The organism is Streptomyces sp. NPDC094034, assembly GCF_040303865.1.
Taxonomy (GTDB): Bacteria; Actinomycetota; Actinomycetes; order Streptomycetales; family Streptomycetaceae; genus Streptomyces.
In genome coordinates, this window is the sequence record NZ_JBEOUD010000046.1 from 1 (window position 1) to 56,973 (window position 56,973).

Annotated in this window: 48 protein-coding genes (1 of these 48 only partly in view); 26 read left to right on the top strand and 22 right to left on the bottom strand. The window is 71.1% G+C overall.

Annotated elements, in window-relative coordinates; genetic code table 11:
• Positions 1 to 209: 209 nt before the first annotated feature.
• Positions 210 to 605, bottom strand: coding sequence for a superoxide dismutase, Ni (sodN, locus tag ABTZ59_RS30370; RefSeq protein WP_030352782.1), 396 nt, complete (start codon positions 603 to 605; stop codon positions 210 to 212).
• A gap of 150 nt (positions 606 to 755) precedes the next feature.
• On the opposite strand from sodN, the gene sodX reads away from it, so the two are divergent.
• Positions 756 to 1,172: a nickel-type superoxide dismutase maturation protease gene (gene sodX, locus ABTZ59_RS30375; protein WP_249953898.1), complete on the top strand. Its 417-nt coding sequence runs from the start codon at positions 756 to 758 to the stop codon at positions 1,170 to 1,172.
• On the opposite strand, the gene ABTZ59_RS30380 is transcribed toward sodX, so the two are convergent.
• Complete coding sequence (locus ABTZ59_RS30380; protein WP_249953897.1) at positions 1,076 to 1,705, bottom strand: CGNR zinc finger domain-containing protein; 630 nt, start codon at positions 1,703 to 1,705, stop codon at positions 1,076 to 1,078. The two genes, sodX and ABTZ59_RS30380, sit on opposite strands and share 97 nt — an antisense overlap.
• Before the next feature lie 91 nt (positions 1,706 to 1,796).
• On the opposite strand from ABTZ59_RS30380, the gene ABTZ59_RS30385 reads away from it, so the two are divergent.
• Entirely contained in the window at positions 1,797 to 2,618 is an 822-nt protein-coding gene (locus ABTZ59_RS30385; protein WP_351420209.1) for a class I SAM-dependent methyltransferase, read from the top strand.
• A 74-nt stretch (positions 2,619 to 2,692) separates the two neighbouring features.
• Here the strand turns inward: ABTZ59_RS30385 and ABTZ59_RS30390 are convergent, their stop codons facing one another.
• The 3 genes from ABTZ59_RS30390 to ABTZ59_RS30400 are packed head-to-tail and all read right to left on the bottom strand — an operon-like array spanning position 2,693 to position 5,408.
• Positions 2,693 to 3,445 (bottom strand): amino acid ABC transporter ATP-binding protein, encoded by a 753-nt coding sequence (locus tag ABTZ59_RS30390; RefSeq protein ID WP_351420331.1) that lies wholly within the window; start codon positions 3,443 to 3,445, stop codon positions 2,693 to 2,695.
• Positions 3,446 to 3,450: 5 nt separating this feature from the next.
• On the bottom strand, positions 3,451 to 4,401 hold the full coding sequence (locus ABTZ59_RS30395; protein ID WP_351420212.1) for an amino acid ABC transporter permease: 951 nt from the start codon (positions 4,399 to 4,401) through the stop codon (positions 3,451 to 3,453).
• A gap of 44 nt (positions 4,402 to 4,445) precedes the next feature.
• Positions 4,446 to 5,408: an ABC transporter substrate-binding protein gene (locus tag ABTZ59_RS30400; RefSeq protein WP_351420214.1), complete on the bottom strand. Its 963-nt coding sequence runs from the start codon at positions 5,406 to 5,408 to the stop codon at positions 4,446 to 4,448.
• Positions 5,409 to 5,928: 520 nt separating this feature from the next.
• Between ABTZ59_RS30400 and ABTZ59_RS30405 the strand changes: the two genes are divergently transcribed.
• The 6 genes from ABTZ59_RS30405 to ABTZ59_RS30430 all read left to right on the top strand — a co-directional run bounded on the left by ABTZ59_RS30405 (position 5,929) and on the right by ABTZ59_RS30430 (position 11,367).
• Positions 5,929 to 7,158 carry an NAD(P)-dependent malic enzyme gene (locus tag ABTZ59_RS30405; protein WP_351420216.1) on the top strand — a complete coding sequence of 410 codons (1,230 nt, stop codon included), beginning with the start codon at positions 5,929 to 5,931 and terminating at the stop codon, positions 7,156 to 7,158.
• A gap of 193 nt (positions 7,159 to 7,351) precedes the next feature.
• Positions 7,352 to 7,936 (top strand): phosphoesterase, encoded by a 585-nt coding sequence (locus tag ABTZ59_RS30410; RefSeq protein ID WP_351420218.1) that lies wholly within the window; start codon positions 7,352 to 7,354, stop codon positions 7,934 to 7,936.
• Positions 7,933 to 9,492 carry an alkaline phosphatase D family protein gene (locus ABTZ59_RS30415; RefSeq protein WP_351420219.1) on the top strand — a complete coding sequence of 520 codons (1,560 nt, stop codon included), beginning with the start codon at positions 7,933 to 7,935 and terminating at the stop codon, positions 9,490 to 9,492. The genes ABTZ59_RS30410 and ABTZ59_RS30415 overlap by 4 nt, the downstream gene beginning before the upstream one ends.
• Before the next feature lie 73 nt (positions 9,493 to 9,565).
• Positions 9,566 to 10,519, top strand: a complete 954-nt coding sequence (locus ABTZ59_RS30420; protein WP_351420220.1) for a zinc-binding dehydrogenase — start codon at positions 9,566 to 9,568, stop codon at positions 10,517 to 10,519.
• 78 nt (positions 10,520 to 10,597) lie between these two features.
• Positions 10,598 to 10,807 (top strand): HTH domain-containing protein, encoded by a 210-nt coding sequence (locus tag ABTZ59_RS30425; protein ID WP_030355647.1) that lies wholly within the window; start codon positions 10,598 to 10,600, stop codon positions 10,805 to 10,807.
• On the top strand, positions 10,807 to 11,367 hold the full coding sequence (locus ABTZ59_RS30430; RefSeq protein WP_351420221.1) for a Clp protease N-terminal domain-containing protein: 561 nt from the start codon (positions 10,807 to 10,809) through the stop codon (positions 11,365 to 11,367). The genes ABTZ59_RS30425 and ABTZ59_RS30430 overlap by 1 nt, the downstream gene beginning before the upstream one ends.
• 83 nt (positions 11,368 to 11,450) lie before the next feature.
• On the opposite strand, the gene ABTZ59_RS30435 is transcribed toward ABTZ59_RS30430, so the two are convergent.
• Both ABTZ59_RS30435 and ABTZ59_RS30440 read right to left on the bottom strand, forming a co-directional pair.
• Positions 11,451 to 12,383, bottom strand: coding sequence for a PadR family transcriptional regulator (locus tag ABTZ59_RS30435; RefSeq protein ID WP_351420222.1), 933 nt, complete (start codon positions 12,381 to 12,383; stop codon positions 11,451 to 11,453).
• Between the two features lie 2 nt (positions 12,384 to 12,385).
• Positions 12,386 to 13,303 (bottom strand): DUF4097 family beta strand repeat-containing protein, encoded by a 918-nt coding sequence (locus tag ABTZ59_RS30440; RefSeq protein ID WP_351420225.1) that lies wholly within the window; start codon positions 13,301 to 13,303, stop codon positions 12,386 to 12,388.
• A gap of 159 nt (positions 13,304 to 13,462) precedes the next feature.
• Here ABTZ59_RS30440 and ABTZ59_RS30445 point away from each other — a divergent pair, with 159 nt between their 5' ends.
• Positions 13,463 to 14,269 carry a hypothetical protein gene (locus ABTZ59_RS30445; RefSeq protein WP_351420227.1) on the top strand — a complete coding sequence of 269 codons (807 nt, stop codon included), beginning with the start codon at positions 13,463 to 13,465 and terminating at the stop codon, positions 14,267 to 14,269.
• Between the two features lie 50 nt (positions 14,270 to 14,319).
• Here the strand turns inward: ABTZ59_RS30445 and ABTZ59_RS30450 are convergent, their stop codons facing one another.
• The gene (locus tag ABTZ59_RS30450; RefSeq protein ID WP_007266501.1) at positions 14,320 to 14,505 is read right to left on the bottom strand and encodes a DUF6104 family protein; all 186 of its coding nucleotides are present in this window, start codon (positions 14,503 to 14,505) and stop codon (positions 14,320 to 14,322) included.
• Positions 14,506 to 14,667: 162 nt separating this feature from the next.
• Between ABTZ59_RS30450 and ABTZ59_RS30455 the strand changes: the two genes are divergently transcribed.
• From ABTZ59_RS30455 to fxsT, 8 genes are all read left to right on the top strand, one after another.
• A complete protein-coding gene (locus tag ABTZ59_RS30455) occupies positions 14,668 to 15,231 on the top strand; it encodes a CU044_2847 family protein (protein ID WP_351420230.1) in 564 nt (187 codons plus the stop codon).
• Entirely contained in the window at positions 15,228 to 17,312 is a 2,085-nt protein-coding gene (locus ABTZ59_RS30460) for a VMAP-C domain-containing protein (protein WP_351420232.1), read from the top strand. The genes ABTZ59_RS30455 and ABTZ59_RS30460 overlap by 4 nt, the downstream gene beginning before the upstream one ends.
• A gap of 106 nt (positions 17,313 to 17,418) precedes the next feature.
• Positions 17,419 to 18,498 carry an AAA family ATPase gene (locus tag ABTZ59_RS30465; RefSeq protein WP_351420235.1) on the top strand — a complete coding sequence of 360 codons (1,080 nt, stop codon included), beginning with the start codon at positions 17,419 to 17,421 and terminating at the stop codon, positions 18,496 to 18,498.
• A 7-nt stretch (positions 18,499 to 18,505) separates the two neighbouring features.
• Complete coding sequence (locus ABTZ59_RS30470) at positions 18,506 to 21,898, top strand: SAV_2336 N-terminal domain-related protein (protein WP_351420239.1); 3,393 nt, start codon at positions 18,506 to 18,508, stop codon at positions 21,896 to 21,898.
• A 73-nt stretch (positions 21,899 to 21,971) separates the two neighbouring features.
• Positions 21,972 to 22,181 carry an FxSxx-COOH cyclophane-containing RiPP peptide gene (gene fxsA, locus ABTZ59_RS30475; RefSeq protein WP_351420242.1) on the top strand — a complete coding sequence of 70 codons (210 nt, stop codon included), beginning with the start codon at positions 21,972 to 21,974 and terminating at the stop codon, positions 22,179 to 22,181.
• Between the two features lie 184 nt (positions 22,182 to 22,365).
• Positions 22,366 to 23,601: an FxsB family cyclophane-forming radical SAM/SPASM peptide maturase gene (locus ABTZ59_RS30480; RefSeq protein ID WP_503003787.1), complete on the top strand. Its 1,236-nt coding sequence runs from the start codon at positions 22,366 to 22,368 to the stop codon at positions 23,599 to 23,601.
• Positions 23,598 to 24,980: an aKG-HExxH-type peptide beta-hydroxylase gene (locus ABTZ59_RS30485; protein WP_351420249.1), complete on the top strand. Its 1,383-nt coding sequence runs from the start codon at positions 23,598 to 23,600 to the stop codon at positions 24,978 to 24,980. The genes ABTZ59_RS30480 and ABTZ59_RS30485 overlap by 4 nt, the downstream gene beginning before the upstream one ends.
• Positions 24,981 to 25,058: 78 nt before the next feature.
• Positions 25,059 to 28,079, top strand: a complete 3,021-nt coding sequence (fxsT, locus tag ABTZ59_RS30490) for an FxSxx-COOH system tetratricopeptide repeat protein (RefSeq protein ID WP_351420253.1) — start codon at positions 25,059 to 25,061, stop codon at positions 28,077 to 28,079.
• A 68-nt stretch (positions 28,080 to 28,147) separates the two neighbouring features.
• Here fxsT and ABTZ59_RS30495 read toward each other — a convergent pair whose 3' ends face one another.
• The 4 genes from ABTZ59_RS30495 to ABTZ59_RS30510 all read right to left on the bottom strand — a co-directional run bounded on the left by ABTZ59_RS30495 (position 28,148) and on the right by ABTZ59_RS30510 (position 35,092).
• Positions 28,148 to 32,002 carry a multifunctional oxoglutarate decarboxylase/oxoglutarate dehydrogenase thiamine pyrophosphate-binding subunit/dihydrolipoyllysine-residue succinyltransferase subunit gene (locus ABTZ59_RS30495; protein WP_351420259.1) on the bottom strand — a complete coding sequence of 1,285 codons (3,855 nt, stop codon included), beginning with the start codon at positions 32,000 to 32,002 and terminating at the stop codon, positions 28,148 to 28,150.
• 269 nt (positions 32,003 to 32,271) lie between these two features.
• Positions 32,272 to 33,327 (bottom strand): HAMP domain-containing sensor histidine kinase, encoded by a 1,056-nt coding sequence (locus ABTZ59_RS30500; RefSeq protein ID WP_351420335.1) that lies wholly within the window; start codon positions 33,325 to 33,327, stop codon positions 32,272 to 32,274.
• A 212-nt stretch (positions 33,328 to 33,539) separates the two neighbouring features.
• On the bottom strand, positions 33,540 to 34,277 hold the full coding sequence (locus ABTZ59_RS30505) for a response regulator transcription factor (protein WP_030355662.1): 738 nt from the start codon (positions 34,275 to 34,277) through the stop codon (positions 33,540 to 33,542).
• A gap of 104 nt (positions 34,278 to 34,381) precedes the next feature.
• Complete coding sequence (locus ABTZ59_RS30510; RefSeq protein ID WP_351420262.1) at positions 34,382 to 35,092, bottom strand: spermidine synthase family protein; 711 nt, start codon at positions 35,090 to 35,092, stop codon at positions 34,382 to 34,384.
• A gap of 186 nt (positions 35,093 to 35,278) precedes the next feature.
• On the opposite strand from ABTZ59_RS30510, the gene lon reads away from it, so the two are divergent.
• Positions 35,279 to 37,690, top strand: a complete 2,412-nt coding sequence (lon, locus tag ABTZ59_RS30515) for an endopeptidase La (RefSeq protein WP_351420264.1) — start codon at positions 35,279 to 35,281, stop codon at positions 37,688 to 37,690.
• A gap of 121 nt (positions 37,691 to 37,811) precedes the next feature.
• Here lon and ABTZ59_RS30520 read toward each other — a convergent pair whose 3' ends face one another.
• Complete coding sequence (locus tag ABTZ59_RS30520) at positions 37,812 to 38,660, bottom strand: lysozyme (protein WP_351420266.1); 849 nt, start codon at positions 38,658 to 38,660, stop codon at positions 37,812 to 37,814.
• A 215-nt stretch (positions 38,661 to 38,875) separates the two neighbouring features.
• Between ABTZ59_RS30520 and ABTZ59_RS30525 the strand changes: the two genes are divergently transcribed.
• Entirely contained in the window at positions 38,876 to 39,370 is a 495-nt protein-coding gene (locus tag ABTZ59_RS30525) for a MarR family winged helix-turn-helix transcriptional regulator (protein WP_283959283.1), read from the top strand.
• 117 nt (positions 39,371 to 39,487) lie between these two features.
• Here the strand turns inward: ABTZ59_RS30525 and ABTZ59_RS30530 are convergent, their stop codons facing one another.
• Entirely contained in the window at positions 39,488 to 40,282 is a 795-nt protein-coding gene (locus tag ABTZ59_RS30530; RefSeq protein WP_351420270.1) for a hypothetical protein, read from the bottom strand.
• A 417-nt stretch (positions 40,283 to 40,699) separates the two neighbouring features.
• Between ABTZ59_RS30530 and ABTZ59_RS30535 the strand changes: the two genes are divergently transcribed.
• The 5 genes from ABTZ59_RS30535 to ABTZ59_RS30555 all read left to right on the top strand — a co-directional run bounded on the left by ABTZ59_RS30535 (position 40,700) and on the right by ABTZ59_RS30555 (position 46,657).
• Complete coding sequence (locus tag ABTZ59_RS30535; protein ID WP_351420272.1) at positions 40,700 to 43,762, top strand: sensor histidine kinase; 3,063 nt, start codon at positions 40,700 to 40,702, stop codon at positions 43,760 to 43,762.
• Entirely contained in the window at positions 43,759 to 44,241 is a 483-nt protein-coding gene (locus ABTZ59_RS30540; protein WP_351420276.1) for a roadblock/LC7 domain-containing protein, read from the top strand. Before ABTZ59_RS30535 ends, ABTZ59_RS30540 begins: the two co-directional genes overlap by 4 nt.
• Positions 44,238 to 44,651: a DUF742 domain-containing protein gene (locus tag ABTZ59_RS30545; protein WP_351420280.1), complete on the top strand. Its 414-nt coding sequence runs from the start codon at positions 44,238 to 44,240 to the stop codon at positions 44,649 to 44,651. The genes ABTZ59_RS30540 and ABTZ59_RS30545 overlap by 4 nt, the downstream gene beginning before the upstream one ends.
• Positions 44,632 to 45,312: a GTP-binding protein gene (locus ABTZ59_RS30550; protein ID WP_503003785.1), complete on the top strand. Its 681-nt coding sequence runs from the start codon at positions 44,632 to 44,634 to the stop codon at positions 45,310 to 45,312. Before ABTZ59_RS30545 ends, ABTZ59_RS30550 begins: the two co-directional genes overlap by 20 nt.
• A gap of 106 nt (positions 45,313 to 45,418) precedes the next feature.
• The gene (locus ABTZ59_RS30555; RefSeq protein WP_351420283.1) at positions 45,419 to 46,657 is read left to right on the top strand and encodes a styrene monooxygenase/indole monooxygenase family protein; all 1,239 of its coding nucleotides are present in this window, start codon (positions 45,419 to 45,421) and stop codon (positions 46,655 to 46,657) included.
• Positions 46,658 to 46,714: 57 nt separating this feature from the next.
• On the opposite strand, the gene ABTZ59_RS30560 is transcribed toward ABTZ59_RS30555, so the two are convergent.
• From ABTZ59_RS30560 to ABTZ59_RS30575, 4 genes are all read right to left on the bottom strand, one after another.
• Positions 46,715 to 48,043, bottom strand: a complete 1,329-nt coding sequence (locus ABTZ59_RS30560; protein WP_351420285.1) for a C40 family peptidase — start codon at positions 48,041 to 48,043, stop codon at positions 46,715 to 46,717.
• Positions 48,044 to 48,154: 111 nt separating this feature from the next.
• Positions 48,155 to 48,457 carry a DUF8847 domain-containing protein gene (locus ABTZ59_RS30565; protein WP_351420289.1) on the bottom strand — a complete coding sequence of 101 codons (303 nt, stop codon included), beginning with the start codon at positions 48,455 to 48,457 and terminating at the stop codon, positions 48,155 to 48,157.
• Positions 48,458 to 48,471: 14 nt separating this feature from the next.
• Entirely contained in the window at positions 48,472 to 49,311 is an 840-nt protein-coding gene (locus ABTZ59_RS30570) for a TetR/AcrR family transcriptional regulator (protein ID WP_351420292.1), read from the bottom strand.
• Between the two features lie 40 nt (positions 49,312 to 49,351).
• Positions 49,352 to 50,287 carry an AurF N-oxygenase family protein gene (locus ABTZ59_RS30575; RefSeq protein ID WP_351420295.1) on the bottom strand — a complete coding sequence of 312 codons (936 nt, stop codon included), beginning with the start codon at positions 50,285 to 50,287 and terminating at the stop codon, positions 49,352 to 49,354.
• A gap of 304 nt (positions 50,288 to 50,591) precedes the next feature.
• On the opposite strand from ABTZ59_RS30575, the gene ABTZ59_RS30580 reads away from it, so the two are divergent.
• A complete protein-coding gene (locus ABTZ59_RS30580; protein WP_503003786.1) occupies positions 50,592 to 51,491 on the top strand; it encodes an ADP-ribosylglycohydrolase family protein in 900 nt (299 codons plus the stop codon).
• Here the strand turns inward: ABTZ59_RS30580 and ABTZ59_RS30585 are convergent.
• The 4 genes from ABTZ59_RS30585 to ABTZ59_RS30600 all read right to left on the bottom strand — a co-directional run bounded on the left by ABTZ59_RS30585 (position 51,454) and on the right by ABTZ59_RS30600 (position 56,012).
• The gene (locus ABTZ59_RS30585; protein ID WP_351420299.1) at positions 51,454 to 52,659 is read right to left on the bottom strand and encodes an amidase family protein; all 1,206 of its coding nucleotides are present in this window, start codon (positions 52,657 to 52,659) and stop codon (positions 51,454 to 51,456) included. The two genes, ABTZ59_RS30580 and ABTZ59_RS30585, sit on opposite strands and share 38 nt — an antisense overlap.
• A 35-nt stretch (positions 52,660 to 52,694) precedes the next feature.
• Positions 52,695 to 54,152 (bottom strand): penicillin-binding transpeptidase domain-containing protein, encoded by a 1,458-nt coding sequence (locus ABTZ59_RS30590; protein ID WP_351420302.1) that lies wholly within the window; start codon positions 54,150 to 54,152, stop codon positions 52,695 to 52,697.
• Positions 54,149 to 55,546 (bottom strand): FtsW/RodA/SpoVE family cell cycle protein, encoded by a 1,398-nt coding sequence (locus ABTZ59_RS30595; protein WP_351420305.1) that lies wholly within the window; start codon positions 55,544 to 55,546, stop codon positions 54,149 to 54,151. The genes ABTZ59_RS30590 and ABTZ59_RS30595 overlap by 4 nt, the downstream gene beginning before the upstream one ends.
• A 112-nt stretch (positions 55,547 to 55,658) precedes the next feature.
• Entirely contained in the window at positions 55,659 to 56,012 is a 354-nt protein-coding gene (locus ABTZ59_RS30600; protein WP_351420309.1) for a zinc ribbon domain-containing protein, read from the bottom strand.
• A gap of 175 nt (positions 56,013 to 56,187) precedes the next feature.
• Here ABTZ59_RS30600 and ABTZ59_RS30605 point away from each other — a divergent pair, with 175 nt between their 5' ends.
• Positions 56,188 to 56,973, top strand: partial view of a nuclease-related domain-containing protein gene (locus ABTZ59_RS30605; RefSeq protein WP_351420315.1) — the 5' portion only. Its footprint extends 111 nt past the window's final position; the window shows 786 of its 897 coding nt (coding positions 1–786); the start codon lies at positions 56,188 to 56,190; its stop codon lies beyond the right edge, outside the window.

Below are 56,973 nucleotides of genomic sequence, written 5' to 3' on the forward strand. Positions count from 1 at the left end.
GTACTGGACGTACTTGGGCGACTCCGACAACGCGGCGAGGTGCGGTGCCAGGCGTCGCGGGCCCGCGAAGATCGACCGGACAGGACCTAGCCGCGCTGGTGGATTTGGCTGAACGGGAAGGCCCGGCAGTTGCTATCGCCGGGCCTTCCTGTGTAGCGCCTGACCTGCATGTATGCCACGTATTCGGCATGGACATGTCTGGAGGCGGGTTACGCCTTCTTCGTCTCCCAGAAGATCTTGTCGATCTGGGCGATGTAGTCCAGGGCCTTCTGGCCCGTGGCCGGGTCCTTCGAGCCCTTCGCGGTCGACAGCGCCTTCAGGGTGTCGTTGACCAGCTGGTGCAGCTCCGGGTACTTCTCGAAGTGCGGGGGCTTGAAGTAGTCGCTCCAGAGCACCGAGACGTGGTGCTTCGCGAGCTCGGCGCGCTGCTCCTTGATGACCGTCGCGCGCGCCTGGAAGTGGGCGTCGTCGTTGCCCTGCATCTTCTCCTGGACGGCCTTGACCGACTCGGCCTCGATGCGGGCCTGGGCCGGGTCGTACACGCCGCAGGGGAGGTCGCAGTGGGCGCTGACCTTCACCTTGGGGGCAAACAGGCGGGAAAGCATGGAGCTGTCCTTCCTCGTGATCGTCTTCTCAGGTGGGACATTACTCCGTGAGAAGCCTGTTTTCGCGGGTGCCCCCTGGGGCTTAGGACAAAAGTCCGGGGTCAGTATGGGACGCGTGGCGGAACGTACCGTGGGACCGGGAGGTGCCGAATGGCGGAGCACGGGCGGGAGCCGAGGGTGTCGTTGGGGATCGCTGAAGTGATGGGTCCGTCCATGTATCCGACGCTCAGGCACGGCGATCAGCTCCTCGTGCACTATCGCGCTCCCCTCAAGCCCGGCGATGTGGCGGTGCTGAAGCATCCGCTGCAACAGGACTTGCTGATTGTGAAACGGCTGGTGGAGCTGCGCGACGGCGGGTGGTGGGTGCTCGGGGACAATCCGGGGGCCGAGGGGGACAGCCGGGTGTTCGGCGCGGTTCCCGAGGAGCTGCTGCTGGGGCGGGTCCGGGCGCGGTACCGCCCGCTGGGGGATCAGCGGTCGGCGCGCGCCGTGGTGTCCTGGCTGGTGTCCGCGGTGCGGCCGGTGCTGGCCGAGCGCTCGGTCTCCAGGCGTTTGCGGGCCCGGTAGGCGGCGACGTTGGCGCGGGTCGCGCAGCGGTCCGAGCAGTAGCGGCGCGAGCGGTTGGTGGACGTGTCCAGATAGGCGTTGCGGCACGGCGCCGCCTGGCACAGGCCGAGCCGGTCGACGCCGTACTCCGTCAGATGGAACGCCAGCCCCATGGCCGCCGTCGCCGCGAAGCCCGCGGTCGCGTTGGAGGGGTGGTCCGCGAGATGCATGTGCCAGCGCGGATGGCCCTCGTCGTCCAGGAAGTCATGGCCGGAGATCTGCGGGCTGACCGGGAATTCGAGCAGCAGTGAGTTGAGCAGGTCCACCGCCTGGGTGGCCTCGCCCTCGTCGGCGGCGGTGAAGACGGCGCGCAGCCGGGCCCTTACCGACCGGAAGCGGGTGACGTCCGCGTCGGTGGCGCGGCGGGCCGCCTGGGAGCTGGGGCCGAAGAGGGCGCGGACGGCCTCGACCGAGGTCAGGGTGTCCGTACCGCGGGCCGGTTCCTCGGTGTTGACCAGTCGCACGGCGGAGTCCGAGTAAGAGGCCAGTTCCACTTGTAGTCCTTACGGAAGCGGTCTAGGGTCTGGAGGGAAAAATGATGTAATGGCTAGTTGTGCTTCTAGGGTATTACAGAGGGGACGTTCCATGACGGAGACGGGAACCGCGCGTACGGGATCTACCAGTACGGGGACCCGCGAGTCGGCGGGGACCCACGAGTCGGCCGGGACCGACTGGCGCGGCTGGCAGGAGAGCTGGGACCGCCAGCAGGAGTGGTACATGCCCGACCGCGAGGAGCGCTTCCGGGTCATGCTGGACATGGTCGAGGCCGCGGTGGGCCCCGAGCCGAGGGTGCTCGACCTCGCCTGCGGTACGGGAAGCATCACGGACAGGCTGCTCCGCCGGTTCCCGGGAGCGACCAGCACCGGCGTCGACCTCGACCCCGCGCTCCTCGCCATCGCCCGGGGCTACTTCGCCGGCGACGGGCGCGTGAGCTTCGTGACCGCCGACCTGAAGGACCCGGGCTGGACGGCGCTCCTGCCGGGTACCTCGTACGACGCCGTACTCACCGCGACCGCCCTCCACTGGCTGCGCGCCGAACCGCTCGCGGCGCTGTACGGGCAGCTCGGGGGCCTGGTCAGGGATGGCGGCGTCTTCATGAACGCCGACCATATGACGGACGGGTCCACCCCCAGGATCAACGCGATCGAGCGCGCCCACCGGCACGCCGGAATGGACCGGGCCAAGGCCGCGGGCGCCGTCGACTGGGCGGACTGGTGGGAGCTGGCCGGCCGGGACCCGGTCCTCGCGGAACCGACGGCCGAGCGGTTCAGGATCTACGGCGAACACGCGGAAGGCGACACTCCATCCGTGGACTGGCACGCGCGAAAGCTGCGCGACGCGGGCTTCGGCGAGGTGCGGGCGGTCTGGTCCTCACCGTCCGACTCCCTCGTCCTCGCGCTCAAGTAGGGGCGAACCGAGGGCGGGTCACGGGTGAGGGCGGTACGGACGGAGCCGTACCGCCCTCACTCGTTCCGCACCTTCTACAGCACCTTCGACAGGAAGGACTTCGTCCGGTCGTGCTGAGGGTTCGTCAGTACATCGCGCGGATGGCCCGATTCGACGACCACACCGTCGTCCATGAAGACCAGCGCGTCGCCGACCTCGCGCGCGAAACCCATCTCATGGGTGACCACGATCATCGTCATGCCGTCCTGCGCCAGATCGCGCATCACATCGAGCACATCGCCCACCAGCTCGGGGTCGAGCGCCGACGTGGGCTCGTCGAAGAGCATCAGCTTGGGCTCCATCGCCAGCGCGCGGGCGATCGCCACCCGCTGCTGCTGGCCGCCGGAGAGCTGCGACGGATAGCTGCCGGCCTTGTCGGCGAGCCCGACCCGGTCCAGCAGCCGCTCGGCACGGGCGCGGGCCACGGCCTTCGCCTCGCCGCGCACCTGGATCGGCGCCTCCATGATGTTCTCGACCGCCGTCATGTGCGGAAAGAGATTGAAGCGCTGGAAGACCATGCCGATGTCCCGGCGCTTCCTGGCGACCTCGCTGTCCTTGAGCTCGTACAGCTTGTCGCCCTTCTGGCGGTAGCCGACCAGCTCGCCGTCGACCGACAGCCGGCCCGCGTTGATCTTCTCCAGATGGTTGATGCACCGCAGGAAGGTCGACTTGCCGGAGCCCGACGGGCCGATCAGACAGAAGACCTCGCGCGGGGCGACCTCCAGATCGATGCCCTTGAGGATATGGGCGGCGCCGAAGGACTTGTGTACGCCCTCGGCCTTCACCATCTGGGTCATGCCATGCCTCCCTTGGGCCGGCCGAGGGACAGCAGGTTGACGCGGACGCGCTGGAACGGGGTCATCGGCAGGCTGCGGCTCGAACCGCGCGCGTAGTACCGCTCCAGGTAGTACTGGCCGATGCTGAGCACCGAGGTCAGGATCATGTACCAGGCCGCGGCCAGGAACAGCATCTCCACCGTGGCACCCGAGGTCTGTGCCACGTTCTGGGTCGAGCGCAGCAGCTCGGTGTACTGCACCGCCACCGCCAGCGACGAGGTCTTCAGCATATTGATGACCTCGTTGCCCGTGGGCGGCACGATCACGCGCATCGCCTGGGGCACCACGATCCGGCGCAGCGTCTTGGCGTGGCTCATGCCCAGCGCGTGCGCCGCCTCGGTCTGGCCCTCGTCGACCGACTGGAGGCCCGCCCGGCAGATCTCCGCCATGTACGCCGCCTCATTGAGCCCGAGGCCCAGCAGCGCGCACAGGAACGGGGTCATGAACGAGGACCACTCGTCCTTGTAGATCGGCCCGAGGTTGATGTACTCGAAGACGATGCCCAGGTTGAACCAGACGAGCAGCTGTACGTAGACCGGCGTGCCGCGGAAGAACCAGATGTAGAACCACGCGATGGCGGACGTCACCGGGTTCTTGGAGAGCCGCATCACCGCCAGGACGATGCCGAGCACCACTCCGAGGATCATCGCGAGCACCGTGATGATCACGGTGTTCTTGACGCCGGTCAGTATCTGGCCGTCGAAGAAGTAGTCCGGGATGGCGCCCCAGTTCACATCCCCCTGGGCGAACGCGTATACCAGCGCGACCAGCACGCCGATCGCGACGACCGCGGACACGTAACGCCCGTAGTGCCGCACCGGAATCGCCTTGATGGATTCCGGTGCGGTGGACGACACGGTCCGTGGGCCTTCCTTGGGGTCGTCCGATTTGTCGATGTCAACCGTCACGGATGATGCCTCTGCCTTTCAGAGCCTTCGGAGCGGGCGCGGACTCAGGAGCCGCCGTTGAGCCTGGCCTCCTTGACCGCGCCGTCCTCGACCCCCCACTTGGCGATGATCTTGTCGTACTCGCCGTTCTTGATGATGGCCTCCAGCGCGGACTGGAGCGCCTTCGTCAGCGGGTTGTTCTTGGCGACGGCGATCCCGTACGGAGCGGCCTCGACCTGCTCGCCGACCAGCTGGAAGTCATTGCCGCCGCCCGAGGTCTTCACCGCGTACGCCGCGACCGGGAAGTCACTGGCACCGGCGTCCGCGCCGCCTCCGCGCAGCCGGGTCTGCGCCTCCAGGTCGTTGTCGAAGGCCTCCAGGGTGATCGCGCCCTTGCCGGCGTCCGTGCACTTCTTGCTCTCGGCCTTGGCCAGGTCGTGCGAGACGGTGCCGCGCTGGACGACCATCTTCTTGCCGCAGAGGTCGGACCAGGTGGTGATTCCCTTGTCGTCGCCCTTCTTGGTGTAGATCGAGACACCGGCGGTGAAGTAGTCGACGAAGTCGACGCCCTCGCCGACCTTCTTGCCGGTGTCGCCGTCCACACCGTTCTGCCGGTCCTTGGTGTCCGTCATGGCCGACATGGCGATGTCGTACCGCTTCGACCGCAGACCGGTCAGCAGGGTGTCGAAGGTGCCGTTCTCGAACTCGAACGTCACACCGAGCTGCTTGCCCAGCGCGTCGGCGAGATCCGGGTCCATGCCGACGGTCTTGCCCGACTTGTCCTTGAATTCGACCGGCGGGTACGCGATGTCGGAGCCGACCTTGATGACGCCCTTGTCCTGGATCGCCTTCGGCAGCTCGTCGAAGAGCGGGGCCTTGGCCGCGACGGAGGAACCGCCGTCCTTCTTGGCGCTCTCGGTCTGGTCGCCGCAGGCGGTCAGCAGCAGGGTGCCCGCGACCGCGAGCGCGCCGACCGCGGCGATCCTGGACTTCACGGCGGTCGTCCGGCGGGTGGTGCTTGCGGTCATGATCGGGATCCTCCGGCGGATGAGGGAGCTGCCAAATGGCCGAGCACGCGTCTTCGAGTGTCGCGACCGAGTGTGATTAGGGCATCTTGCCATTCGGACTGGCCCATTCAGGGGAGCAGGCATGTCAAAATCGGGTAACGGGAGACCCCCCGACCCCGGCATGGCGGTACATCAAGACCGGACCATCTGCTGGAATACCTTCTTCCGGCCGGACAATCTCCGGTCCGTCTCCTTTTTAGGGCGTGATTCATGCCGCTTACCGGAAGTGTCCGAATACTCGGCTATGGGTCATCTCACCGCGGATATATGGACTCGTGGACGACACGGTCCGTCCGGTAAGAAGAACGATTACACCCCTCATCCGGGGCTCGGGGCGCGTGTGCGGCGCGCCCGCGCGTACGTATCACCTTCCGGGCCGAGCGGACCAACCGCCGGCGCGGTCGCGCACGCGGTGCCCACCCACCCCTCCTCAACCAGGAGCGGCAACCCTCAACTGATGAACACCTAAGGGGTCATCCACATGGCAGCGGAGATTTTCCATCCTCGCGGCGACAGCGCGACCGACAACCAGGGCGGCCCGGAGAGTGCTCCGGACGAGCCCTTCGATCCGGCCTTCGCGCTGCACCGCGGCGGCAAGATGGCCATCCAGGCCACCGTGCCGGTGCGTGACAAGGACGATCTGTCCCTCGCGTACACCCCCGGCGTCGCGAAGGTGTGCAGCGCGATCGCCGAACGGCCCGAGCTGGTGCACGACTACACCTGGAAGTCGCAGGTCGTCGCCGTCGTGACGGACGGTACGGCGGTGCTCGGACTCGGCGACATCGGACCGGAGGCCTCGCTCCCCGTGATGGAGGGCAAGGCGATCCTGTTCAAGCAGTTCGGCGGGGTCGACGCGGTGCCGCTGGCGCTCGCCACCACCGACACGGACGAGATCATCGACACCGTCGTGCGGCTCGCGCCGTCCTTCGGCGGCGTCAACCTGGAAGACATCTCGGCGCCGCGCTGCTTCGAGATCGAGCGCAGGCTCCAGGAGCGGCTGGACATCCCCGTCTTCCACGATGACCAGCACGGCACGGCCGTCGTGACGCTCGCCGCCCTGCGCAACGCGGCGAAGCTGACGAAGCGTGAGCTCGGCGACCTGCGCGCGGTCATCTCCGGCGCGGGGGCGGCCGGGGTCGCCATCGCCAAGTTCCTGCTGGAGGCGGGCATCGGCGATGTCGCCGTCGCCGACCGCAGGGGTGTCGTCAGCCGCGACCGTGACGACCTCACCGACGTCAAGCGCGAACTGGCCGAGATCACCAACCGCGCCGGGCTCTCCGGCTCGCTGGAGTCCGCCCTCTCCGGCGCGGACGTCTTCATCGGCGTCTCCGGCGGTACGGTCCCGGAGCCGGCGGTCGCGTCGATGGCGCCGGGCGCGTTCGTCTTCGCGATGGCCAACCCGAACCCGGAGGTCCACCCCGACATCGCGCACCAGTACGCGTCCGTCGTGGCCACCGGGCGCTCCGACTACCCGAACCAGATCAACAACGTGCTCGCCTTCCCTGGCATCTTCGCGGGCGCGCTCCAGGTCCGGGCGTCCCGGATCACGGAGGGCATGAAGATCGCGGCGGCGAACGCGTTGGCCGACGTGGTCGGCGAGGAGCTGGCGGCGGACTACGTGATCCCGTCGCCGTTCGACGAGCGGGTGGCACCGGCGGTGACGGCGGCGGTGGCGTCGGCGGCACGGTCGGAGGGCGTAGCCCGTCGCTGACTCCTGGCGGTGGCGGGTCTCCGGGGCGGGGCCGGTTTCCGGGTGCGGGGTGGTGCCGGGGTGCGCTCCGGGCTCGCGCCCGGCACCACCCGTCCCCCTGCCGGAGGCGCCCCGCGGCGCAACCCATGCTCTTCCCCTGGTTCACGCCCGCCTGTTGTGATGCCTGTGACAGCAACCGACACAGGAGGCGCTTGTGAACCTGCTCGTCAATGGTGACGCCGAGCGTGGGCCCGGGGGGAGCGCCGAACCCGTGTCCGCCGTGCACGGTTGGGTCGTACGGGAAGGCGCGCCCGCGCTCATCGGGTACGACGTCGGGAACGGCTACCCCACCCCCGCCGACCCGGGCCCCGCCCCCACCCACCGTGGCAGCCGGTTCTTCTCCGGTGGGAACAGCCCGCGCACCGCGCTCGTCCAGGACGTCACGCTGCCCGCCGCCGGGGCGGTCGGCCGCGCCGCGGTGGATGCGGGGCGGGTGCGGTACGCCGTGTCCGGGTGGCTCGGCGGGTATGCGACGCAGGAGGACGGCGTCAGGCTGTCGGTCGAGTTCCGTGACGGCAGGGGCACACCCGTCGCGCTGTCCGTGCTCGGCCCGGTCACGTCGGCCGAACGCGGCGGCCGTACCGCGCTGGTCGAACGCACCGCCGAGGCCGCTGTGCCGCCCGGCGCGCGCTCCGCGCGGGTGCTGCTCGTCTTCACCCGGGCCGGCTCCGGGGTCTCCAACGACGGTTACGCCGACGCGATATCGCTGACTCTGAACGCCTCGGGGGGACGGGCATGAAACTGAACCGACGCGATCTGCTCAAGGCCGCGGGCGCCGCCGGAGCGCTCAATGTGGTCTGGCCGCTGAGCGCCGGCCTCTCGCCCGCGCAGGCGCGCGAGGCCGCCGAGGCGCTCGGCTCGTCCTACGACGCCGCGCCGTTCACGCTCGGCGTCGCCTCCGGCGATCCGGGGCCCACGAGCGTCGTGCTGTGGACCCGCCTGGCGCCTGAACCGTTCGCCGTGCCCGGCGAACAGCCGCTGCCCGAAGTCGTCGAGGTGCGCTGGGTCGTGGCCGAGGACCGGGCGCTGCGCCGGGTCGTCGCCCGGGGCACGGCCCCCGCGTCCGCGACGCTCGGGCACAGCGTGCACGTACCGGTCCATGGCCTGCGTCCGGGCCGCGAGTACTGGTACGCGTTCACCGCGCTGGGCCGCACCAGCAGGCTGGGCAGGACCAGGACCGCGCCCACGGGCCGGGTGCGCGGTGCCCGCTTCGCCACGGCCAACTGCCAGAACTACCCGCAGGGTTACTACGCGGCGCTGCGCGGGATCGCCCGCGAGCGGCTGGACTTCGTCATCCATCTCGGCGACTACATCTACGAGTACGGGCCCCAGGGCGGCGATGTCGTCCGCGACAACAACGGCCCGATGATCTACACACTCGACGACTACCGCAGGCGCCACGCGCTCTACAAGGGCGATCCCTCGCTGCGGGAGGCGCACGCCGCCCACCCCTGGTTCCTGACCTGGGACGACCACGAGGTCGCCAACGACTACAGCGGTACGGGCGGCGGGGCGCCGTTCCTCCAGCGCCGGGCCGCCGCCTACCAGGCGTGGTACGAGCATCTGCCGCACCGCGACGCCGGTGACTCCGCCCTGCCCGACCCGGACATCCACCGGGTGCGCCGCTGGGGCGATCTGCTGGAGCTGGCCGTGCTGGATCTGCGGCAGTACCGCTCCGCGCAGAACCTCCCGGACGGCACGATCCTCGGCGCCGACCAGAAGGCGTGGCTCAAGCGGACCGTCGACCGCGCCCCCGACTCCTGGCACATCTGGGCCAACTCGATCATGCTCAGCCAGCTGCGCGGCAGGCCCGGCGGTTCGTACATGTTCACCGATCAGTGGGACGGCTTCCTCGGCGAGCGCAAGGAAGTGCTCGAACATGTCCGTACGAGCGGCCTCGAAGACCTCGTCGTGCTCACGGGTGACTGGCACTCGGCGTTCGTCGACGACATCCGGCCGGACTACGACAACCCGGAATCGCCCGTCATCGGTACGGAGTTCACGGCGCACTCGGTGACCTCCAGCGCGTACGACCCGGGCTGGAACGCGACCAACGGGCCGCTCATGGGCCAGGCCAATCCGCACCTCCAGTACTTCGAGGGGAACCGTTACGGCTACGACGTGTACGAGGTGACACCGGAGCGGTTCACCACCCATATGCGGGTGATCGAGGACCGCCGGGATCCGGTCTCGCCCGTCTCGACGCTGACCACCTTCCATGTGGACCGGGGGACGGCGGGCGCGTACGAGGACCCGGCGACCAGGAACTCGCCCGCGCAGTACCGCAGGGACTGATCAGGGGTGCGGGACGCGTGTCACACGCGCGTACGGTTCTTCCGCGTCCCGCCCCCGCCCTATCGTCAAGGTCATGTTCGCCGCCTACGCAGCCCGCATTGACCGCGACCACCCCCTCAACGGCCTTGAGCTGGGCGATCGCCCCGCGCCCGAGGCGCGCCCCGGCTGGACCACCGTCAGGGTGAAGGCCGCCTCGCTCAACCACCACGATCTGTGGTCGCTGCGCGGGGTCGGCCTGCCCGAGGGCAAGCTGCCGATGATCCTCGGCTGCGACGCCGCCGGCCTCGACCCGGACGGCAACGAGGTCGTGGTGCATTCGGTGATCGGCGGGGGCGATCACGGCGCCGAGCCGCGGTCGATCCTCACCGAGCACTACCAGGGCACGTTCGCCGAGCAGGTCACCGTGCCCGTCGGCAACGTTCTGCCCAAGCCGCCGCAGCTCACCTTCGAGCAGGCCGCCTGTCTGCCGACCGCCTGGCTGACCGCGTACCGCATGCTCTTCACCAACGCCGGTGTGCGGCCCGGGGATTCGGTCCTCGTCCAGGGCGCGGGCGGCGGGGTCGCCACGGCGGCCATCGTGCTCGGCAGCGCCGCGGGACTGCGGGTGTACGCGACCAGCCGCGACGAGGCCAAGCGGGCCCGCGCGGTCGAACTGGGCGCGCTGGCGGCCTATGAGCCCGGCGCGCGGCTGCCGCACCGGGTGGACGCCGTCATCGAGACGGTGGGCGCCGCGACCTGGTCGCACTCCATCAAGTGCCTCCGGCGCGGCGGCACGCTGGTGATCTCGGGCGCGACGAGTGGTGACCGTCCGGCGCACGCCGAGCTGACCCGGATCTTCTTCCTGGAGCTGAGGGTGGTCGGCTCGACGATGGGGTCCAGGGACGAACTGGAGGATCTGCTCGCCTTCTGCGCGGTGAAGGGCGTACGGCCGGTGATCGACGAGGTGCTGCCGCTGGAGCGGGCGCGGGAGGGCTTCGAGCGGATGGCGGCGGGCGAACTGTTCGGCAAGGTCGTACTGACTCCCTGAGGCTGACTCCCTGAGACTGACTCCCTGAGGTTGTCAACTTCTATTGACACCACTCTCCTGTCAACGTACGTTGACGTCATGACCGAAGCAACGGATCTCGCCGAGCGGGCGGGCGACCGCGACCCCCGGGTCGGGCTGAGGGCGGTCGCCGCGCTGCGGCGGCTGCTGGAACAGCTCGAAGCGGTACAGGTGCGCAGCGCCCGCAATCAGGGCTGGTCGTGGCAGGAGATCGCGGACGAGCTGGGCGTCAGCCGGCAGGCCGCGCACAAGAAGCACGGGAGGCAGTGATGTTCGAACGATTCACCAAGGGCGCCCGCGGTGTGGTCACCGGGGCCGTCGGACACTCCGAACGCAAGGGCGCGGACACGGTCACCGACGAGCACCTTCTGCTGGCGCTGCTCGACCAGCGGGGCACGCGCGCGTCCTTCGCGCTGGCCGCGCTCGGCGTCACCGACCGGCGGGCGTCGCTGGAGAGCGCGTTCGCGCGGGCGCGCAGACGGGGCGGTCTGACGCAGGCTGACGCGGACGCGCTGGCCGGGATCGGGATCGACGTCGCGGAGATCGTCTCGAAGGTCGAGCAAGCCCACGGTGAAGGCGTGATGCAGGTCGGCGCAAGGCCGAAGCGGTGGTGGTCGGGGCACCGGGGGTTCACCCCGGCGGCGAAGGCCACCCTGGAGAAGTCGCTGCGGATCGCGCTCGGCCGCGGCGACCGGCACATCGGCGACGAACACCTCCTGCTCGCGCTGACGGCCCGGCCGGGGCTCGTCTCGGAGGTCCTGGCGGATCACGGGGCGACGTACGAGACGGTGGAACGCGCGATGTTCGGCGGGCTGTCGGAGGCGGGCTGACCGGCCCCCCGGCGACAACCCGCACCCGGATCACCGGCCCCCGCCAGAGACGACCGGACCATGGCCCCGCCGGACGGCGCGTGTCAGCCCTCGCGCAACACCTCGCCGATCCGTGTCGCCGCCGCCGCCAAGTGGCTCCGCGCCTGCGTCAGTTGCGCTTCCGTCACCCCGTTGTCCCGCGCCGCGTCGCGGATGTCGTCGCGGAAGCGGTCCAGCAGCCGGTCCAGGTCGCGTGCCGGGTCGCCCGTCCGCGGGGTGTCCTCCGCCCAGACCGGATCGGGCTCCGGCTCCGGGGCAGGGGCCGGGGCGGGCGGCGGTTTGCGGGTGGACCATGCCGTGCCGGCCAGGCCGCTCAGCTGGTCGGCCAGTTCCGACATGCCTTCGCGCAGCCCGCTCGGCCAGTCGCCCCGTACGAAGTGGTCCTGCACCTGGTCCTGGACCTGCTTCGCGATGCGCTGCACCGTCTCGCGGGTCTGCTCCGCGTCCTCGCGGGCCCGGCGGGACTCGTCCTTCGCCCGGCGGGCCTGCTCCTTCCACTCCTGCTTGGCGCGCTTGAGCTCCTCCTTGGCCGCGCGCCAGGCGTCGTGGTCCCCGAAGGCCGACTCCCAGTCCTTCCGGGCGCCGCCCGTGCGGGTCTCGGAGGCCGCCGCGCGCATCTCGCTGCGCAGTTGGCCCGCCGCGCCCCGTACGTCGTCCCGTATCTCCGCGGCCAGCTCGGCCACGGACTCGCGGATCTCCAGCTCCAGATCGGCCAGCTCGCCGCCTCGTCCCGCCAGTTCGGCGCGGCCCGCGTCGGTGATCGAGTAGACCTTGCGGCCGCCCTCGGTGGCATGCGTGACAAGGCCCTCGGCCTCCAGCTTGGCCAGCCGGGGATAGACCGTGCCGGCGGACGGCGCGTACAGGCCCTGGAAGCGCTCCTCCAGGAGGCGGATCACCTCGTAGCCGTGGCGCGGCGCCTCGTCGAGCAGCTTGAGCAGATAGAGGCGCAGGCGGCCGTGGGCGAAGACCGGAGGCATGGTCAGAACTCCTTCGTGTCGGCCGGCGCCGTGCCGGCCGGGGAGGGGGCGGCCTGGGAGGGGGCGGGGTGGTCGTACGGGCCGTCCTCCGCCGGCGGTCTGCGCAGCAGCGCGATCGAGCCGGACACCGTGGTCGCCTTGAGCGTGCCCGTGCCCGCCCCCAGCGTGCCGGTGATCTTGTGTGCGCCCCAGTGGCCGCTGACCCGCAGATCGTCGAAGGCGTTGGAGACGGCGCCGCTCGCCGTGTTCGCCTCGACCCGCGCGTCCGTGGGATGCGGCAGCCGGATCGCGATCCCGCCCGAGACCGAGGTCAGCCTGATGTCGGTGGGTGCGCCCGCCGGGTCGAGGTCCACGACCATGTCGCCGCTGACCGAGTCGGCCCGTACGGACGATCCCGCGCCCTCGACGACCGTCAGATCGCCCGAGACGGAGTGGAAGCGGAGGCCGCCGGTGACCGCCTGGGCCTCCACATTGCCGGAGACCGTGTCGGCGCGTACCTCGCCGGACAGCCCCACGAGCGTGGTGTCGCCGCTGACGCCCCGGACGTCCGTACGCCCCCGCACCCCCGAGACCATGGCCCCGGCGCCGACCACCCCGACCTCGACCTCGGTCCCGGCGGGGACCGTGACGGAGACGACCGCGCTGCGGTGCCTGCCCTTGGGGTCGAGCCACTTGAGGAAGTCCTTCCAGGGCAGGTCCTCGTACGCGACCGTGAGCGTGGAACCGCTTCGGGTCACGATCAGCGGCGGGCCCTCGATCCGGGAGATCTCCAGATGGGCGCCGCCCTGTTCGTTCAGTACGGCCTCGTCCGTGCCGACGACGTTCACGGTCCCATTGACCACGCGCACATTGAGCGAGGTCACCGGGTCGTCGAAGGTGAGCTTTCTCGGCTCGGCGACTTCCCACGCCGACTCTGCCATGGTGCTGACCTCCTGAGGCCCGGCTTAACGCAACATATCGCGTCTCTTGGTAGACACGATATATCGCGGTTATGGGAAGTCAAGGCCGGGTGGCCGAACCCGTCGGGCCCCTGGCGGTCGCAGCGCCCAAATCGGGGCAAAGTGCCCTAGCGTAAGGCTATGAACGAGACTTCCGTGGGGGCTCTGCTGCTCTGCCGGGCCGAGCCGGCGGTGGTACGGCCCGCCGCCCATCTGCTCCGCGAACGGCTGCTGCTCACCCCGGCCGGTGCGGGCTGGACCGTGCTCGTTCCCGAGGGCAAGCCCTGGCTGCACGGCGGCGAACCGGTCGACCGCGTGGTCGTGAGCTGGGCCACCGCGCTCGCCGTCGGCTCCAACTGGCCGGTTCTCGCCCTGTGGTGGGACGCGGGCCGGGCCGGCTACACCCTGGCGGCCGGCTTCCGGCGCACCGTCGGCTATGTCTGGCTCGCGGACGGCACGCCCGCCGGGGAGGACGAGGCGATGCGTACGTTCGCGGCCCGCCTCGGCCTCGATCCCGTACTGGACCTCCAGGCACTGGATCCGCTCACCCACGAGGACCAGGAGGCCGACTCCAGGAGCAGGCTCCGGGCGCTGGCCGCGTTCCTCGCCCGTACCGGCCTCAGCCTTCCGGCCGGTCTCACCCCGGGCGAACCGGCCGATCGGCTGCGCGAGGTCGCGCGCATCCAGCCGGGCGCCGAGCAGCTCGAATGGGCCGGCTGGCGCGACGCCGTACGGGCCGAGCTGGACGTGGTGGAGGACGGGCCGCTGGGCCCCTGGCTACGCGGCCCCAAGGCCCGGCTGCTCGCCGTCGCCCAACTCGCGACGGGCGTACCGCTGGTCCTCTGGGCGGCCCGCCGCCGGAGCGCGGGCTGGGTCTTCGCGGGCACGCTGCTCGTCACGCACGGCGTGCTGGGACTCGCGTACGACAGGATTCGCGCCGAGGAATGAGACCGGGGCCGTACGGGACCGGGTAAAGGGGCGGCGGGGACGCCGTACGGCTATTCGTCGTCCTCGTCCTCGTCGTCCAGCCGTGCCAGCCAGGTCGCGAGACGTTCGACCGGAACTTCGAAATCGGGATTGAGGTCGACAAACGTACGCAGCTGTTCGGCCAGCCACTCGAAAGTGACCTCCTCCTCGCCGCGCCGTTTCTCCAGTTCCTCGATCCCACGGTCGGTGAAGTACATGGAATCAGCCTAATGCCTGGTGAGAGGGGTGGGGAGAGCGGGAGCGAGGTCCGCTGCGCCGCCGAGAACCGACCGGGTGCGCGGCGGCGTCCTTTCCCATGCCCCTCGCGTCGGCTCTCTACTGCCGTTAACCTGCGGGGAATTGGGGGAACGGGGGAAGTCATGGGTGATGACGAGGCCAATGTCACGCGCATCGAAATGCCGGACGGCACGCCCGTATGGGCTCGGATCTCCGGGGCCGAGGAACTGCGTCGGCCATCGGGGGGCCTGACGTACGCGGACACCGGGTTCGCGGATCAGGTACAGGCGCGGGTGGAGAGTCTGCAATCCGTCGTGACCAGCGTCGCGCGGTCTCTTGCCGGGCCTCTACGCGCGGTGCGTCCCGACGAGGTGAGTGTCGAGTTCGGCATCGAGCTCACCGCCAAGTCGGGCAAGGTCGTCGGACTGCTCGCCGACGGTGAGGCCAAGGGGGGCATCAAAGTCACCCTCACCTGGAACGACGGCGGTCCGCCCGCCGATCTCGCCGCGCCACGGCCGGCGGTGCCGCCCCAGACGGCGCCACCGCCACGGCCCACCGCGCCGCCGGCCGTCCCGCCCGCCGTGCCCACGGTCGTCCCGCCCGCCGCGCCGCCCGCCGCCCCGCCCGCCGGGGGCACGCCCGGCGCATCACCCGGCGCACCGGCGCATCCGGGTGGTCCCACGCCCCCGGCCGGGAGCGGAGCATGATCGACGGGCTCGCCCGGGGTGTGCCCGGAGCCTTCGGCGACGGCGGACTCGCCCTGCGCGACCTCGTCATGGCCGCCACCGTGCGCATCCATGCTCCGGGGGGCGGGTATGACCCTGATGGGCCAAGCGGAAGCTTCCTGGGGAGCGGCTTCTTCATCGCCCCGAGCTGGGTTCTCACATGTGCGCATGTGGCGTTGCAGGGGGAGGGGCGGGACGTGACCGTGGTCTTCGAAACCGGACCCCGAAGCGGCGAGACGGCGGTCGCGGGGGCGGTCGTCGCGGCGCTTCCCGAGACGCCCCCGGGCGGTGCCGGACCCGGCGCGGGCTGGCCGGCGCCCGATCTCGCGCTCGTCCGGCTCAGCAGGCCCGTCGACCACGCCTGTGTGTATGTCAGTGAGCGCCCCGCGAAGTTCTTCGGCGGCGAGCAGGTGCTCTACTCGGGCTGGACCGAGGTGGGCGGCCGGCTGAAGCGGCTCAGCGGGCAGTGCGCCGTACAGGGCACCGTGGGCGGCTGGGCCGACTCCGACGAGCAGATGCGGCTCGGCGGGGATGTGCTGCCGCCCGGGGTCTCCGGCGGGCCCGCCGTCGATCTGCACCGCGGCGAGGTGGTCGGGGTGCTGAAGTCCCAGCTGCTCGGCGCCATGGGCGGGACCTCCATCGCCATCGACCGGCTGCGTTCGCTGCCGGTGCCCGCCGCGATGGCCGGGGCGGAGTCGGACGACGACTACCAGGCGGTGTTCCACGCCCATGACCGCTACCACGCCGACCGCCACATAAGCCGGGTGGGCACCGGCCGTACGTGGACCGATGTGCAGAGTTCGCTCGCCACGGGCGCGGACCGCGCGCTGACCCCCCAGCAGCGGGTGATGCTGCTCGGCAGGCTCGCCGAACTGCCGCCGCCGGTCTCCACGCACAGCCTGCTCGATCTGCTCTTCCGGCTGCCCAATGTGCACTCCGTGGACCGCTATCCGGCGCCGCGCAGCTGGCGCGACGGGCTCGGCGCGCTCTACGAGACCCGTGGCGGGGAGGCCGCGCTCGAACTCGTCCTGCGCTACTGCATGAGCGTCATCTCCGCCGAGCGCCCCTATGTCACGCACACCACCGCGGCGGCCGAGGAAGCGCTCTGGGGCTGGGTGAAGCTGATCGCCGACGAACGGCTCTCGCGGGAGTTCCGCAACGAGATCACCCGGCTGTGGTCGGCGGGCCGCCATCGGACGGACCGGGAGCAGCGGCGCGCCTCCCCGGCCTACGGCGAGCGGCCCCCGGAGGGCGAGCGCCCCTTCGTCCTGCTGGAGCTTGAGCCGCGCGGCTGGGAGCGGGACAGCTACGACTGGCGGGTGGGTGTCGCCCGGCACAGCGGCGAGGTGCTACCGGTCGCCGAGGACAGCAGAGGCACCCCCGGCCACTGCCTGCACACGCGCCTCACCGCCGCGCTCGCCGAGGCGTTCCGCCGCTGCGACGAGCCGGACAGCCCCGCCATGCTCCAGGTCGCCGTCGTACAGGCGCTGCTCGGCCTTGAGGTGGACGGCTGGCAGCTGTCGCCCGACGAGCCGCCGCTCGGGGTCACGCGTCCGGTGGTCGTGCGCTGTTCGGACCAGGAGCCACCGCTCTCGGAGGACGAGGTCCGGGAGCGCAGGGCGCGCTGGAACCGTACGTGGAGCGCGGCGATGCAGGCCGAGATCATCGACTGCGAGGACGGATTGCGGGTACCCGTTCCTACGGAGGAGGAGCTGCGCTCTCTGGCGTACGAGACGGTGCCCGTGCTCTGCCGCTACGGCGACCGGCCCGACGGCGAGACCGCCGCCGGACTGACCCGGGTGGTGCGCGGCGGCTTCCATGTCGCCCTGCTGCGGCGCGGCAAGGACCGTCCCGACGTGGTCTGCGCGGACTTCCACCGGCGCGCGGTGGCCACGGTCGCGGAGGCGGGCACGGCCGACCAGCTGCCGTGGAAGATCCAGGAACTGAGACGGGGAGTGCGCGCGGGGCGTACGGAGATGTTCTGGTCGGACGGCGTGGCGCTCTTCTACGACGATCCGCACCACCCGCTGCCCGGATCCGGCCAGTTGCTGGAGGCACCGTGAACCGCCCCGGCCACCGGCCTCTTACGGGGTCGGCGGCGGATCGCTACCGTGTGGCACGTTCGGCGGTTGCTGCCCCTGGCGGACGAGTGATGACGAGGAACACGCAATGAGCGAACCCAGCGAGTGGCTCATCTATCGAGGCGCCGGCGAACCGCACGGAGGCATCACCCAACTGCCTCCGCCGCCTCCCTGGCGGGACTTCGCGGGACGCGGCGACAACTCCCCGGACGACGAGGGCGGTACGGGCGACGCCGGGGACGGCGGCGACGGCTCCGCCGACCGGCGGCTCGGCGGCTACCGGCACGAGGCGGAGCTGCACCGGCCGGGCGCCGAGGAGCTTGAAATGATCAACGCGGCCCTCTACTTGAGGCGTCCGCTGCTGGTCACCGGCAGCCCCGGCGCGGGCAAGAGCACCCTCGCCCACTCCGTCGCGCACGAACTGGGGCTCGGCCGGGTGCTGCGCTGGCCCATCGTCAGCAGGTCCGCCCTCCAGGACGGGCTGTACCACTACGACGCGATCGCCCGGCTCCAGGATGTGCAGCTGGCCGCGCACAGCGCCGCGGGGCCGAACGGCGCGGACGGTGCGGACGGAACGGACCGCCACGACCCGTCGGCGGACATCGGCAGCTATATCCGGCTCGGCCCGCTGGGTACCGCGCTGCTGCCCTCGGAGCAGCCCCGCGTACTGCTCATCGACGAGCTGGACAAGAGCGACATCGATCTGCCGAACGACCTCCTGAATGTGCTGGAAGAAGGGGAGTTCGGCATTCCGGAGCTGGAGCGGATCGCCGACCGGCTGCCCGACGGCGAGGCCGAGGTCCTCACCGACGACGGCAAGAAGGTGCGGATCAAGGGCGGCCGGGTGCAGTGCCGTGCCTTCCCGTTCGTCGTCCTCACCAGCAACGGCGAACGGGACTTCCCGGCGCCCCTGATGCGCCGCTGTATCCATCTGGAGCTGGGCCGCCCCGACCACCAGCGGCTCGCCACGTTCGTACGGGCACATCTCGGCGACGAGGCCGCCCGCGCCGGCGACGATCTGATCAGCCACTTCCTGGAGCGCTCGCGCAGCGAACTCATCTCCACCGACCAGTTGCTGAACGCCATCTATCTCACCGACGCCGCCGCCCCGGCGGGTCGCGACCGCCTCGCCGACCTGCTCATCCAGCGACTCGACCGGCCGAGGTGATGCGCTGATGACGGGCGGTGCGGCGGACCGTACGACGGACGGCCCCTCCGGCGGGCGGGCGCCGTACGACGGCGCTCTGCTGACCGCGCTCGTCGCCCGGCTGCGTGAGGCCGGTCTCGACCCCGACGCCGAACAGCTCTGTGACGCCCTGTGGCTGGCCGAACAGACCGCACGCGGCCGGACCCGGCGGGGACCTGGCGAGGGCGGCGAGGAGACGGCGGACAGCGGCGAACGGACGGCCGTCACCGGCGCGACGGCCGTCGCGCCGGCGGTCCTCGCCGACTCCGTCCAGGAGACCGAGCCGGAGGACGGCCCGGAGCCGCGGCCGGATCCCGGCGAGGAGGACGACCGGCGGATCTCCCTCTATCCCGTACCGAGCCACGGCGGACGGCCCACCCGGCGCGGGCGCGGCGCCACCGCGCTCACCCTCGGGGTGCCCGCCGCCCCCGCGCTGCCCGCCCCCCTCGAACTCCAGCGCGCGTTGCGGCCACTTCAGCGCTACCGGCCCGCCGCCCCGCCGTTGCGCCGTACCCTTGACGAGGTGGCGACAGTGGAACTCAGCGCTCGGGCCGGCGGGCTGATCATCCCGGTATTCCGCGGCGTCTCGCGGGCGGACGCGCTGCTCCAGTTCGTCATGGACGCCTCGTCGTCGATGCGCGTCTGGGAACGGCTCTTCGGTGAACTCCAGCAGATATTCGGCCAGTTGGGCGCCTTCCGTGATGTGCAGGTGCGCTTTCTGCACCAAGGTCCCGATGGCGCGCCCGCCGTCAGCAGAAGCCCCGACCCGGCCGCCGCGCCGCTCAGCTCCGCCGACCGGCTGAGCGATCCGACCGGGCGCCGCGTCACCGTCGTCGTCAGCGACTGCGCGGGCCCGCTCTGGCACAGCGGACGCGCCCACCGGCTGCTCCACCAGCTCGCCCGCCAGGCGCCCACCGCCGTACTGCAACCGCTGCCGCAGCGCATGTGGAACCGCACCCGGCTGCCCGTCACCTACGGCGTGCTGTCCCGGGGCGAGGGGCCCGGCGGCGCGGCCGTGCTGAAGGTCGGCGGCGACGCCGCCGGCGCGCCGGCCGAGCGGCCGGGAGCCCTCGCGATCCCCGTACTGCCGCCGGTCGCGGGCGCGCTCGACGCCTGGGCACGGCTGCTGTCGGGCACCGGCGCCGGCCGGATCTCCGGCGCGGTCGGCTGGGTGCGCGCCGACCATCCCGCGGCGCCCGCGCCACGCCGGGGCGACCGGATGTCCTCGCTCCAACTGGTCAGCCGGTTCCGCTCGGCCGCCTCGCCGGCCGCCGGACAACTGGCCGTCTATCTCGCCGCGGCCCCGCTCTATCTGCCGGTGATGCAGCTGGTGCAGCGCACGATGCTGCCCGACTCGGGACCGTCCGAACTGGCCGAGGTGCTGCTCAGCGGGCTGCTCTCGCGCAGCAAGGGCGACGGCGCGGACGACGGCCAGTGGTACGAGTTCGCGCCGGGCGTCCAGGACGCGCTGCTCGGACCGCTGGGCCGCGACGAGGCGCTGCTCGTGCTGAAGCACTGCTCGGAGTACATCGAGCAGAGATTCGGCAGGGGCGGCCCCAACTTCCCGGCCCTGGCGGTGGCCCAGCTGGGCGACAGCGGCCCCCGCCCGTTCCTCCCGCGGGCCGGCCTCGACGACGGCGCGTTCCGCGGCGAGGGCGAGACGGAGATCGAGCCGGACGGCGAGAACGGCGACGCCGGGGAGAACGGCGGGCCGGAGGGCGGCGCCCGACGCGCGCCGGACCCCTTCGCCGAGGTCGCGGCCCGTGTACTGGAGCGGTTCATGCCGCTGCCGGACCAGTTCGCGCCCTATGGCGGCGGCCAGGTCCTCGACCCGCCCACCAACGACGCGGTGGAGAGCGCCCGCGGGCTGCTGCGCCAGTTCGATTCGGACAGCATGGTGCAGTATCTGATCGACGCCGTACAGCTGCTGCGCGGCGCCACCGAGCGCGAGGATCCGGCGTCCGGCTCCGACCCCGAGCTGTGGGCGGAGTTCGCCCGTTGTCTGCTGCGGCTGTGGGAGGTCCAGGGCGGCGGAGGGCTGCTGCGCGAGGCCGAGCGTGCCGCCGAGAAGGCCGCCGCGCACCCCCGGGCGGTACGTGAACGGGCCGTGCTCGCCAAGGTGTTGCACGCCGCGGCCGACGACCGGCGGCGGCGCGGTGACCGGCGCGGCGCGCTGGAGCTGCTGCGCCGCGCCGACCGCGAGTACACCGTCGCCTGCGCGGCGCCTGGACTGGAGCCCGGCGAGGCGCTGCGGCTGACCCTGGAGCGGGTGCGCGCCCTGGAGGCGCAGTGGCGGCTGGGCGGCGACAGCGCGCTGCTCCAGGGCGCGATCGGCATGCTGGAGGCGTTCGCCGACGTCTGGCCCGACCAGGAGAACCGGCCGCCCGGCCTGCCGCTGGCCCATGGACGGACGCTGCTGCGGCTGTCCGGTGCGACCGGCGACCCCGAACAGGCCCAGGTGTACGCGGGCCAGGCGGCGCGCTCGCTGCGCAGGGCGCTCGCCCCCGGCGGCCACACCGTCGGCACACAGGCCCGGATCCTGCTCGATCTGGTGGACGCGCTGCTGCGGTCGGGCGACGGTCTGGACGAGGCGGGGACGCTCGTCGACCAGTCGCTGGTGACCGTACGGGACGAACGGCTGCTCGCCTCGCTCAGGACCAGGGCGGGCCGGGTGCGGGCCGCCCGGTACGAACGCTCCGGCGACCCGGGCGATCTGGAGGAGGCCGCGGAGTACTTCTCCCGTGCCTCGCGGGGAGTCCCCCGTGACTCCCGGGCCCACGCGGATCTGCTCGCCGAGTGGGGCACGACCCTGCTCAGGCGCGCGGAACTGCCGGACGGCAGCCGGTACATCGGCGCGGCGGTACGGGTCCTGCGCGACTGCCGTACGGAAACGGTGCCCGGCGTCCGGCAGGCCGACCGGCTGCTGATGCTGGGCAAGGCCCTGATGCTCCGTCATCGGCTGGGCGGCGACCGGGTGGATCTGCGGGAGGCCGAGCATCTCTTCGGGCTCGCCGCGCAGGAGGCGCGCGATCCGCTGACCGCCGCGCGCTGCTGGCTGGAACTGGGCCGTTCCCACTTCGACGCGCACCGGATCCTGCACCGGCCGGCCCGTCTCGACGAGGCGGCCGAGGCGTTTAGGGGCGCGGCGGACTCGGCCAGGACGGCGGAAGCGGATCTGGACAATCCGCGACGGCGGCTGGAAGCCGTGGGCCTGCGCGCCGAGGCCAATCACTGGCGGGGGATGACCTACGAGGAAGCCGGCAGGCCCCGGGCCGCGCGCGAGGCATATCGCGCGGCGCGTACGGAATGGGGCAAGCTGCCGGACGGCGGCGGCGACCGGGCCCGTGCGACTTCGGACAGGCTGGCCGAACTGGAGCGGTGAGGAACGGGCTCGTACGGGGTACGGAAAGGGGTACGACCGATACGACGCACGCGCACGGCAACGGGGAGGCGTGATGGACGACTTGACGCGGACGACGCACACGACGCGGCCGGTGGACGGGGGCCCACCGGACGGTCCCGGCGCCCTGCCGGATCTGCTGGCGCTTGACCTGGAGGCGCTGCGTACCCTCGACCACCCGGTCCTCGCCGAGGTGGTGGCGGATCTGCGCGGCCGGGCCGAGCAGCCCCGCGAGATGCTGTGGGGGTTCAACAGCGCGTTCTGACACGGCGGATGCTCGCCCCGGACCTCGTACCCGTTTTTGGCCCGGGGCCTCCGTTGAACAGGACAACTTGTCGTGCCACGCGTTTGCCTCCCCGCCGGTTCCGGGAACCAGGCCCTCGGCCGGGCAACCCGGGGCTGTCCCGGATGCCGTAGATCACCGGGGGTTCGGAGTGTCCAGACAGGCCATGCCGCGCGGGCCGACGCCCGTGCCGACACCGCGGGTCCAGAGGTCCGCCGTCCGTACACCGGCCTCCGGTCCCCTTCCCTTCGGGCAGTTCATCGTCAAGGTGCACGGCCGCTGCAACCTCGCCTGCCGCTACTGCTATCTCTACGAGGGGCCCGACCGCACCTGGCGCGAGCGCCCGGCCGCCGCCGCGCCCGGCGTCCTGGACCGCGCGGCGTCCCGGATCGCCGAGCACGCCGCCACGCACGCGCTGAGCGACCTGTCGCTCGTCCTGCACGGCGGCGAGCCGCTGCTCGCGGGCGCCGGCCGGCTGGCCGCCTTCGCCGGACTCGTACGCGAACGGGTACCGCGCGGCTGCACCGTCCACGCCACCGTGCAGACCAACGCCACCCTGCTCACCGAGGACCGGATCGCCACCCTCGCCCGGCACGGGATACGTGTCGGCATCAGCCTCGACGGCGGTCTGGCCACCCACAACACCCTCCGCGTCGACCACGCGGGCCGCCCCTCCTGGCCCGCCGCCTCGCGCGGCGCCCGGCTGCTCGCCGAGCACCACCCCGAGGCGTACGCGGGCATACTCACGGTCGTCGACCCGCGCACCGACCCCGACGAGGTGTACGCGTCGCTGCTGGCGCTGCGCCCGCCCGCCCTCGATCTCCTGCTCCCGCACGGCAACTGGTCCGCGCCACCGTCAGGACTTGCCGGCACCACCGAGGTGTCCGACCGTCCCACCCCGTACGGCGACTGGCTGAGCGCAGTCTTCGACCGCTGGTGGTCGGCCGGGCGCAGGGAGAGCCGGATCCGGCTCTTCGAGGAATGTCTCGCCCTGCTGCTCGGCCTGCCCGGCGCCACCGAGTCCCTGGGACTCGACCCCGTCAACGCCATCGTGATCGAGACCGACGGCGCCATCGAACAGGTCGACTCCCTGAAGTCCGCCTACGACACGGCCGCCGCCACCGGACTCGACATCTTCCGGCACACCTTCGACGACGCCACCCGCCACCCCGCGGTCGCCGCCCGCCAGTCCGGCGCCGCGGCCCTCGCCGCCGGCTGCCGCGCCTGCCCGCTGCTCACCGTCTGCGGCGGCGGCCACTACGCCCACCGCTACCGCGCGGGACACGGCTTCACCAACCCCTCCGTCTACTGCGCGGACCTCCAGCGGCTGATCCGCCATGTGGCGGCCAGGCTCACCGAAGCGACGACACCCGGGGCGCCGAGCCAGGGAGGTCCCGGGTGAGCCCCGTCGTACCGGACGCGCTGCTGCGTGAACTCGGCCGTACCGAGGGCGGTTCCGAAGCCCTCGGGCTGCTCGTGCGCGACCAGTACACGCGTCGGCTCGTACTGCTGCGGGCCCTGCTCGACGCGGTGTCCGCCGCACCCGCCGCGGTGTGCCCGCCCGGCCGGCGGGAGCGGCTGCGCCAGGACTGGGCGCTGCTGGAGGCCGCCGAGCGCGTGGACAGGGCCGCCACCCGCTCCGTTCTGCTCCATCCACTGACGGGCCCCTGGGCACAACGTTGTCTACGTGGTCTCACCAGCGCCGCGCCGACCCCCGAACTCGCCGCCGATCTGGCCCACTTCAGCGCCCTCACCGCGGCGGCCGCGATCCGCGCGGGCCTGCCCTTCGAGGCACGGCTCATCGCTTCCGACGGGCTGCTCGTCCTGCCCACACTGGGCGCGCTGCGCACCGCTCCAGGAGCGCGAGTGGTGGCCGTCGCCCTGACCGAGGACGGGGTGACGCTACGTCAGGAGGATTCCGGAGCCGTCACCGTGCGGCTCGGGGAAGAGGGCGCGCTCTGCGACGACTCGCGCTGGCTGCCCCTCCTCACGCTCCCCGCCGTGGCGCCTGGCACCGCGCGCGTACCGCTCGACGACCTCGATCCGTACCGCACCGCCGGCAGCGGACTGGAACGGTTCGGGCTCTCCTCCGTCGCCGGACCCGACGACGGTGAACGCGCCGCGTGGCATGAGCTGTGGGCCGGGGTGGAGCCCATGCTCCGGGTCGGCGGCGCCCACCGTACCGCCGAGGCCGCGACCCTGCTGCGCTGCCTGGTCCCGCTCTCCCCGCCACCCGGCTCCCCGTCCACCGGGGAGGGCGCCGCGCAGTGCAGCGGCACCCGGCGCGAGGCGTTCGGCGCGATCCTCAGCAGCAGGCCGGCGACCGCCGCCCATCTCGCGGCGACCCTCGTCCACGAACTCCAGCACACCAAACTCGCCGCGCTCGCGGCCCTCACCCCGCTGCACCACGAGGACGCGACGCCACGTCACTTCGCGCCCTGGCGCCCCGACGCCAGACCCTTCGACGGGCTGCTCCAGGGCGCCTACTCGCATATCGCGCTCGCCGACTACTGGCAGCGCTGCGCCCTCGGCACGGACCGCTCCTCCGCCCGCGATCTGGCCTGGTCCGAGCACGCCCGCTGCCAGGAGCAGGTCGGCGCGGTCCTGCCGGTGCTGGCGGCCTCCGGGGCACTGACCCCGGCGGGCCGCGTACTCGTCAACGAGATGATCTCCATGTACCACCGGCTGGCCGACATACCTCCACCGCCCGGACACCTGGCCCGAGCGGTGGCATATGTGCGTACCGCGCGCATGATCTGGCGCCAGCGGAACGCGAGTTGACGCGACGCGCACGTGAATGGATTCCGTGGGCTCCGGGGTATGTTAGAAGGGCTTATGACGAAGCAGGGAGACGGTCGAATGCCCGGAGCACGTAAGCCAGTTGGAGCAATCGGGACGCAGGCTGTCACCATCAGTTTCGCCGGTTTCAACCGGGCCTGGGCGGTCTGGATCGGCGATCGGCTCCAGCGGCGCGGGCTCACGGTCGTCTACCAGCGGTGGGACCCGCCGGTGGAGACATCGCTGGAGGAGTGCCTGGAGGATCTGCTGCTGGCGCCCGGGCCCATCCTGGTGGTCCTCAGCGACTGGTACTTCCAGCTCGGCCCCCGCAGCCACGACGAGTGGAACCGCGCCCTGCGCCAGGTGGTGGCCGCCCAGCCCGACCGGTTCGCCGCCGTCACCGTCACCACGTCCACGCTGCCCAGTGCCACCGCCGTCCTCGCCGCCGCTGATCTGACCACCGTCGGTGAATCGGAGGCCGAGCGGCGCGTCCTGGTCCGCCTCGGACTGCCCACCGACCATCTCCCCGAGCTCGGGGAGGCGCGGCGCGGCCCGCGCTATCCCGCCGACACCCCCGATGTGTGGGGCGGAGTCCCCCGCCGCAACACGCGCTTCACCGGCCGCGAGTCGCTGCTCGACAGCGCGTATCAGGCGCTCCAGGCGGCCGGCCGCGGCGCCGGCGTGGTCACACTGCACGGCATGTCGGGCGTGGGCAAGACCCAGCTGGCCGCCGAGTACGTGTACCGCTTCGGTGCCGAGTACGACGTGGTGTGGTGGGTCGCCGCCGACAAGCGGGTCTCCTGCCGGCAGAAACTCGCCGAACTCGCCCCGGCGCTCGGTCTGTCCACCGGTGTGGAGTACGGCGAGCGACTGCGCGCCGTACTGGACGCGCTGCGCCGCGGCGAGCCGTTCAAACGCTGGCTGCTGGTCCTGGACGGGGCCGACGAACCCGAGCAGATCTGGGATCTGGTCCCCACCGGTCCCGGCCATGTGCTGATCACGGCGCGCAACCCGGAATGGCGCGAGCACAACAGCGCCCTGATGGAGGTGCCGGTCTACGAACGCGAGGAGTCGGTCGCCTTCATCCGCCGCCGCGCCTCGCGGCTGACCCACGCGGAGGCGGACCAGCTCGCGGAGGCGCTCGAAGACCTGCCGCTGCTGCTCGACCAGACCGCCGGGTGGCTCAATGACTCGGACATGTCCGTCGACCAGTACATCGAGCTGCTGGAGGACGGCATCGACCAGGACGTCGTCCGGGTCTCCGCCGACTTCCCGCTCGCCTTCCAGACCGGCTGGTCGATACTGCTCAACAAGCTCCGCGAGACCGTCCCCGAGTCCGTCGATCTGCTGCGGCTGTGCACCTTCTTCGCGCCGGGCGCCATCCCCGTACGGCTGGTACGCGACCTGCCCGCGAACACGCTCCCGGAGAAGCTGCGCGGACTGGTCGACGATCCGGTGCGCTGGGCGCGGGCGATCAACAAGCTGCGGCAGTACGCCGTCGTACGCGCGGCCGGGGTCGGCGAGCGCGAGGTCCACGACTCGGTGCACGACGCGGGTCTCCCCGGGGTGGCGGGCGACACCCTCTACATGCACCGTATGGTCCACCAGATCGTCCATCAGGACATGCCCGCGCAGGACCACAAGGACTTCATCGAGGTGGTGCGCCGGGCGCTGGTGGCGGCCGACCCGGGCCGGCCGACCGACACCCGGCTGTGGCCCCGGTACGCGGAGATCACCCCGCATCTCAAGTGGGCCGATGTGCTGAAGAGCACCGATCCGGCGATGCACACCCTGGTCCTCAACTGTCTGCGCTACATGTATCTCTCCGGGGAGTACCGGGCGGGCATCAACCTCGGGCGGCGCACACTGGCCGCATGGAGACGGCTCCTCGGCGAGACACACCCGAGGATCTGGGACGTCAGCTACCACTACGCCAACCTGATGCGCGCGGTGGGCGACTACGCGGGCACCGAAGCCATCGAGCGCGCCGCGGTCGAGTATCTGCTCGCCGAGCGCGGGCCCAAGGACCTGGAGCATCTGCGGGCCTCCGCGGGGCTCGCCGCCGATCTGCGCGGCCTCGGCCGGTACGAGGAGGCCCTTGAGATCTCCAGCTGGATCCTGGTCTGCTACCGCGAGCTGCTGGGCGAACAGGACTCCCGTACCCTCAACGCCCAGAACAATCTGGCCGTCTCGCTCCGGCTGCTCGGCCGGTACGAGGAATCCCTCGACCTCAACCGGCGCACGCTGGACATGCGTCGGCAGACGCTCCGCCTGCGGCACAACTGGACCCTCTTCTCCGAGATCAACTACGCCACCGACCTGCGCCTGCTCGGCCGCTACAACGAGGCCGAATCGCTCCAGTCGCAGAGCGTGCGCGTCCACCGGATCGTGCTGGGCCGGGACAACCCCCAGACGCTGCGCGCCGAGCACAATCTCGCGCTCTGCCTGTACCGCACGGGCGAACGCGCCAAGGCCGCCGAGCTGTTCACCCAGGTCCTGGAGAACTGCGAGCGGGTGCTCGGCGAACACGACCCGCTCACCATGATGTTCGCGGCGGGCCAGAGCTGCTTCGCCCGCGAGCACGGCGATATCGACCAGGCCATGGAGATAAGCGAGAAGGTCGTCCACGGCTATCTGGCGATGCTCGGGGAAGGGCATCCGTTCGTCGCGGGAGCCCGCGCCAATCATGCCCTGATCCTGCGCAACCTGGGGGAGCGGGAGCAGGCGCACGCACTGATCGAGGACTCCCTCGTCGATCTGACCCGGGCCGTCGGCGAGCACCATCCCTGGACCCTGGGGTGCGCCATCAACGCCTCGGCGCTGCGCAATCTGGTGGGCGACCCGGAGGGCGCCGCCGCGCTGACCGCCGACACCATCACCCGCGCCACCGAGACGCTGGGCAGGACCCATCCGCTGACGCTCTCGACCAGGATCGCGTACGCGGCGGACCTACGGGCCCTGCGGGAGGGGCAGCGCGCCAAGAAGACCGAGGGGGAGGCGCTGGACGATCTGGCGGCCACCCTGGGCGCGCAGCATGTCCACACCGTCGCGGCCCGGTCCCGTAACCGCCCCTACTGGGACTTCGAGCCGCCGACCGTCTGACGCCACGCCGGAGGGCCCGGCCCCGCGATCCACGCGGGGCCGGGCCCTCCGGTCTGCACGGCGGGTCCTCAGGCGTCGAAGACCTCGTTGACCAACTGCTGCTGCTCTGCCTGGTGGCGCTTGGCAGAGCCGACCGCCGGGGACGAGGAGTGCGGACGCGAGATACGGCGCAGCCGCTCGGCGCCCGGCACATCCGCGCCGACCGCCAGGTCCAGGTGGTCGATCAGATTGAGCGCGATGAACGGCCAGGCCCCCTGGTTCGCCGGCTCCTCCTGGGCCCACAGGTATGTCTCGGCGTTCGGGAACTTGGCGATCTCGGCCTGTAGTTCGGCACCCGGCAGCGGGTACAGACGCTCCAGGCGCAGGATCGCGGTGTCCGTCACGCCACGCTTCTGCCGCTCGGCGTCGAGGTCGTAGTAGACCTTGCCGGCGGTGAAGACGACCTTGCGCACGGCGCTCGGGTCCACGCTCGGGTCGCCGATCACCGGGCGGAAGCCGCCGGTGGTGAATTCCTCGGCCCTGGACGCCGCGGCCTTCAGACGCAGCATCGACTTCGGGGTGAAGACGACGAGCGGCTTGTGGTGCGGGTTGTGGACCTGCCAGCGCAGCAGGTGGAAGTAGTTCGACGGCAGGGTCGGCATGGCGACCGTCATGTTGTTCTGCGCGCACATCTGGAGGAAGCGCTCGGGGCGGGCGGACGAGTGGTCCGGGCCCTGGCCCTCGTAGCCGTGCGGCAGCAGCAGCGTGACGCCGGAGGTCTGGCCCCACTTCTGCTCGGCCGACGAGACGAACTCGTCCACGACGGTCTGCGCGCCGTTGACGAAGTCACCGAACTGCGCCTCCCACATGACCAGCGCGTCCGGCCTGGCCAGGGAGTAGCCGTACTCGAAGCCCATCGCCGCGTACTCGCTGAGCAGCGAGTCGTAGACGTTGTAGCGGGCCTGCTCGTCGGTGAGGTACTGGAGCGGGGTGTAGTCCTCGCCGGTGCCCTGGTCGACCAGGACCGCGTGGCGCTGGCCGAACGTACCGCGGCGGGTGTCCTGGCCGGAGAGCCGGACCGGCGTGCCCTCCATCAGCAGCGAGCCGATGGCGAGGGTCTCGCCCATGCCCCAGTCGATCGTGCCGTCCTCCACCGAGGCGGCCCGGCGCTGCATCTGCGGCATCAGGCGCGGGTGGACGGTGACCGTGTCGGGGATGTTGACCTGCGACTCGGCGATCCGCTTCACGACCTCCTGGGAGACCGCGGTGGTGACGGACACCGGGAACTCCGCCTGGGCGTCCGGGACCTGGGCCGTGGCCCGGTGCGAGGTGGCCTCGCGGACCTCCGCGAAGACCTTCTCCAGCTGGCCCTGGAAGTCCTGGAGCGCCTGCTCCGCCTCTTCCAGCGTGATGTCGCCGCGGCCGATCAGCGACTCGGTGTAGAGCTTGCGCACCGAGCGCTTCTTGTCGATGAGCCGGACCATCTGCGGGTTGGTGAACTGCGGGTTGTCGCCCTCGTTGTGACCGCGGCGGCGGTAGCAGATGAGGTCGATCACGACGTCCTTGTTGAACGTCTGGCGGAACTCGAAGGCGAGCCGTCCGACGCGGACCACGGCCTCCGGGTCGTCACCGTTCACATGGATGATCGGCGCCTCGATCATGCGGGCCACGTCGGTCGCGTACATGGAGGACCGCGACGCCTCGGGGGCGGCGGTGAAGCCGACCTGGTTGTTGATCACGATATGGACCGTGCCGCCGGTGCGGTAACCGCGCAGCTGCGACATGTTGAGCGTCTCGGCGACCACACCCTGGCCCGCGAAGGCCGCGTCGCCGTGCAGCGCGAGCGGCAGGACCGTGAAGTCCGTACCGCCCTTGTTGATGATGTCCTGCTTGGCGCGGACGACGCCCTCAAGGACCGGGTCCACCGCCTCCAGATGCGAGGGGTTGGCGGTCAGCGAGACCTTGATCTGCTCGCCGTCCAGACCCGTGAAGGTCCCCTCGGCGCCCAAGTGGTACTTCACATCGCCGGAGCCGTGCATCGACTTCGGGTCGAGGTTGCCCTCGAACTCCCGGAAGATCTGGGCGTACGACTTGCCGACGATGTTCGCGAGGACGTTCAGCCGGCCGCGGTGGGCCATGCCGATGACGACCTCGTCGAGCCGCGACTCGGCGGCGGAGTCGATGACCGCGTCGAGCAGCGGGATGACGGACTCGCCGCCCTCCAGCGAGAACCGCTTCTGGCCGACGTACTTCGTCTGGAGGAAGGTCTCGAACGCCTCGGCGGCGTTGAGCCTGCGCAGGATCCGCAGCTGCTCCTCGCGCTCCGGCTTGGCGTGCGCCCCGCGCTCGATACGGTCCTGGATCCACTTGCGCTGCTTCGGGTCCTGGATGTGCATGAACTCGATGCCGGTGGTGCGGCAGTACGAGTCGCGCAGCACGCCGAGGATGTCGCGCAGCTTCATCATGGACTTGCCGGCGAAGCCGCCGACCGCGAACTCCCGCTCCAGGTCCCACAGCGTGAGCCCGTGCTCGGTGATGTCCAGGTCGGGGTGCTTGCGCTGGAGGTAGTCCAACGGGTCGGTGTCGGCCATGACATGACCCCGGACCCGGTAGGAGTGGATCAGCTCGAAGACCCGGGCGGGCTTGGTGACGTCCTCGTCGTGCGAGGCGTCGATGTCCTTGAGCCAGCGCACCGGCTCGTACGGGATGCGCAGCGACTTGAAGATCTCGTCGTAGAAGTCGTTCTCGCCGAGGAGCAGTTGGCTGACGATCCGCAGGAACTCGCCCGAGGCGGCGCCCTGGATGACCCGGTGGTCGTAGGTCGAGGTCAGCGTCATGACCTTGGAGATGCCCAGCTTGTTCAGGGTGTCCTGCGAGGTGCCCTGGAACTCCGCCGGGTAGTCCATCGAACCGACGCCCATGATGACCGACTGACCGGGCATCAGACGCGGCACGGAGTGGACCGTGCCGAGGCCGCCCGGGTTGGTCAGGGAGACGGTGACGCCCGTGAAGTCGTCCATCGTCAGCTTGTTGTTCCTGGCGCGGCGGACGATGTCCTCGTACGCCTGCCAGAAGTCGAAGAAGTTGAGCGTCTCGGCCTTCTTGATGCCCGCCACGACCAGCTGGCGGTCGCCGTTCGGCTTCACCAGGTCGATGGCCAGACCGAAGTTGATGTGCTCCGGCTTGACCAGGGTCGGCTTGCCGTCCCGCTCCGCGTAGGAGTGGTTCATCGACGGCATGGCCTTGATGGCCTGCACCATCGCGTACCCGATGAGGTGCGTGAAGGAGATCTTGCCGCCACGCGCGCGCTTCAGGTGGTTGTTGATGACGATGCGGTTGTCGAAGAGCAGCTTCACCGGGACCGCGCGCACGGACGTGGCCGTGGGCAGCTCCAGCGAGGCGTTCATGTTCTTCGCGACGGCGGCGGACGGGCCGCGCAGCGTCACATACTCGGGACCCGCGGGCGCCGTGGTCGCCTCGCCGCCGTTCGCGGCGGGCTTGGCCTTCACCGGGGCGGGGGCCGCGGGGGCGGCGGCCACCACGGGCTTCGCCGGGGCGGCGGGCCGCGCGGGCGCCGGGGCGGCGGCAGCGGGCTTGGCCGGTGCGGCGGGGGCCGCGGCCGGGACGGCCGGCGCCGCCGGTGCGGCGGGAGCAGCGGCCGGAGCAGGGGCGGTCGCCTGGGGCGTGGGCACCGCAGCCCCCGCGGCTGCGGTCGCCGTGGCCTCGTCGGCCCTGCCGGACGTGTCCGCCGTACCGGGGGTGCCCGGCTTGTAGTCGGCGAAGAAGTCCCACCAGGCACGGTCGACCGAATTCGGATCCTGGAGGTACTGCTGGTAGATCTCGTCGACAAGCCACTCATTGGCACCGAAGGCCGCGGCAGGGTGCTTGCCCTGCCCGTCTTCGTCGGTCGAGATGCTCGCGTTACTGGGGGACTGAGACGACACGGCGTGAACCGCCCTCTTCCGCTTCACAAGGTGATGGACAGCGGGAATCAAGGCTACGCCTACCAGGCCAGGAGGTGCAGGCCAGGTGTGCCATCGTCGTGCAAGTCACATCGGACGGCGAGTTTCAGCGTAAGAATTGGCGGGAAACAAGCCAGGTTTCGACTGTGCCGGGAACGTGTGACGCTCCGATACGGCCGGTACACGGCTGGTTGCTCGCCCGTCCCCGACTCCGTGTCCGGAGATCGTGCGCTTTCGCTTCGAACTCTACGTCAATGGCGGGGTCGCGGTGTTCCCGGCAGAGTGACCCGTATCAAGCATCCACGGGCGGATTCGGCCACCCCTATCCGCCCGCCGTGCAGCTCCACGGCCCAGCGGGCGATCGCCAGGCCCAGGCCCGTACCGCCGTCGCTGCCAGGGCCGTGCGGGTACTGCGCGGTGCCGCGGTTGAACCGTTCGAAGACGCGGTGCCGCTCCTGCTCCGGGATCCCGGGCCCCTCGTCCTGCACCTCCAGGTCCAGTGACTCGGGACCGGGCCCGCGCCGGGCCCGTACGGTGACCCGGCCGTGCGGGGGACTGTGCTTGACCGCGTTGTCGATGAGGTTGGCGACGACCTGGTGCAGCCGCTCCGCGTCCGCGTGCGCGGTGAGTTCCGGCGGTGAGACGTCCAGGTGGAGATGTACGTCCGTACGGGTGTGATGGCCGGAACCGGAGATCGGCCCGCGCCGGGAGGAGGCCAGATTGGCCTCCTTGAGCACCCCGGAGAGATACGGCCACACCTCGAAGCGCCGTGACCGAAGCGGTACAACCCCGTTGTCCAACCGGGACAGATCGAGCAGCGTCTCCGTCAGCCTGCCCAGCCGTTCGGTCTGCCGCAGGGCGGTGAGCATGGTCTCGGGGTCGGCGGGCGAGACCCCGTCCACGACGTTCTCCAGCACGGCGCGCAGAGCCGCGATGGGCGTGCGCAGCTCGTGCGAGACATTGGCGATCAGCTCCTTGCGGTGCCGGTCCTCGGCCTCCAGGTCGTCGGCCATGCGATTGATCGTGGAGGCGAGGTCGCCCAGCTCGTCCCGGCGGTCCGCACCACTGACCCGACGGGTGTAGTCGCCGTGCGAGATGCCCTTCGCGACCGTGTTCATCTCATCGAGCGGCGCGGTCAGACCGTGCGCCACGAACTGGGTGATGAGCAGCGTGGCGATCATCGAGAAGACCGTGATGAAACGCAGCTCGGTCTCCGTGCGCAGGGCCACCATCAGCAGCCCGGTGGTGATGAAGACGGAGATGACGACGAGGCTGCCGAGCTTGGCCTTGATGGAGAAGGGCCGCAGCCCGGAGCCGTCGAGGCCGCGGGGGCCGGGACGGAATTCCGGCGCGGGCGGGCGTGGGACGCCACGGGTGTCGCGGCCCGCGCCGCTCCCGGGCCGCCTCGGCCTCCGGGCGCTCCGGGAGGCGGCGGCGGTGGACGACGCGGCGCCCTGTCCGTCGCCGCGGCCGGCCGCGGCTCTGTCTGGGTCGGCGGCGCGGCCATCACCCGGCGGGGTCATGGCGCCGGGGTCTCCAGCGCGTAGCCGACGCCATGGACGGTACGGATCCGTTCGGCGCCGATCTTCCGGCGCAGCGCCTTGATATGGCTGTCGACCGTACGGGTCCCCGACGCGTCCGCCCAGTCCCACACCTCGGCGAGCAACTGCTCCCGGGAGAGCACCGCGCGCGGCGTGTTCGCCAGACAGACCAGCAGATCGAACTCGGTGGGCGTCAGATGGACATCGTCACCGCGCACCCGCACCCGGCGCTGCGCGTGGTCGATCTCCAGCTCGCCCAGCCGCAGGATGCCGCTGCGCGGGGTCACCGCCGCGAGCGCCGCCCGCTCCACCCGGCGCAGCAGCACATGCACCCGGGCGGCCAGTTCCCGCATCGAGAACGGCTTGGTCATGTAGTCGTCGGCACCGACCCCGAGGCCCACCAGCATGTCGGTCTCGTCGTCGCGCGCCGTCAGCATCAGCACCGGGACCGGCCGTTGCGCCTGGACGCGACGGCAGACCTCCAGGCCGTCGAAGCCCGGCAGCATGACGTCGAGGACCATCAGGTCCGGCTGCCAGGCCTCGGCCGCGTCCACGGCCGCCGGCCCGTCCAGCGCCGTCTGCACCAGAAAACCCTCGGCCCGCAGCCGTGCGGCGATGGCGTCGACGATCGTCGCGTCGTCCTCGACGACCAGCACCCGGCGCTGGGCGCCGGGCGTCGCCGCGACTCCGTTGTGGCTGGTGTGTGTCTGCTCCATCGCCCCGCCCCTGGTACGCGTTCCGCGATCCTTGATCCGCGATCTGCATGAAGTATGCAGATCCGTGTGTGTGGAGCAGCGTAGAGGCAGCGGGAGCCTTCCGGCTACGCAGTGCGAACAGCGAGATGGACCACGTCGGGTACGCCTCGGGCAACTTGGATCTCTTCCGCCCTTACCCCGCTGAATCCGGCATTCCCCAACGCTTCGGCGAAGGCGGGGGAGGGATTCGCCGACCATACGGCGAGGACACCGCCCGGATTCAGCCGCGCGCGGCAGGCGGCCAGTCCGTCCGGCGAGTACAGGCTTTCGTTGTCCTCGGTGACGGTCCACTCGGGTCCGTTGTCGATGTCCAGGCAGAGGGCGTCGTAACGGTCCGTGGTCGTCCGCAGGTACTCCACAAGATCGGTGTGCAGGATCACCGCGCGCGGATCGGCCAGTGCCGCGCCGGAGATCCGCCGCAGCGGCCCGTCCCGGTGCCAGTCGATGACGGCCCGCTCCCGCTCTACCACCACGATCCGGCCCCAGCGGGGATCGGCGGCGGCGTGCGCGAGCGAGAACCCCACCCCCAGGCCCCCGACCAGCACGTCCGGCCGGCGCCGCTCCTCGGGGAGCGCGGCCAGGGCGGCATCGATGAGGAGCCGCTCGGAGCGGCCGTCCGAGGTGTCCATCAGGAAGCACCCGTTGGCGATGATTTCCAGCCGTTCACCGCGTCGGCGCAGCACGATCTCGCCGTAGGGTCCGTCACGCCGGTCGAGCGTGACGGGATCGAGGTCGGACGCGGACGTGGAGCCGGGCGCGGGTGCCGGTGCGGACATGTTGGGCCTTTCCGTCGGTGGCTGGTACCGCCCGACATCCTGCTCGGGAGGGCTGGAACAGGACAATCCGTTTCCCTTCAGGCCCCGAGCCCGGTGATCGCTCAGAGCGAACGGAGCCGGGGGAACATCCTGGGGCTCATAAGCATTGAGTCGGTGTAGCTCAACTTGACTGCCGAAGGGGAGATCATGGCTGACACCTCCACACCGCTCACGCTTCCCGTGCTGCCGCTCGACGACGAGGTCGTCCTGCCCGGCATGGTGGTGCCTCTGGACCTGTCCGACGCCGAAGTCCGCGCCGCGGTGGAGGCCGCGCAGGCGGCTGCCCGCGACGGGGGCGACGGTGGCGGCAAGCCCAAGGTGCTGCTGGTGCCGCGCATCGACGGCACATACGCCGGGACCGGTGTGCTGGGCACCGTCGAGCAGGTCGGCCGGCTCTCCGACGGAGATCCCGGCGCGCTGATCCGCGGCCGGGGCCGGGTGCGCATCGGCGCCGGTACGACCGGACCCGGCGCGGCCCTCTGGATCGAGGGCGTCGCCGTCGACGAGACGGCGCCCGACCCGATTCCCGGGTCCGTGGCCGAATTGATCAAGGAATACAAGGCGCTCGCCACCGACTGGCTCAAGAAGCGCGGCGCCTGGCAGGTGGTGGACCGCGTCCAGCAGATCGATGACGTGTCCACGCTCGCCGACAATTCCGGTTACTCACCCTTCCTGACCACCGCGCAGAAGGTGGCGCTGCTGGAGACCGCCGATCCGGTGGCCCGGCTCAAGCTCGCCACCGAGCAGCTGCGCGAACACCTCGCCGAACAGGACGTCGCCGAGTCCATCGCGAAGGACGTCCAGGAAGGCGTCGACAAGCAGCAGCGCGAGTTCCTGCTCCGGCGCCAGCTCGACGCCGTGCGCAAGGAGCTGCGCGAGATCAACGGCGAGGGCGACGACGACGAGTCCGCCGACTACCGGACCCGTGTCGAGAACGCCGATCTCCCCGAGAAGGTGCGGGAAGCCGCGCTGAAGGAGGTCGACAAGCTGGAGCGCTCCTCCGACCAGAGCCCCGAGGGCTCCTGGATCCGCACCTGGCTGGACACCGTCCTCGAACTGCCCTGGAACGAGCGCACGGAGGACGAGTACGACATCAGAGGCGCCCAGGCCGTGCTCGACGCCGAGCACTCCGGTCTGGAGGACGTGAAGGAACGCATCACCGAGTACCTGGCCGTGCGCAAGCGGCGCGCGGACCGCGGTCTCGGCGTGGTCGGCGGCCGTCGCGGCGGCGCCGTACTGGCCCTCGTCGGCCCTCCTGGCGTCGGAAAGACCTCGCTCGGCGAGAGCGTCGCGCACGCCATGGGCCGCACGTTCGTCCGGGTCGCGCTGGGCGGCGTACGGGACGAGGCGGAGATCCGCGGCCACCGGCGTACGTACGTCGGCGCGCTGCCGGGCCGTATCGTCCGGGCCATCAAGGAGGCCGGTTCGATGAACCCGGTCGTCCTGCTCGACGAGATCGACAAGGTCGGCTCCGACTTCCGCGGCGACCCGGCCGCGGCGCTGCTCGAAGTCCTGGACCCGGCGCAGAACCACACCTTCCGCGACCACTACCTGGAGGTCGAACTCGACCTGTCCGACGTGGTGTTCCTCGCCACGGCGAACGTCCTGGAAGCCATCCCGGAGGCGCTGCTCGACCGTATGGAGCTGGTCAGGCTCGACGGCTACACGGAGGACGAGAAGGTCGTCATCGCCAGGGACCACCTGCTGCCCAGGCAGCTGGAGCGCGCGGGCCTGGAGCCCGGCGAGGTCACCCTGGAGGAGGACGCGCTGCGCAAGCTGGCGGGCGAGTACACCCGTGAGGCGGGCGTACGAAACCTGGAACGCGCCATAGCGCGGCTGCTCCGCAAGGTCGCGGCCGAGCACGAACTGGGCGAGCGGGAACTGCCGTTCACCCTCGGCGCCGAACATCTGCGCAAGCTGATCGGCCGGCCGCACCACGTACCCGAGTCCGCCCAGGACCCGGCAGAGCGCCGCACGGCGGTGCCGGGCGTGGCCACGGGCCTCGCGGTCACGGGCGCGGGCGGTGACGTCCTCTACGTCGAGGCGTCGCTGGCCGACCCGGAGACGGGCGGCTCCGGTCTGACCCTGACCGGACAGCTCGGTGACGTGATGAAGGAGTCGGCACGGATCGCGCTCTCCTTCCTCCGCTCGCGCGGCGCCGAACTGGAGCTGCCGGTGGCGGATCTGAAGGACCGGGGCGTACACATCCACTTCCCGGCGGGCGCTGTGCCCAAGGACGGACCCAGCGCGGGCATCACGATGACGACGGCCCTGGCCTCGCTGCTCAGCGGGCGGCTGGTCCGCACGGACGTCGCCATGACCGGTGAGGTCTCGCTGACCGGACGTGTCCTGCCCATCGGTGGCCTCAAGCAGAAGCTGCTGGCGGCGCACCGCGCGGGCATCACGACGGTCGTGATCCCGAAGCGCAACGAACCGGACCTGGACGATGTCCCGGCCGAGATCCTCGACAAGCTGGAGGTCCACCCGGTGACGGATGTCCGCCAGGTCCTGGACATCGCGCTGGCCCCGGCGGAGGTCCTGGTCTCAGCGGCGGCGTGACACACCCACGCGCCCGGGCGCCGTGGCGGACGGGCTCGGATGACAGCGAGCCCCTGACAACGCGGTCCCGACCGGCCCTCCGTTCCGGTCGGGACCGCGGCGCTGTCGCGAGAAGGCGCGGTCAGCCGTTGGCCAGGGCCTGGACGCGGTCCAGGGCGCCGTTGAACCGGTTGTGGTCGCCGACGATCGGGCCCGTCGAGGTGTACTGCCAGATCGTCTGGAAGCCCCAGCCCGCCGGCAGCTCACCGACCGTGGTGTTGTAGCGGGCGATCCACAGCGGGTTCGTGGAGCCGAAGCCCGCGTAGTTGCCGGTGCAGGTCTTCCACCAGCTCGTGGCCGTGTAGATCACGGCGTCCCGGCTGGTCCGGGCCTTGTACGTGGTGAGGAAGTCGCGGATCCAGGCGACCATCTGGGCAGGCGTCTTGCCGTAGCACTGCTCGCCGTACGGGTTCCACTCGATGTCCAGCACGCCGGGCAGGGTCTTGCCGTCCCGCGACCAGCCGCCCCCGCCGTCCACGAAGTAGTTGGCCTGGTTGGCGCCGCTGGAGTCGTTCGGCGTACCGAAGTGGTACGCGCCCCGGATCATGCCGATGTTGTACGAGCCGTTGTACTGCTGTGTGAAGTAGGGGTTCTTGTAGTAGTTCCCCTCGGTGGCCTTGACGTAGGCCCACTTGACGCCGCTGTTCCACAGGGACGCCCAGTCGACGTTCCCCTGATGGCCGGAGACGTCGACGCCTTCTGTCTGGACGACGCGGTCCGCGCGGGGCAGCGGGCCCTGGCCGTCGTGCTCGATGACGCCCATGCCCATGTGGGCAGAGCCGCGTACGGGGGTGCCGGCCGGTGGGTCGGCCGGGGTGGTGGTGGCGCCCGCCGCACCCGGGAGGGTGAGAAGGAGCGCGAGACTTGCGAGGAGAGCGCCGGCCGCGGCGGCGAATGAACGGCCGGTCGTTCCGGATCTGTGCACGGGCATTGCGTGCCTCCGAAGACCTCGGTGGGGGGATCTCATGACGGGTCGGACACGTCGACATGTAGTGCAATGGACATGCCAGCATTGACGCTACGCACGTAGAGCCTGGTGACGGAAGAGCGCCACGCTGCTTCCGTTGGTATAAACCTGCGAAATACTGACGGAGCTGCGGCAACGGTCGTCGGCGAAAGAAACTTTCAGGGGCGGAAAAGCGCGCGATGGGTGCTGACGTGCACGGAAATGATACGGCGGAAGATCCCGGACTCGCCGGAGGCAGTGGTGTGGACCACGAATTCCTCGCGCTGGAACGGGAACTGGCGGTGTTTCTGCGCCGTGCTCGGGCCAGCTCCGGAGAAATGGCGCGAGAGGTCCATCCCGAGCTGGAACCCGCCGCCTACGGACTGCTCGTACGGCTGGATGAGAACAGCTGCCAGCGGGCCACCGAACTCGCCGCCTATTTCGGGGTCGGCAAGGCGACGATAAGCCGTCAGCTGCGCGCCCTGGAGGAACTGGGACTGGTGACGCGCGAGCCCGATCCGGCCGACGGGCGCGCCTCGCTCGTCCGGATCACCGATGAGGGCCGTGCCCGATTCCGGCGGGTGCGCGACGCGCGCCGCGAGCGGTACGTACAGAAGCTGGCCGACTGGGACCGCTCCGAGATCGCCGAACTGGCCAGACTGCTCCACCACCTGAACGCACGCGCCGAGAGCTGACCAGGGCCGAGAGGCGACCAGGGGCCGCGAGGCGACCAGGGGGGCACCCGCCACCCGACGGGCAGGCGCCCCGCGCGTCCCTACAGCGACAGCTACAGCGGACGGCTACAGCGACAACTACAGCGACGGCTGGAGTTCCACGTATGTCACCGTCGCGTCATCGCTCGCCTTCCCCCGCCGGAACACCACCCCGTCCGGGTCCGCCGACTCCGACGCCCTCACCCGGTCGATCAGCTCCTGCGCGCCGTTTTTGCGCACCAGCGCCAGACAGTCCGCCCAGCCGCCTTCCCGGAAGACCTCCACCCAGCGCGCCGCGCCGTCGGTCAGCGCCAGCAGGGCGCGTACCTCCGAAGCCGGCGTAGCGCCCGTCACCGCCTTCGCCGCGACCGCCGGATCCGCCGCCGCGGTGAAGAAGCCGCCCTCCGCGTTGCGCAGCGCGTCCGCCGTGGCCACCGAGCGCAGCGCCCCGCGCGGGACGCGGTCCAGCCGGTCGTCGAGCACCGCGCGCACCGCGCCGTCGGGCGACTCCAGCAGCAGCGTCGAGTCGGAGAGCACCAGATGTTCGACGCTGTCCGAACCCCAGCGCGCGAGGACGACGGTCGCCTGGGGCGTTCGTACGTGAGAAAGGTCACAGGTTTGACGGTGGGTGTCCGCTGTACGCGCGATCGACTCCGCGAGGATCTCTGCCAGCGGCATATCCCGTCGTGAACCGGACAGTTCGGCGAGCGCGCCCCCCAGTCTGGCGGTGAACCAGGGCACGCCGTGCACACATCCGTCGTCCCCGGTCGGGGGAGTCACTCCGTCCAGCACGACCAGTACGCCGCCCTCGCCCTCGGCGGGCAGGACCACGGAAGTCCAGTCCTCATTGGGCCGTACGGCGGCGCCGGGCGTGGTGGCGAGTTCGATACGCATGCGCACCAGTGTGCATGACTGTCCAGGCTATCCGCATGAACTCTTCACGGTGTCTGCACGTCGTGCCGATCGGTCCGTTCTGCCAGGTCAACCGCTCTCATTCGGTCAGAATGAGTCCCGGACGAAGCCGGACGGAGGCCCGAAGGAGGCCGGATTGAGGGGGTCGGGGAAGCTGCGGGCGCGCATCCTGCCAAAGCCCGCGCGTAAGGTCCACCCGGCACGCCATGTTCACGATGGGTCTCCAGTGGGAAGAGTTGTTCGTCAACTCCTTCTTGCTGTTCACTCCTTCAGGTGGCGGAGCGGCCGATGCGCGCCTTCCTCCCAAGGGCGCTGGAATGGTCGACAGCCGTGCCAGGGGTGGGGGTTCTCACGTAGTGACCGGTCGTCACCTCTGCTTCATGGGCGGACGAGTCAAGAATGCGAGCACCGGTGCAGAAGAAGCGGCCTCGGGGAAACGGTGTCGGGCGCGACGAGGCCACCTCGGTCACCACGCCCGGGACCAGTTCGGTCACTTCGGCCACGAAAGCCGGGAAGAACAAGGCCGGGAACACCAAGGGCGGTAAGAAGAAGGCCGCCAGGGGCGGAAACGCCACGGCCGCGAGTATCACGACCGATACCGGCAAGGCTCAGGAAGGACGCCGAGTGCGGGTACGCAACCGGCTGGTAGCCGGTGTCGCGGTCCTGGGGGTCACCGTCATCGCGGCAGGCACCCCCGCCGTCCTCACCGCCTCCACCGAGCTGAACGATGCCCAGAACCTGGTCGTCCTCGCCGAATTGAACCGGCAGGCCGTGATCCTCAGCCACTCCCTCGCGGACGAGCGCGACGAGGTCATCGTCTATATCGCCGCCGGCCGCGCCGAGCAGCCCGACGGCTCCGGCGGCAAGGACAAGCACACCATCTCGGACACCCGCAGCGCCCGGGTCGACCGGCAGATCGACGAGATGCGGGCCACCGCGTCGGCCTCTCCCGGCCTGCTGCGCGACCTCTCCACCGTCCCCTCCATCCGCCGCACCGCCCTCACCGGCGAGGGCTCCGCGCTGGAGGCGTACCGCGCGTACTCCGAGGTCATCGCCAAGCTCCAGGCGCTCGCCGACGAGCTGGCCGAGCGGACCCCGGCCGAGGCCGCCGACGGCACCCGCGCCCCCGGCGCGCTCTCCCGCGCCGTCGAGCAGGCCTCCGCCACCCGGGGACTGCTGCTGGCCGCGCTCGCCGTGCCCGGCCCCACCGACACCGCGCCGCAGTACGACCCGATCACGGGCCTCCCCGTCGAGTCCGGAAGCGACGCGGACAGCAAGAAGAACGACCAGCTCCGCGACGACCTCAGCGCCGACGCGCAGAAGGCCCACGTACGCGAACTCGGCGCGCTCGCCGACTTCGACCAGAGCGCGGACACCGAGGCGCGCGAATCGCTCACCGGCACCGTCACCGGGCCCGAGATCAAGACCGCCGAGGGGTATCTGACCCGGCTCACCGACCGGCCCCAGCTCTCCGACTCCGACCGCGAGGCCGATCAGGAGAAGGTCGAATCCGCGCTCTCCGCCAGGATCGACCAGATGCGCGGGGTCGAGTCCGGTCTCGGCACCAGCCAGCTGGAGCGGCTGGAGGGCCTGCGCGACGACGCCGTCACCGACCTCGAACTGCGGATCGCGCTGCTCGGCGGCTGTCTGCTGATCGCTGTCGGAGTCTCCACCGCCGTCGCCCGTACGCTCACCCGCCCGCTCGCGGTCGTACGGATCGGAGCGGCCCGCCTCTCGGCGGCGCCGGAGACCGAGGACCCGGTACGGTTCACCGGCCGCAACGACGAGTTCGCGCAGGTCGTACGGTCCCTCAACAGCCTGCACAGCAAGCTGCTCGACCTCTCCACCCGCGCCGGGGAGCTGGACAGGGAACGGCTCGGGCTGATCGGCGCGCGCGAGAAGATCGTCGCCCAGCGCGCCGAGCTCCAGGAGCGTACGACCGAACTCGCCGCCCAACTCCAGCGGCTGCGCCACACCGTGCACCACACCTTCGTCAACCTCTCGCTGCGCAACCTCGGCCTCGTGGAGCGCCAGCTCGGGGTGATCGAGGCCCTGGAGGACCGCGAGCAGGACCCCGAGCAGCTGGCCACCCTCTTCAAGCTCGACCACATGGCCACCGTCATGCGCCGGCACAGCGAGAATCTGCTCGTGCTCGCCGGCCATGAACACGGCCACGGCTCGACCGGGCCCGTACCGCTCGTGGACGTCCTGCGCGCGGCCGTCAGCGAGATCGAGCGGTACGAGCGGATCACGATCCAGTCCCTGCCGCCGCACGCGCAGGTGGCCGGGTTCGCCGCGGACGATCTCAGCCATCTCGTCGCCGAGCTGCTGGAGAACGCCACCTCCTTCTCGCCGCCGGACGCGGAGGTCCAGCTCTCCGGCTGGCTGCTGGAGACCGGCGAGGTGATGCTCTCCGTACAGGACCAGGGCATCGGCATGTCCGCGGACCGGCTCACCGCGCTCAACGCGCGACTCGCCGAACCGGAAGCTCCCGAGGGAACCGACGACGCTCCGCGCAAGCCGTTCGTGAGCGACCCGGAGGGCGAGGGGCTCGGGCTGCGCGTCGCCGGGCTGCTCGCGGCCCGTCATGGCGTACGGGTCGAGCTGCGCGAGCACGAGCAGGGCGGCGTGGCCGCGGTCGTCGTACTGCCGCAGGCGCTGCTCCCGGCGTCTGGGCAGGCTGCCTCGCCGCACCGGGCACGGGCGGCGGGCGCCGCACCCACGCTCAATCTGCCGGGCTCGACGGCGGAGGCCAACTCCAACGCGCTCCCCGGACGTTCCGAGCCGGCCCGGCCGACGGCGGACGCCGGGAGTCCGGCGGAGCCCGCCGCTCCCGCCGAAGCCGCGGCCCCGGAAGCCGACCCGCTGGTCGTCGCCGCCGAGGCGGCGATCCGCCGGGCCGAGGCCGAAGAGGCCCATGGCGCGAGCCCGGCCGAGCGGAGGCGTACGGCCGAGCGGGGGCGTACAGCCGACACCGGCGCCGTCGCCGCGTACGGGACGACCACCCAGGACACGGCCGTCGGCCCGTACGCCATCGGCCCCGATTCCCATGAGCGTGTCCATGACGGTGAGCCGCCGACCACCGGCCCCGACCAGGACACGTTCGCGATGCGGCTGCCCCGGCAGCCCGAATCCGCCGAGGCGGAGCCGGCCGCGACGACCGACGCGGCCGGACCGGAACGCATCACCGACAAGGGGCTGCCCAAGCGCACCCCGAGGATCGTCAAACCTGCCGCCGCGCCCACCGGACGTACCGGCAGTGTGGACGCCGAAGCGCTGCGCCGCAGACTCGGCGGTTTCCACCAGGGGGCCAAAGAGGGCCGGCGCGATGTCGAGGCCGAACTGACGGAGAGGTCGGAGCGGTCTGACCGGACTGAGCACGCGGAGCCCATGGGCTCCGCGGCACGGACCGAGGTACATACCGGAGAGACGGGGGAAACCGTCGAGGAGGCACGCAGTTGACTGCGACCGGCACATTCGGACTGAGCAGCGAAGCCCGCAACCTGCACTGGCTGTTGAGCAACCTCGTCGAGGAGGTGCCAGGGGTGCACTCGGTCGCCGTCGTCTCGTCCGACGGACTCCTGTTGCTCTCCTCCGACCCGGGGCTGAGCACCGAGGCGGCCACCCCCGTGCGCAGGGAGGGCCCCCGCGGCTCCAGCGCCGATCTGGCCACCATCGTCTCGGGCATCGGCAGCCTCACCATCGGGGCGGCGAAGCTGATGGACGGCGGCGGGGTCAAACAGACCATGGTCGCCATGGAGGAAGGCAGCGTCTTCGTCATGGCGATCAGCGACGGCTCGCTGCTCGGGGTGCACGCCACCCCCGACTGCGACATGAGCGTGGTGGCCTACCACATGGCGCTCTTCGTGGGACGCGCCGGACACGCACTGACGCCCGAACTCCGCGAGGAGCTGCGCAAATCGATGGAGAGCGCCACATGACGCCGTCCGCCGATCCAGCCCGCAGGCTGCCCGTGCGCGGCGCCGACCGCAGGCCCGCCCGGGTCCGTCCGTACTCGCTCACCGGGGGACGGACCCGATTCGGCCATGTCCTGCTGGTCGAGACCTTCGTCGCCGCGCTCGACGCGGCCGACGAGCGCAAGGAACTGACGGACGGTGGGGGCGCGGCGCGCGTCATGCCGGAGATGCTGGCCATCGTCGAGCTGTGCCGGCGCATGCGTACCGTCGCCGAGGTGTCGGCGCTGCTCAAGATGCCGCTGGGGGTGGTGAGGGTGCTGCTCAGCGACCTCGCCGACCAGGGAAAGATCCGTGTGTACGGGACCGGGCACGACACCGGCCAGCCCGACCACGCACTGCTGGAAAGGGTGCTGAGTGGACTCCGCCGCCTCTGACGTCATCGCCGCGTTCGGCGTCGCCGGCTCATCGCCGACCGGCGTCCGGCCCGCACATGAGGTCGAGCCCGAACGTGAAGAGGATCTGCGGCCCTGGCAACTGGACCGTACGCGCGCGCCGATCTCCACCAAGATCGTGGTCGCGGGCGGTTTCGGGGTCGGCAAGACGACCTTCGTCGGGGCGGTCTCGGAGATTCCGCCGCTCCAGACCGAAGCGCTGATGACCCAGGCCAGCGCCGAGGTCGACGATCTCAGCGCGACGCCCGACAAGGTCACCACGACCGTGGCGATGGACTACGGGCGTATCACCCTCGATGACGACCTGGTCCTGTATCTCTTCGGCACCCCGGGCCAGAAGCGCTTCTGGTTCATGTGGGACGACCTCGTGCGTGGTGCGATCGGCGCCGTCGTGCTGGCCGATACCCGACGGCTTCCCGACTGCTTCCCGGCTCTCGACTACTTCGAGAGCTGTGGACTGCCGTATGTCGTCGCCGTCAACCACTTCGAGGGAACGCCGACGTTCGAGCCGGACGATGTGCGTGAGGCCTTGACGATTCCGCCGGGCGTGCCTGTACTGATCATGGACGCACGCAAACGGATCACCGCGGTCGAGTCGCTGCTCGCGCTCGTGCGGCACGCGCTGGAAACCTCTCCGGAGTAGCCCTGTCCGGCCGGAGAGGGTGTGGCCGGTAGCCTGAGCCGACGTCAGTTGCCGGCCAATTCAGGCCACGTCAGTCGTCGTCACGCGCGCAAACGGAGAACCCGCCATGCGGAAGATACTCATCGTCGGAGCAGGCCAGTCCGGGCTCCAGCTCGCCCTCGGACTCCAGTCGCGGGGGTACGACATCACCCTGATGTCCAACCGCACGGCGGACGAGATCCGGTCCGGCCGGGTCATGTCCACGCAGTGCATGTTCCACACCGCGCTCCAGCACGAGCGCGATCTCCAGCTGGGCTTCTGGGAGTCCCAGGCGCCGAGGATCGAGGGGCTCGGCGTCTCCGTCGCCGCCCCCGACTCCACCCGGGCCGTGGACTGGGTCGGCACGCTGGACGGCCACGCCCAGTCCGTCGACCAGCGCGTCAAGATGGCCGGCTGGATGGAGACCTTCGCGCAGCGCGGCGGCCAACTGGTCATCCATGGCGCGGCGGTCTCCGACCTGGACTTCTTCTCCCGTACGTACGACCTGGTCCTGGTCTCCGCGGGCAAGGGTGAACTGGTCTCGATGTTCGCCCGTGACGCCTCGCGCTCCCCGTACGACGCGCCGCAGCGCGCGCTCGCCGTCTCGTACGTCCATGGTCTGGGGCCGCGCCCCGAGCACCCGGAGTTCGACGCGGTCCGCTGCAATCTGGTGCCGGGCGTCGGCGAGTTGTTCGTGATGCCCACCCTCACCACCTCCGGCCGGGCGGACATCCTCTTCTGGGAGGGAGTGCCCGGTGGCCCGGTCGATGTCTTCCAGGGCATCAAGGACCCCGCCGAGCATCTCGCGCTGACGTTGGAGCTGATGGAGCGCTTCACGCCCTGGGAGTACGCGCGCGCCACGAAGGTCGAGCTGACGGACGCCAACGGCACCCTGTCCGGGCGGTACGCGCCGACCGTACGCAACCCGATCGGGCGGCTGCCGGGCGGCGGTCTTGTGCTCGGTGTCGCCGATGTCGTCGTCGCCAACGACCCGATCACCGGACAGGGTTCCAACTCGGCGTCCAAGTGCGCCGCCTCCTATCTGGACTCGATCGTGAGCCAGGGCGACCAGCCGTTCGACGAGGCGTGGATGCGGTCGGCGTTCGACCGCTACTGGGACACCGCCCGGCATGTCACCAAGTGGACGAACGCGATGCTCGGTGTCCCGCCTGAGCATGTCCTCAACCTGATTGGCGCGGCGGGCCAGTTGCGGCCGGTCGCCGACCGGTTCGCGAACGGCTTCAACGATCCGGCGGACTTCGAGAACTTCTTCTATGAGCCGGAGAAGACGAACGCGTTTCTGAAGGAGGCGGCGGGCGCGGCCTGACGCCCGGCCCTCCCTCCCCCTCCCTCTCCCCCTCCCCGGCCCTGGCCCTGGGCCGGTTCAGACCTCCGGCGCCGCTTCCTCGCCGTAACCGGAGTCCGAGCCGTCCAGGGCGCCCGGGGGCAGTGCGGGCGGCTCGTACGCCTCCGGGGCGAGCGCCCCGGCCTCCGGGTCCGGACGGACCGCGCCGAGCAGGGGATTGGCCGCGATGGGGGAGACCTTGACGTTGGTCCCGGGGCGCGGCGCCTGGATCACCATCCCGTCGCCCAGATAGATCGCCACATGCGTGGCCCCCGGGAAGTAGACCACCAGATCGCCGGGGCGCAGCTCGCGCAGCGAAACCTTGGGGAGTTCGCTCCACTGCTGCTGGCTGGTACGGGGGATGGTGAGGCCGGCGCGCGCCCAGGCCCGTGAGGTCAGCCCGGAGCAGTCGAACGAATCGGGCCCCTCGGCGCCCCACTCGTACGGCTTGCCGATCTGTTCGACGGCGTACTCCAGGGCCGCCTGCCCCGCCCGTGAGGGTGCCTTACGGACCGCTGTGCCGGCCGGACCGCCCGCGCCCTGGGGTCCGGCCGCGCCGCGCGGCGCGTCGTCACCTAGGGCGCCTGAGGCGAGCAGTTCCCGTTGGGCCTTGTCTGTAACGGCCCGTTCGAGATCGTTCAGTGCTGTGATCTGAGCACGGCTGAGGGAGGCGAGCAGCTTCTCGACCTCCAGGAGCCGGGATCTGACCATGTCACGTTGTCTTCTCTGCTTCGTGGCGAGCGCCTGCTGGCGGTCGAGGGCCTCGCGGGAGGCCGCGGCGAGGGCCCGGGCGCGCTGCTCGCCGCCCGCCAGCCGGTTCAGCGTCACCGCTCTGCCGCGCGCCGCGCGCGCCAGCAGATACGTCTCGTCCAGCGCGCTCTGCGGGTCGCGGGCGAGCAACAGCCGCAGATAGCCGGAGAGACCGGTCTGCCCCTCGTACTGCTCGCGGGCCAGCCGGCCGGCGTTGACACGGCTGAGGGCCAGCGCGGCTCGGGCCCGGACGAGTTCCGAGTCCACCCTCTTGGTCTCGGCGCGCTGCCGGGTCAGCTCGGCGGCGGTGGCGTTGTACTCCTCGGTGGCCTTCTCGGCCTCGCGGTAGAGCTGTTGGAGCCGGGTCAGCATCTCCGCGACAGTCTGGGGCGGGGCGTCAGCGGTGACGTCGCCGGAGTCGGTCGCGTCGGTCGCCTCCGCCGCGTCGGCCGCGTCGACCGCGTCGAGGCCGCCGAGTCCGGCGGAGGCCGCGGCCGACTGGGCGGGGGCGGGGGCGGGGGAGGGAATCGGCGACGCCGACGCGATCGGCACCGCCGCGAAAGCTGTCGCGGTGGCCAGTGCCGCCGTACAGACGGATCGCAACAATTTGCCTGACACGTCATCACCTCCGGTTAGGGGACGGGCTGGTCCAGCCCTAGGTGATGATGGCGATGATGAGGTGATATGGAATGTGAAGAGTGCATTAATGGGCTCAGTGGCGGAAAAGCATCATCCCTGTGAGGGACGGTCGCCCCGCTCCCTGCCGTCGCCGGGCTTCGACCAGGGCCACTTCAGCGTGCGCCGCTCGCGGCCCTCGGCCACGTACTCGTACTTCCAGCCGCGCTGGATCCCGAGCCGCTTGGTGTAACCGGCCGGGGCGCGCCGATAGGTGAGGACGGTCGGCGGCCCGCCGGCCGCGTCCGGCACCGGGACCTCGTACCACTTGGGCGGTTGTCCGGTCGGTCCGGTCAGTACGGGCAGTACGCGCCCGTCCAGCGGCCCGCCGACAAAGAGAGTGTCTTCGCTTCGCACGCCCCCAGTCTCGCCTACGGGACCCGCGCCGCCGCGTTCACCAGGGGCAGCACCCGCCGGGCCAGTGTGCCCACGGGGCCGTCCGGGTGCTCGTACGCCGCGAGCGCGCCGACCGCCGCGGCGGTCTCCTCGTCGGTGGCGGCCGTGACCACCAGCAGCGCGATCAGATGGTCGACCAGCCAGTCGCGCAGTTCGCCCGCGGCCGGGCGCTTCCCCTCGTCCAGCCATATCAGCGAGGCGGATTCGACGGCCGCGATCCAGGTGCGCACCAGCATCCGCAGGCGCCCGCCGGGGGCGGCCGGGGCACCCGCGTCGTCGGTCCCGTCCGTCCTTCCGGCCCCGTCCGCGCGGCCCGTTGCGCCCGTGCTGTCCGTTCGTTCCGTTCCTTCCGGTCCCTGCGCTTCCGCCGTTCCCGCCGTCCGGAGGTGCAGCAGGATCTGTTCGGCCGCGGCGCGCCGTACCTCGTCGACGATCGCGGTCGTCCGGGACGTCTCACAGACGCTGCCGCCCCGGAGCAGCGCGCTGAACCCGGTGTCATGCTGGTCGACGAAGGCGAGATAGCGGTCGAGGACCCGCCCGAGCCGCTCGGTCGTCGGCCCCACCGGGGGCTCGGTGAAGCACCGTTCCAGCTCGTCGGCGGCGGAGCGCAGCGCCTCCTCGTACAACTGCTGCTTGCCGCCGCTGAAGTAGCGGTAGACGAGCGGCCGGGACACCCCGGCGGCCGCGGCGACATCGTCGAGCGAGACATCCTCTGGCGCCCGGTGGGCGAAGAGGCCGAGGGCCGCGTCGAGGAGTTGCGTACGGCGCTCCTTGACACTGAGCCTTCGGTACGCGGGCGTTGCGGGCGCGGTCATGTTTTGCAGCGTAACCGCCGGACCGCGGCCGGGGTGCCGGTCAGGCGAGGAGGCCGGAGGACTTCCAGAGCCTGCGCCCCGTCCCGCGCAGTACACCGATGTCGTCCAGGAAGTCGGTGAGCCGTTTGGCGCCCGACCGCATCACCTCTTGGCGGTGGCCGCTCTCCCGCACCTGGGCGACGGCCTGTCGGCGGTCCAGGCCGACGTTCTCGTACACCCGTGGATTGATGAAGCAGATGGAGAAGACCCGGGCGGCCTCACCGCAGCTGAGCCGGGTGAACTCCCGTTCCCAGCGCGGCGCGGTCACCATCTGGCGGCGCAACTCCTCACGGGCGTACCGGACATGACGCGCCTCCTCGATGACATGGATACGGGTCACCCCGCGCACGAGGGGCTGGATCCGCTCGTCCGGGAACGTCAGCCGTTGCATCCAGTCGAGGATCTCCTCACCGAGCAGCGTGGCGGCGAAGGAACCCGGGGTGGTGGACACGGTCTTCAGGATCCGCGCGAGATTGTGGTAGAGCCGCGGCACCGGATACTCCGGGCCCCCGCCCTTCTGGATCAGCCGCGCGAACATCATCGAGTGCCGGCACTCGTCGGCGATCTCGGTGAGGGCGTAGCGGACGTGGTTGCTGGTCACGGGCTTGTCATAGATGTGCCGGACCAGCAGCTGCATCAGGATGATCTCGAACCAGATACCGAGGGAGGCGAGCGACGCCGCCTCGTGCCTGGCCAGTTCCATCCGCTGCTCCTCGGACATCGTCCGCCAGAGCGGGGTGTCGTAGAGCGAGACCAGTTCCGGCGGCCAGAACCATTTGCCGTCCTCGACCGGTGCGTCCCAGTCGAGTTCCCTGTCCGGGTCGAAGGAGTGCTTGGCGGAGGATTCGAGCAGCCGCTCGGCGACCTTTTCGCGGTCCCGGAGCGGGCCGAGTGCGTCGCGGAGCAGCTGCACATCGCGTTCGGTCACTGGCGTCATGGCTGAGCGCACCTCGTGGCTGGTTTGCGGGCTGTGTGACACGGCGGATCCGGTCGACTCGTCGGGCACCGGGTCGAGTTACCGTCGGTCACCCCTTATGAGACCGCTCGTCAACAAGGACGTCAATCCCTTGTGCGCGACTTGTTGACTCCGTGTCTACCAACGTGTGAGCCCGTCGGCGGTCCGGTCAACGACCCTGTCGGAACGAGCACGTGCGGGATCTGGCGGTCGCCCCGTACGACCCGCCGGGCGGACAGCGGGGATACCCGAAAACCAGCCGCGTAACGGGGTGTCGCACGGCACGATGGCGCGTATGACCGCCCCACACCCCGGTGCCGACCGCCCGGCCGCCCGCCGCAGTCTCGAAGGGCTCGCCCTGGGCGACGCCTTCGGCGAACGCTGGTTCCCCCTCTTCCGCGAACGTCAGCGCGCGTACGCGGAGATCAAGGCCAGGATCACCCCGCCGGAACTGGAGTGGCACTGGACCGACGACACCGCCATGGCCCTCGCCATACAGCGCGTCCTCGACGAACGAGGCGCCATCGACCAGGACCGGCTCGCCCACTGCTTCGCGCTCACGTACGACGCCGATCCGGCGCGGGGTTACGGCCACGGTATGCACATGCTGCTGCCGGCGCTGCTGGCGGAGCCGGCGAGCTGGCGCACCCTGGCCCCCGGTCTGTTCGAGGGCGGCAGCCTGGGCAACGGCGCGGCGATGCGGGTGGCGCCGCTGGGCGCCTGGTTCGCGGCCGACCTCGACCGCGTCGTCGAACAGGCCGTGCTCTCGGCCGAGGTGACCCACGCGCACCCGCAGGGCATCGCGGGCGCGGTGGCGATCGCGATGGCGGCGGCGCTGTCGGTCCGGTCCGAACTCTCCGTGGCGGCGGTGGCGGAGGCCACCCCCGAGGGGCCGGTACGGGACGGCCTGGCGCGGGCGGCGGAGCTGCCCTTCACCACCGAGCCGTGGCGGGCGGCGGACCTGCTCGGCAACGGCCAGCGGATCCGCGCCGACGACACCGTGCCGTTCGCGGTATGGACGGCGGCCCGCCACCGCGACGATCTGGCCTCCGCCCTCTGGTCGACGGCGGAGGGCTTCGGCGATGTCGACACGACCTGCGCGATCACGGCGGGAATCGTCGCGGCCCGCACCGGAACGGGCTCGGTGCCTACGGCGTGGCGGGAGCGCCGGGAGGCGCTGACGTAGGCGGCGCGGTAGCAGCGGCAGAGGGTGGAACCGGGGCAGGCGCCCGGCCCGGGCCCGGCGCATGCCCTTGGTTCAGGTCCGGGGCCGCGAGGGCGATTTCGGGAAGCGAGGCGTCCGCGCCGCGCGCAGCCACCAGTTGCAGCCCCACCGGACATCCGTCCGCCGTGAAACCGGCCGGAATGCTGGCCGCCGGATGCCCGCTCAGATTGAACGCCCAGGTCAGCGCGGTGGAGTACAGCTCGCCTGGCCCTTCGTGTCCATGTGGCCTGTTGGGAGTGACCGGGGTGAGCAGCAGCGGGGTACGGGCGAAGAACGCGTCGAGCCGCCGGTTGTTCTCCGCCCGGATGTCCGGCACCCGTACATCCGGCGAGGGCGCGCCGTACGCGTGCGCCTCCGTACGCGCCGTCCCGCCCCCGCCGCTCCGTATCGCCATCCATGCCTCGCGCGGATCCAGCAGCGTGAACGGCCGTCGCGTCGGCTCAAGCCGTACGACCCCCGCCGCCACCAGCCGGTCCACCGCCGCCCGCACCACCGCCGCCACCTCCGGATCCGGCCGCGCGTACCCCAGGTCCGGGGAGAAGACGGCGGGCACGGGGAACGCCGGTGGCGGCTCCTCGTCACCGCCGAGCAGGCACCGCAGATACCCCCGCGCCTCCGCCGCCGACCGCGCCAGCAGACCCGCCGAGGCCAGCCCGGTACGGTCCGGGGACGGCAGCAGCCCGTTGGTCGTCTTCAGCCCGAACACCCCGCACCAGGCCGCCGGGATCCGGACGGAACCGGCGCCGTCGCTGCCGGTCGCGAGCGGCACCATGCCCGCCGCGACCGCCACCGCCGACCCGGCGGAGGACCCGCCGGGGGTACGGTCCGCGCGGTAGGGGTTGACCGTACGGCCGTACCTGCCCTGCCCCCAGGTCTGCCAGTACGTGCCCGGTCCCGGTACGGCGGTCGACCCGACCGGCACCGCGCCCGCCGCGATCAGCCGCCCCGCCGCGTACGACCGGATGCCGGACGGTCCCTTCACCGCGAAGGGGACGCCCGCGAGCGGTAGCCGGCGGTCCACCGTCCGCGCCCGTTCCCTGGCTTCCGCGTCCCACACCTCGATGAAGGCGCACAGCGCGGGATCGAGCCGCTCGATCCGCGCCAGCGCGTCCGTGACACTGTCCGCCACAGATATCCCCCCAGCCCGAACCGGTTAGACACGCCCTAGTTTCGCAGCGCCGCCCGCATTACCGCCCGCGCGATCGGCGCCGCGTCGCCCCCGCCGCTGACGTCCGCCCGGTTCGCCTCCGCGGCCTCCACGACCACCGCCACCGCGACCGCCGGGCGGCTCGAATTGCCCGCCTGTGCCCAGGCGATGAACCAGGCGTACGGCGTTCCGGCGTTGCCCACCCCGTGCTGGGCCGTCCCCGTCTTCCCGCCGACCGTCGCCCCGTCGATCCCCGCGTTCGATCCCGTACCGTCCTCGACGACCCCGATCATCAGCTCGCGCAGCCGCTGGGCCGTGGTCGGGTTCACCGCCCGCCGGTAGGAGCGTTCGCCGGTACGGGAGACGATGTCGCCGTTCGCGTCCGTGGTCCGGTCCACCAGGAAGGGGTACTTGAGCTCCCCGCCGTTCGCGACCGCCGACGCGACCATCGCCATCTGGAGCGGGGTCGCCCGCGTGTCGAACTGCCCGATCGACGACAGGGCCAGCTGATCACCGCTCATGCGGGTGTCGAAGTGGGAGGCGGCGACCCCCGCCGGGATCGTGATCCCGGTGTCGTTGAAGCCGAACTTCCGCGCCGTCTCCACCATCGCGGACAGCCCGGTCTTCACGCCGAGCCCGGCCATCACCGTATTGCAGGACCATCTGATCGCGTAGTCCAGTGAGGCCTCGTCGCATCCTTCCGCCTCGTTGGGCAGCTCGGTCCGCGTGCCCGGCAGGAGATACGGTTCGGGGATGCCGGTCGGGGCGTCGACATCGGTGACCGTCCCGGAGTCCAGCGCCGCCGCCGCCGTCACGATCTTGAAGGCGGAACCGGGCGGATAGGTCTGCCGGATGGCCCGGTTGAGCAGGGGCTGGGCGTCCGCGCCGGTCAGCCGGGCCCACGCGTCATTGACGGCTCCGCCGGTGCCCGACAGCTCTCCGGGGTCGTACGAGGGGCTGCTGACCAGCGCCAGGATCCTGCCGCTGAACGGCTCGACGGCGGCCACCGCGCCCCGTCTGCCGGCCAGTCCCTCGTAGGCGGCCCGCTGCATGGACGCCTTGATCGTGGTGGCGACGTGCCCGCCGGGGCGCCGGCCGCGGGTGATCTCGTTCCAGAAGGGGAACGGGGCGAGCATCGGGTCCGTACCGGAGAGGATGTCGTCCTCGGCGTTCTCCAGCAGTGTCGTGCCATACGTCTGGGAGGCGTAGCCGGTGACGGGCGCGTACAGCGGACCCTGGGTGTAGGTGCGTTCGTAGCGCAGCTGCTGTCCGCTGTCCCTGGAGCCGGTGACCGCTCTGCCGTCGATGAGGATGTCGCCGCGTGGCTGGGAGTAACGGGCCACGGTCGCACGGCGGTTGGCGGGGTTGTGATTGAGGGAGTCCGCCTCGATGACCTGGATCCTGGCCGCGTTGACGAGCAGGGCGATCAGCAGGAGGAGGCTGAAGACGGCGGTGCGCCGGATGTAGCGGGTCATCGCTGGTCCCTCCAGGCGTTCCCGTTCTCCTCGGCCGGCGCGATGACGCCCGGCTCCGCGTCCTCCGGGCGTGGGCTGCGGGCCGAGTCGCTCAGCCGGATGAGCAGCGCGACGATCACCCAGTTGGTGACGACGGACGAGCCGCCCTGGGCGAGAAAGGGCATCGCCATGCCGGTCAGCGGGATCAGCCCCGTCACCCCGCCCGCGATGACGAAGACCTGGAGGGCGAGGATCGCGGAGAGCCCGACGGCGAGCAGCCGGCCGAAGGGGTCGAGCAGGGCGAGGGCGGCGCGGTATCCGCGGGCGACCAGCAGGGCGTACAGCAGGAAGAGGGCGGTCAGGCCGACCAGTCCCAGTTCCTCGCCCGCCGTGGCCAGGATGAAGTCGGACTTGGCGGCGAACCCGATCAGGACGGACCGGCCGAGGCCGAGCCCGGTGCCGAGCATCCCGCCCGCGGCGAACGCGAAGAGGGACTGGGCGAGCTGTCCGGGTCCGCGGCCCGCGGCGATGGAGGCGAAGGGGTCGAGCCAGTCCTGTACGCGGCTGTGGACATGTGGTTCCAACGATCCGACGGCGAACGCGCCGACCGCGGCGAGCAGCAGCCCGACGGCGATCCAGCCGGTGCGTCCGGTCGCGACATAGAGCAGGATCACGAAGAGCCCGAAGAAGAGCAGCGAGGTGCCCAGATCGCGTTCGATGACCAGAACGAAGACGCTGAGCAGCCAGATCGCCACGATCGGGCCGAGCACGCGGCCGGTGGGAAGTTGGAGCCGCCAGACCTTGCGGCCGGTGTAGGCGAGGGCGTTGCGGTTGGCGGCGAGGTACGCGGCGAAGAAGACCGCGAGCAGGATCTTGGCGAACTCGCCGGGCTGGAAGGAGAGTCCGCCGAGCCGGATCCAGATCTTGGCCCCGTTCACCGCGGGAAAGAAGATCGGCACGATCATCAGCATCAGCGCGGTGGCGACCGAGAGATAGGCGTAGCGCTGGAGCAGTCGGTGGTCGCGCAGGAACACGACGACCGCGATGAACAGCGCGACACCGAACGTGGACCAGACCAGCTGGGTGGGCGCGGCCTTGTCGCCGGGCGTCTCCAGATCGAGACGGTAGATCAGCACCAGTCCGAGGCCGTTGAGCAGTACGGCGATGGGCAGCAGGAGGGGATCCGCGTACGGGGCGCGCAGCCGGACGGCGATATGCGCGAGGAGGGCGAGCATGCCCAGACCGGCGCCGTACCCGGCGGCGTCGGGGGGTACGGCGTGGTTCCTGCCGAGACCGACGGCGATGTAGCCGAAGACGGAGATGAGGACGGCGCAGACGAGGAGCGAGAATTCGACACCCCGGCGCTTGGGGTGGCGAAGTCCGGGCAGGGGAGCGTCCGCCGTCGTTGCGGTCATGCGGCGAAACGTAGCAAGACAGAGTGCGTTATGTCCGTTTATGTAGGGATATAACGCACGGTGAACTCACCTGCCGAGCACGGACTCACCAGTCGGACTGATCTGTGAGGGCTCACTGCTGATAGGGATTCCGCTGCTGTGGCTGCTGCTGCGGCTGCCCGTACGGCTGACCGCCGCCCTGCCCGTTCCCGGCTCCGTACCCCTGTCCGTACCCCTGTCCGCTCGCCTGCCCGGTGCCCTGGGCCATGAGCTGGTCGGCCTGCTCCTTGGTCACCTGCCGCTCCGCGCCGCAGAACGTGCACTGGGTCACGAACTTGGTGGAGAACGGGAACAGCGGCACGAAGAACAGCGTGAATTTGCTGACGCGCTTGCGGAGCGTGTGCGCGGACGGATTGCCGCACTGGCCGCAGACCAGCGTCAGTATCGCCAGTTGGTAGAGGTAGCCCTTGGTGCCGAAGATGATCATGAGTGGGATCCTTTGGGGAGGCCGGCGCGTGCTGAGGGAGAGTCTGCCGCACGTCGGTGACAACCGGCCCGCGACAGCGGGACCGGAATGGTCCGGGAAAGGCGCCGGGCCGGGGGCCGAGGGCTATTGCCCCCTGGCCCGGGTGCTGTTCCCATGGGCGTGGGGGTGGTGGGGCATGAGCCGATTACGCGTCACGCCGATGCGCGGGCAGGGCCGCGACCGGCTGTACGTCACTCTGCGGGACGGTACGACCGTCGCTTGGTACGACAAGGACACCGGCCGGGTGAGTGTGCTCTCCGGGGCGGGGCGCGAAGAGGTGCTGTCCGCGCTGGCGCCGTATCTCGCCGGTGAGGTGACCGTGGGGCCGCCCAGGGTGCCGACCCCGGCCGATCTCGACCGGCTCTCGCTCCACCCCGATGACGATCTGGCCCCGAACCGTCCGGGCGAGGGGGTGCACGCGGAGCTGGACGCGTTGAGGGACGCGCGGGGGGACGCGCTGGGGGACGCCGGCTCCGGCCGGTTGTCCGGATCCTCCGGGGGCGGCCGGGTGTCCGGGGCTTCTTCGTTTCTCCCGCGGCGCCGATGGGAGCGTCAGGACCCCCGGCAGGCGGAACTGCTCGCTCAGGAGACCGTCGGCGACCGGCTCGACCGACTGGAAGACGCGGGCTGGCGGGTACTGCACTCGATACCGCTCCCCGGCGCCGCCCGGATCGACCATCTGGCGATCGGCCCGGCCGGGGTCCTGGCCGTACGGACACTCCCGGCCAGGAAGCGCCGGGTCGCCGTCGCCGACCCGATGGTCCGCGTGGGGCGCGCGGCGCCCGTGCCGCACCTCCGCTGGGCCCGCCGCGCCGCGGAACGAGCCTCGCGCGCCCTGGCGGCGGAGGTGCGCCCCGTACTCGCGGTGGTCGAGCCCGTACGCCTGGACGCGGTACCGACGCCACGGGACGTACGGATCCTG

Coding starts and splice junctions, on each gene's coding strand:
- sodN (WP_030352782.1), bottom strand. CDS start 605: ATGCTTTCCCGCCTGTTTGCCCCCAAGGTGAAGGTCAGCGCCCACTGC.
- sodX (WP_249953898.1), top strand. CDS start 756: ATGGCGGAGCACGGGCGGGAGCCGAGGGTGTCGTTGGGGATCGCTGAA.
- ABTZ59_RS30385 (WP_351420209.1), top strand. CDS start 1,797: ATGACGGAGACGGGAACCGCGCGTACGGGATCTACCAGTACGGGGACC.
- ABTZ59_RS30390 (WP_351420331.1), bottom strand. CDS start 3,445: ATGGTGAAGGCCGAGGGCGTACACAAGTCCTTCGGCGCCGCCCATATC.
- ABTZ59_RS30400 (WP_351420214.1), bottom strand. CDS start 5,408: ATGACCGCAAGCACCACCCGCCGGACGACCGCCGTGAAGTCCAGGATC.
- ABTZ59_RS30405 (WP_351420216.1), top strand. CDS start 5,929: ATGGCAGCGGAGATTTTCCATCCTCGCGGCGACAGCGCGACCGACAAC.
- ABTZ59_RS30415 (WP_351420219.1), top strand. CDS start 7,933: ATGAAACTGAACCGACGCGATCTGCTCAAGGCCGCGGGCGCCGCCGGA.
- ABTZ59_RS30420 (WP_351420220.1), top strand. CDS start 9,566: ATGTTCGCCGCCTACGCAGCCCGCATTGACCGCGACCACCCCCTCAAC.
- ABTZ59_RS30425 (WP_030355647.1), top strand. CDS start 10,598: ATGACCGAAGCAACGGATCTCGCCGAGCGGGCGGGCGACCGCGACCCC.
- ABTZ59_RS30430 (WP_351420221.1), top strand. CDS start 10,807: ATGTTCGAACGATTCACCAAGGGCGCCCGCGGTGTGGTCACCGGGGCC.
- ABTZ59_RS30435 (WP_351420222.1), bottom strand. CDS start 12,383: ATGCCTCCGGTCTTCGCCCACGGCCGCCTGCGCCTCTATCTGCTCAAG.
- ABTZ59_RS30440 (WP_351420225.1), bottom strand. CDS start 13,303: ATGGCAGAGTCGGCGTGGGAAGTCGCCGAGCCGAGAAAGCTCACCTTC.
- ABTZ59_RS30445 (WP_351420227.1), top strand. CDS start 13,463: ATGAACGAGACTTCCGTGGGGGCTCTGCTGCTCTGCCGGGCCGAGCCG.
- ABTZ59_RS30450 (WP_007266501.1), bottom strand. CDS start 14,505: ATGTACTTCACCGACCGTGGGATCGAGGAACTGGAGAAACGGCGCGGC.
- ABTZ59_RS30455 (WP_351420230.1), top strand. CDS start 14,668: ATGGGTGATGACGAGGCCAATGTCACGCGCATCGAAATGCCGGACGGC.
- ABTZ59_RS30460 (WP_351420232.1), top strand. CDS start 15,228: ATGATCGACGGGCTCGCCCGGGGTGTGCCCGGAGCCTTCGGCGACGGC.
- ABTZ59_RS30465 (WP_351420235.1), top strand. CDS start 17,419: ATGAGCGAACCCAGCGAGTGGCTCATCTATCGAGGCGCCGGCGAACCG.
- ABTZ59_RS30470 (WP_351420239.1), top strand. CDS start 18,506: ATGACGGGCGGTGCGGCGGACCGTACGACGGACGGCCCCTCCGGCGGG.
- fxsA (WP_351420242.1), top strand. CDS start 21,972: ATGGACGACTTGACGCGGACGACGCACACGACGCGGCCGGTGGACGGG.
- ABTZ59_RS30480 (WP_503003787.1), top strand. CDS start 22,366: ATGCCGCGCGGGCCGACGCCCGTGCCGACACCGCGGGTCCAGAGGTCC.
- fxsT (WP_351420253.1), top strand. CDS start 25,059: ATGCCCGGAGCACGTAAGCCAGTTGGAGCAATCGGGACGCAGGCTGTC.
- ABTZ59_RS30505 (WP_030355662.1), bottom strand. CDS start 34,277: ATGGAGCAGACACACACCAGCCACAACGGAGTCGCGGCGACGCCCGGC.
- ABTZ59_RS30510 (WP_351420262.1), bottom strand. CDS start 35,092: ATGTCCGCACCGGCACCCGCGCCCGGCTCCACGTCCGCGTCCGACCTC.
- lon (WP_351420264.1), top strand. CDS start 35,279: ATGGCTGACACCTCCACACCGCTCACGCTTCCCGTGCTGCCGCTCGAC.
- ABTZ59_RS30520 (WP_351420266.1), bottom strand. CDS start 38,660: ATGCCCGTGCACAGATCCGGAACGACCGGCCGTTCATTCGCCGCCGCG.
- ABTZ59_RS30525 (WP_283959283.1), top strand. CDS start 38,876: ATGGGTGCTGACGTGCACGGAAATGATACGGCGGAAGATCCCGGACTC.
- ABTZ59_RS30530 (WP_351420270.1), bottom strand. CDS start 40,282: ATGCGTATCGAACTCGCCACCACGCCCGGCGCCGCCGTACGGCCCAAT.
- ABTZ59_RS30535 (WP_351420272.1), top strand. CDS start 40,700: ATGCGAGCACCGGTGCAGAAGAAGCGGCCTCGGGGAAACGGTGTCGGG.
- ABTZ59_RS30545 (WP_351420280.1), top strand. CDS start 44,238: ATGACGCCGTCCGCCGATCCAGCCCGCAGGCTGCCCGTGCGCGGCGCC.
- ABTZ59_RS30555 (WP_351420283.1), top strand. CDS start 45,419: ATGCGGAAGATACTCATCGTCGGAGCAGGCCAGTCCGGGCTCCAGCTC.
- ABTZ59_RS30570 (WP_351420292.1), bottom strand. CDS start 49,311: ATGACCGCGCCCGCAACGCCCGCGTACCGAAGGCTCAGTGTCAAGGAG.
- ABTZ59_RS30575 (WP_351420295.1), bottom strand. CDS start 50,287: ATGACGCCAGTGACCGAACGCGATGTGCAGCTGCTCCGCGACGCACTC.
- ABTZ59_RS30580 (WP_503003786.1), top strand. CDS start 50,592: ATGGCGCGTATGACCGCCCCACACCCCGGTGCCGACCGCCCGGCCGCC.
- ABTZ59_RS30590 (WP_351420302.1), bottom strand. CDS start 54,152: ATGACCCGCTACATCCGGCGCACCGCCGTCTTCAGCCTCCTCCTGCTG.
- ABTZ59_RS30595 (WP_351420305.1), bottom strand. CDS start 55,546: ATGACCGCAACGACGGCGGACGCTCCCCTGCCCGGACTTCGCCACCCC.
- ABTZ59_RS30600 (WP_351420309.1), bottom strand. CDS start 56,012: ATGATCATCTTCGGCACCAAGGGCTACCTCTACCAACTGGCGATACTG.